The 56,261-nt window shown below is 70.6% G+C and carries 46 protein-coding genes, 1 tRNA gene and 1 other RNA gene (1 of these 48 only partly in view); 29 read left to right on the top strand and 19 right to left on the bottom strand.

From position 1 onward, the window contains the following. Positions 1-66: 66 nt before the first annotated feature. The gene (locus O1W71_RS05035) at positions 67-1,830 is read right to left on the bottom strand and encodes a pyruvate dehydrogenase (RefSeq protein ID WP_269266739.1); all 1,764 of its coding nucleotides are present in this window, start codon (positions 1,828-1,830) and stop codon (positions 67-69) included. Between the two features lie 108 nt (positions 1,831-1,938). Beyond that, entirely contained in the window at positions 1,939-3,654 is a 1,716-nt protein-coding gene (locus O1W71_RS05030) for an AMP-binding protein (protein ID WP_269266737.1), read from the bottom strand. A gap of 128 nt (positions 3,655-3,782) precedes the next feature. Here O1W71_RS05030 and O1W71_RS05025 point away from each other — a divergent pair, with 128 nt between their 5' ends. Both O1W71_RS05025 and O1W71_RS05020 read left to right on the top strand, forming a co-directional pair. Continuing rightward, on the top strand, positions 3,783-4,187 hold the full coding sequence (locus tag O1W71_RS05025) for a DUF3054 domain-containing protein (protein ID WP_269266736.1): 405 nt from the start codon (positions 3,783-3,785) through the stop codon (positions 4,185-4,187). 10 nt (positions 4,188-4,197) lie between these two features. Next, entirely contained in the window at positions 4,198-4,695 is a 498-nt protein-coding gene (locus O1W71_RS05020; RefSeq protein ID WP_269266734.1) for a DUF427 domain-containing protein, read from the top strand. Positions 4,696-4,735: 40 nt separating this feature from the next. On the opposite strand, the gene O1W71_RS05015 is transcribed toward O1W71_RS05020, so the two are convergent. From O1W71_RS05015 to O1W71_RS05005, 3 genes are all read right to left on the bottom strand, one after another. Beyond that, the gene (locus O1W71_RS05015) at positions 4,736-5,371 is read right to left on the bottom strand and encodes an NADPH-dependent F420 reductase (protein ID WP_269266733.1); all 636 of its coding nucleotides are present in this window, start codon (positions 5,369-5,371) and stop codon (positions 4,736-4,738) included. 61 nt (positions 5,372-5,432) lie between these two features. Further along, a complete protein-coding gene (locus tag O1W71_RS05010; protein ID WP_269266731.1) occupies positions 5,433-6,209 on the bottom strand; it encodes a siderophore-interacting protein in 777 nt (258 codons plus the stop codon). Positions 6,210-6,238: 29 nt separating this feature from the next. Beyond that, on the bottom strand, positions 6,239-7,279 hold the full coding sequence (locus O1W71_RS05005) for a lactonase family protein (protein ID WP_269266730.1): 1,041 nt from the start codon (positions 7,277-7,279) through the stop codon (positions 6,239-6,241). 73 nt (positions 7,280-7,352) lie between these two features. Here O1W71_RS05005 and O1W71_RS05000 point away from each other — a divergent pair. After that, positions 7,353-7,444, top strand: a tRNA-Ser gene (locus O1W71_RS05000). A 37-nt stretch (positions 7,445-7,481) separates the two neighbouring features. Here the strand turns inward: O1W71_RS05000 and O1W71_RS04995 are convergent. Next, a complete protein-coding gene (locus O1W71_RS04995) occupies positions 7,482-8,090 on the bottom strand; it encodes an HD domain-containing protein (RefSeq protein WP_269266729.1) in 609 nt (202 codons plus the stop codon). Positions 8,091-8,290: 200 nt separating this feature from the next. Between O1W71_RS04995 and O1W71_RS04990 the strand changes: the two genes are divergently transcribed. After that, on the top strand, positions 8,291-9,688 hold the full coding sequence (locus O1W71_RS04990) for a dicarboxylate/amino acid:cation symporter (protein ID WP_269266728.1): 1,398 nt from the start codon (positions 8,291-8,293) through the stop codon (positions 9,686-9,688). 115 nt (positions 9,689-9,803) lie between these two features. On the opposite strand, the gene O1W71_RS04985 is transcribed toward O1W71_RS04990, so the two are convergent. From O1W71_RS04985 to O1W71_RS04975, 3 genes are read right to left on the bottom strand one after another with little or no spacing between them, the layout of a single operon-like run. Then, positions 9,804-12,119, bottom strand: coding sequence for a transglutaminase family protein (locus O1W71_RS04985; protein WP_269266725.1), 2,316 nt, complete (start codon positions 12,117-12,119; stop codon positions 9,804-9,806). Beyond that, a complete protein-coding gene (locus tag O1W71_RS04980) occupies positions 12,109-13,389 on the bottom strand; it encodes a DUF58 domain-containing protein (protein WP_269266723.1) in 1,281 nt (426 codons plus the stop codon). Before O1W71_RS04980 ends, O1W71_RS04985 begins: the two co-directional genes overlap by 11 nt. A 7-nt stretch (positions 13,390-13,396) precedes the next feature. Beyond that, entirely contained in the window at positions 13,397-14,389 is a 993-nt protein-coding gene (locus O1W71_RS04975; protein ID WP_269266721.1) for an AAA family ATPase, read from the bottom strand. A gap of 107 nt (positions 14,390-14,496) precedes the next feature. Here O1W71_RS04975 and ffs point away from each other — a divergent pair. From ffs to O1W71_RS04950, 5 genes are all read left to right on the top strand, one after another. After that, an RNA gene (ffs, locus tag O1W71_RS04970) (signal recognition particle sRNA small type) lies at positions 14,497-14,593 on the top strand. Positions 14,594-14,686: 93 nt separating this feature from the next. Continuing rightward, positions 14,687-16,804 (top strand): phosphate acetyltransferase, encoded by a 2,118-nt coding sequence (gene pta, locus O1W71_RS04965; protein WP_269266720.1) that lies wholly within the window; start codon positions 14,687-14,689, stop codon positions 16,802-16,804. After that, positions 16,801-18,030 (top strand): acetate/propionate family kinase, encoded by a 1,230-nt coding sequence (locus O1W71_RS04960; protein WP_269266719.1) that lies wholly within the window; start codon positions 16,801-16,803, stop codon positions 18,028-18,030. The genes pta and O1W71_RS04960 overlap by 4 nt, the downstream gene beginning before the upstream one ends. 25 nt (positions 18,031-18,055) lie before the next feature. Continuing rightward, a complete protein-coding gene (locus O1W71_RS04955) occupies positions 18,056-18,784 on the top strand; it encodes an HAD family hydrolase (protein WP_269266717.1) in 729 nt (242 codons plus the stop codon). A gap of 65 nt (positions 18,785-18,849) precedes the next feature. Next, positions 18,850-21,429, top strand: a complete 2,580-nt coding sequence (locus O1W71_RS04950) for a glycoside hydrolase family 65 protein (protein ID WP_112613679.1) — start codon at positions 18,850-18,852, stop codon at positions 21,427-21,429. Between the two features lie 36 nt (positions 21,430-21,465). Here the strand turns inward: O1W71_RS04950 and O1W71_RS04945 are convergent, their stop codons facing one another. Continuing rightward, entirely contained in the window at positions 21,466-22,599 is a 1,134-nt protein-coding gene (locus O1W71_RS04945; protein ID WP_269266716.1) for an NAD(P)-binding domain-containing protein, read from the bottom strand. Between the two features lie 90 nt (positions 22,600-22,689). Between O1W71_RS04945 and O1W71_RS04940 the strand changes: the two genes are divergently transcribed. Both O1W71_RS04940 and recR read left to right on the top strand, forming a co-directional pair. Beyond that, positions 22,690-24,996: a DNA polymerase III subunit gamma and tau gene (locus O1W71_RS04940; RefSeq protein WP_269266715.1), complete on the top strand. Its 2,307-nt coding sequence runs from the start codon at positions 22,690-22,692 to the stop codon at positions 24,994-24,996. Positions 24,997-24,999: 3 nt separating this feature from the next. Beyond that, positions 25,000-25,593, top strand: a complete 594-nt coding sequence (gene recR, locus O1W71_RS04935) for a recombination mediator RecR (RefSeq protein WP_112613685.1) — start codon at positions 25,000-25,002, stop codon at positions 25,591-25,593. 20 nt (positions 25,594-25,613) lie between these two features. Here recR and O1W71_RS04930 read toward each other — a convergent pair whose 3' ends face one another. Continuing rightward, entirely contained in the window at positions 25,614-27,773 is a 2,160-nt protein-coding gene (locus O1W71_RS04930; protein WP_442923805.1) for a S9 family peptidase, read from the bottom strand. Positions 27,774-27,972: 199 nt separating this feature from the next. Between O1W71_RS04930 and O1W71_RS04925 the strand changes: the two genes are divergently transcribed. From O1W71_RS04925 to O1W71_RS04880, 10 genes are all read left to right on the top strand, one after another. Beyond that, complete coding sequence (locus O1W71_RS04925; protein ID WP_269266714.1) at positions 27,973-29,217, top strand: inorganic phosphate transporter; 1,245 nt, start codon at positions 27,973-27,975, stop codon at positions 29,215-29,217. Next, positions 29,214-29,549 (top strand): peptidase, encoded by a 336-nt coding sequence (locus O1W71_RS04920; RefSeq protein ID WP_112613687.1) that lies wholly within the window; start codon positions 29,214-29,216, stop codon positions 29,547-29,549. The genes O1W71_RS04925 and O1W71_RS04920 overlap by 4 nt, the downstream gene beginning before the upstream one ends. A gap of 23 nt (positions 29,550-29,572) precedes the next feature. Further along, positions 29,573-30,520, top strand: coding sequence for a phosphodiesterase (locus O1W71_RS04915; RefSeq protein WP_269266713.1), 948 nt, complete (start codon positions 29,573-29,575; stop codon positions 30,518-30,520). 54 nt (positions 30,521-30,574) lie between these two features. After that, positions 30,575-32,035, top strand: coding sequence for an aspartate ammonia-lyase (locus O1W71_RS04910; RefSeq protein WP_269266797.1), 1,461 nt, complete (start codon positions 30,575-30,577; stop codon positions 32,033-32,035). 76 nt (positions 32,036-32,111) lie between these two features. After that, the gene (locus O1W71_RS04905) at positions 32,112-32,525 is read left to right on the top strand and encodes a DUF4190 domain-containing protein (RefSeq protein WP_112613691.1); all 414 of its coding nucleotides are present in this window, start codon (positions 32,112-32,114) and stop codon (positions 32,523-32,525) included. Positions 32,526-32,698: 173 nt separating this feature from the next. Continuing rightward, positions 32,699-33,964, top strand: a complete 1,266-nt coding sequence (locus tag O1W71_RS04900; protein ID WP_269266712.1) for a sugar ABC transporter substrate-binding protein — start codon at positions 32,699-32,701, stop codon at positions 33,962-33,964. A gap of 5 nt (positions 33,965-33,969) precedes the next feature. After that, entirely contained in the window at positions 33,970-34,920 is a 951-nt protein-coding gene (locus tag O1W71_RS04895) for a carbohydrate ABC transporter permease (protein WP_112615035.1), read from the top strand. A gap of 4 nt (positions 34,921-34,924) precedes the next feature. Continuing rightward, a complete protein-coding gene (locus tag O1W71_RS04890; protein ID WP_269266711.1) occupies positions 34,925-35,809 on the top strand; it encodes a carbohydrate ABC transporter permease in 885 nt (294 codons plus the stop codon). Between the two features lie 56 nt (positions 35,810-35,865). Continuing rightward, positions 35,866-37,710: a glycoside hydrolase family 3 protein gene (locus O1W71_RS04885; RefSeq protein WP_269266710.1), complete on the top strand. Its 1,845-nt coding sequence runs from the start codon at positions 35,866-35,868 to the stop codon at positions 37,708-37,710. Between the two features lie 37 nt (positions 37,711-37,747). Beyond that, positions 37,748-38,899, top strand: coding sequence for a LacI family DNA-binding transcriptional regulator (locus O1W71_RS04880; protein ID WP_269266709.1), 1,152 nt, complete (start codon positions 37,748-37,750; stop codon positions 38,897-38,899). Here the strand turns inward: O1W71_RS04880 and O1W71_RS04875 are convergent. Continuing rightward, entirely contained in the window at positions 38,889-39,758 is an 870-nt protein-coding gene (locus O1W71_RS04875) for a fumarylacetoacetate hydrolase family protein (protein WP_269266708.1), read from the bottom strand. The two genes, O1W71_RS04880 and O1W71_RS04875, sit on opposite strands and share 11 nt — an antisense overlap. A gap of 86 nt (positions 39,759-39,844) precedes the next feature. On the opposite strand from O1W71_RS04875, the gene O1W71_RS04870 reads away from it, so the two are divergent. The 3 genes from O1W71_RS04870 (at position 39,845) to O1W71_RS04860 (ending at position 42,284) form a co-directional block, all read left to right on the top strand. Continuing rightward, on the top strand, positions 39,845-41,014 hold the full coding sequence (locus O1W71_RS04870; RefSeq protein ID WP_269266706.1) for a PrsW family intramembrane metalloprotease: 1,170 nt from the start codon (positions 39,845-39,847) through the stop codon (positions 41,012-41,014). A gap of 184 nt (positions 41,015-41,198) precedes the next feature. Continuing rightward, positions 41,199-41,567 carry an FKBP-type peptidyl-prolyl cis-trans isomerase gene (locus O1W71_RS04865; RefSeq protein WP_023951826.1) on the top strand — a complete coding sequence of 123 codons (369 nt, stop codon included), beginning with the start codon at positions 41,199-41,201 and terminating at the stop codon, positions 41,565-41,567. Positions 41,568-41,729: 162 nt separating this feature from the next. Next, positions 41,730-42,284, top strand: coding sequence for a YceI family protein (locus O1W71_RS04860; RefSeq protein WP_023951824.1), 555 nt, complete (start codon positions 41,730-41,732; stop codon positions 42,282-42,284). A gap of 75 nt (positions 42,285-42,359) precedes the next feature. Here the strand turns inward: O1W71_RS04860 and O1W71_RS04855 are convergent, their stop codons facing one another. After that, complete coding sequence (locus O1W71_RS04855; RefSeq protein ID WP_269266796.1) at positions 42,360-43,664, bottom strand: MFS transporter; 1,305 nt, start codon at positions 43,662-43,664, stop codon at positions 42,360-42,362. A 118-nt stretch (positions 43,665-43,782) separates the two neighbouring features. Between O1W71_RS04855 and rpsO the strand changes: the two genes are divergently transcribed. Continuing rightward, positions 43,783-44,052 (top strand): 30S ribosomal protein S15, encoded by a 270-nt coding sequence (rpsO, locus tag O1W71_RS04850; RefSeq protein ID WP_023951820.1) that lies wholly within the window; start codon positions 43,783-43,785, stop codon positions 44,050-44,052. Between the two features lie 195 nt (positions 44,053-44,247). Here the strand turns inward: rpsO and O1W71_RS04845 are convergent, their stop codons facing one another. Both O1W71_RS04845 and O1W71_RS04840 read right to left on the bottom strand, forming a co-directional pair. Then, positions 44,248-45,261, bottom strand: coding sequence for an isopenicillin N synthase family dioxygenase (locus O1W71_RS04845; RefSeq protein ID WP_269266705.1), 1,014 nt, complete (start codon positions 45,259-45,261; stop codon positions 44,248-44,250). 9 nt (positions 45,262-45,270) lie between these two features. Continuing rightward, the gene (locus O1W71_RS04840; RefSeq protein ID WP_269266704.1) at positions 45,271-46,434 is read right to left on the bottom strand and encodes an acyltransferase family protein; all 1,164 of its coding nucleotides are present in this window, start codon (positions 46,432-46,434) and stop codon (positions 45,271-45,273) included. Positions 46,435-46,581: 147 nt separating this feature from the next. Here O1W71_RS04840 and O1W71_RS04835 point away from each other — a divergent pair, with 147 nt between their 5' ends. Continuing rightward, entirely contained in the window at positions 46,582-47,778 is a 1,197-nt protein-coding gene (locus O1W71_RS04835) for an LLM class flavin-dependent oxidoreductase (RefSeq protein ID WP_269266794.1), read from the top strand. Further along, entirely contained in the window at positions 47,775-48,419 is a 645-nt protein-coding gene (locus O1W71_RS04830; protein ID WP_112613709.1) for an FMN reductase, read from the top strand. Before O1W71_RS04835 ends, O1W71_RS04830 begins: the two co-directional genes overlap by 4 nt. Here the strand turns inward: O1W71_RS04830 and O1W71_RS04825 are convergent. Further along, a complete protein-coding gene (locus tag O1W71_RS04825) occupies positions 48,331-49,014 on the bottom strand; it encodes a DedA family protein (RefSeq protein WP_269266703.1) in 684 nt (227 codons plus the stop codon). The genes O1W71_RS04830 and O1W71_RS04825 overlap by 89 nt on opposite strands. 150 nt (positions 49,015-49,164) lie before the next feature. On the opposite strand from O1W71_RS04825, the gene O1W71_RS04820 reads away from it, so the two are divergent. Next, positions 49,165-51,153 carry a glycosyltransferase gene (locus tag O1W71_RS04820; RefSeq protein WP_269266702.1) on the top strand — a complete coding sequence of 663 codons (1,989 nt, stop codon included), beginning with the start codon at positions 49,165-49,167 and terminating at the stop codon, positions 51,151-51,153. Between the two features lie 131 nt (positions 51,154-51,284). Here O1W71_RS04820 and O1W71_RS04815 read toward each other — a convergent pair whose 3' ends face one another. Together O1W71_RS04815 and O1W71_RS04810 are read right to left on the bottom strand one after the other, a co-directional pair. Further along, positions 51,285-51,965: a response regulator gene (locus tag O1W71_RS04815; RefSeq protein WP_269266700.1), complete on the bottom strand. Its 681-nt coding sequence runs from the start codon at positions 51,963-51,965 to the stop codon at positions 51,285-51,287. Then, the gene (locus tag O1W71_RS04810) at positions 51,962-53,260 is read right to left on the bottom strand and encodes a sensor histidine kinase (protein WP_331282642.1); all 1,299 of its coding nucleotides are present in this window, start codon (positions 53,258-53,260) and stop codon (positions 51,962-51,964) included. Before O1W71_RS04810 ends, O1W71_RS04815 begins: the two co-directional genes overlap by 4 nt. Before the next feature lie 117 nt (positions 53,261-53,377). Here O1W71_RS04810 and O1W71_RS04805 point away from each other — a divergent pair, with 117 nt between their 5' ends. Beyond that, positions 53,378-54,826, top strand: coding sequence for a cation:dicarboxylate symporter family transporter (locus tag O1W71_RS04805; RefSeq protein WP_112613717.1), 1,449 nt, complete (start codon positions 53,378-53,380; stop codon positions 54,824-54,826). Positions 54,827-54,930: 104 nt separating this feature from the next. Here O1W71_RS04805 and O1W71_RS04800 read toward each other — a convergent pair whose 3' ends face one another. Then, on the bottom strand, positions 54,931-56,261 hold the 3' portion of the coding sequence (locus O1W71_RS04800) for an HNH endonuclease signature motif containing protein (protein ID WP_269266698.1). Its footprint extends 145 nt past the window's final position; the window shows 1,331 of its 1,476 coding nt (coding positions 146-1,476); the start codon falls outside the window, past its right edge — the gene reads right to left on this strand; its stop codon occupies positions 54,931-54,933.

Here is a 56,261-nt window from a genome sequence, read left to right as displayed (position 1 = left end):
CACCAGCCCCGCTCCTCCGACGAATGTATCGGCGGACACGGGCGGGGCGGGCCGCGCGCCGGCGGATCAGAGGCTGCGGATGTGCTTGATGTTCGACTTCGCCGTCTCGAGCACCGCGCCGATGCCCCCGGAGTCCTTCGCACCGAGCACCATCTTCGCCATCGACATCCCGAAGCCCGCGACCTGCTCGGCGGTGATCGACGCCGGCATCGAGAGGGCATCGGGGTCGGTGACGATGTCGACGATGGACGGACCGCGGTGCGCGAGGGCGGCGGAGGCGGCGACCTCGAGGTCTGCCGGGTCGGTCACGCGCTGCGCGTGGAACCCGAGCGCGCGCCCGACGGCGGCGAAGTCCACCATCGGCACGTCGACGCCGAAGTCGGGGAAGCCGGCGACGAGCATCTCGGCCTTGACCATCCCGAGCGTCGAGTTGTTGAAGACGAAGACGTTCAGCGGCAGGTCGTAGGCGGCGACGGTGATGAGCTCACCGAGGAGCATGGAGAGTCCGCCGTCGCCCGCGATCGCGATGACCTGCCGGTCGGGATACGCCATCTGCGCTCCGAAGGCATGGGGGAGGGCGTTGGCCATCGACCCGTGCCGCCACGACGCCAGCAGACGGCGCTCGGGCCCGGGAGTGACATAGCGGGCCTGCCAGACGTTGCCCATGCCGGTGTCGGCGGTGAAGACGGCGTCGGATGCCGCGACCCGGTCGATGACCGACATGGCGCGCTCGGGATGGATCGGCTGCGCATCCGAGTCGGTGTACGCCGCCACCGAGTCCTTCATCGCCTTCCGATACCGCTTGAGCGTGTGCTCGAGGAACGTGTCGTCGGTCTTCGCAGCGGTCCGTGCGCGCAGGGCCGCGAGGGTGAGGCCGACATCGCCGTGGATGGGATGCGTCACGCCCGCTCGCCGTCCGAGCCGCTGGGCATCGACGTCGATCTGCGCGATGACGGTCTTCGCGCCGTCGGGGAGGAACTGGTCGTAGGGGAAGTCGGTGCCCACCATGAGGAGGAGATCGACCTCGTGCATCGCGTGGTCGATGGCGCCGTAGCCGAGCAGACCCGACATGCCCACGTCGAACCGGTTGTCGTACTGGATCCACTGCTTGCCGCGCAGCGAGTGCCCCATCGGTGCCCGCAGGTGCTCGGCGAACGCGATGACCTCCTCGCGGGCGTCGCGTACGCCCTCGCCCGCGAAGATCGCGATCTTCTCGGCCTTGTCGATGGCGGCCGCGAGGTCGGCGACGCTGCGCTCGTCCGGCGCGATGCGACCGGGGCGAGCGGCGACGAATGGCGGGAACTCGCCGGTCGAGTGCAACTCGGCGAGGTCACCGGGCAGCACGATCACCGAGACGGACGACCCCGCGGTGGCGTGACGGATCGCGGAGTTCACGACGCGCGGCGACTGCTCGGGCGTCAGGATCATCTCGCAGTAGTCGCTGCACTCGGTGAAGAGGCGCTCGGGATGCGTCTCCTGGAAGTACCCCGACCCGATCTGCAGGCTCGGGATGTGGCTGGCGATCGCGAGCACCGGCACACCCGATCGCTGCGCGTCGAACAGTCCGTTGATCAGGTGCAGGTTGCCGGGACCGCAGCTGCCCGCGCACACCGCCAGCTCGCCGGTGAGCTCGGCGTCAGCGGCGGCGGCGAACGCGGCGGCCTCCTCGTGGCGGACGTGGATCCAGTCGATCCCGCCCTCCGCCGCGCCTCCGGTTCGTCGCACCGCGTCGACGATCGGGTTGAGCGAGTCGCCGACGATGCCGTAGATCCGCTTCACCCCCGCATCCATCAGCTGGGCGACGATCTGTTCGGCGACGTTCTGCGGCACGGGGGCTCCTTCTGCTGAGGCTGTCGGGACACCCTCAGTCTTCTCCCGCCGCCTGTGCGCGTGCCAGGGGTTGCGAATGGCTCGCCTGAGCGGCAGGCGACCCGCGCTTCAGCCCTTGAGGTCGGGGAAGTCCGACTCGCGCCACTCGGTCGTCACGCGCTCGCCGGCATCCGCCGCGGCCACCTCGCGCTCGCGCAGCTCGACCCGGCGGATCTTGCCCGAGATCGTCTTGGGCAGCTCGAAGAACTCGACACGGCGCACCCGCATGTACGGCGGCATGTGCTCGCGGGCGTGCGCGAGGATCGCCCGCGCGGTCTCGGCGGATTCCTCCCAGGATGCCGCGAGCGCCACGTACGCCTTCACGATGTTGAGCCGTACAGCGTCGGGAGCCCCGACGACGCCCGCCTCGGCCACCGCGGGGTGCGTCAACAGGATCGACTCCACCTCGAAGGGCGAGACCTTGAAGTCGCTGGCCTTGAAGACGTCGTCGGTGCGTCCAACGAACGTGAGCTGTCCGTCGGCGTCGCGGACGGCGACATCGCTCGAGTGGTAGTAGCCGTCGTGGTCGACCCGGGCGGTGCGCTCGGGCTCGCCGAGGTAGCCGGGCATGAGGTTGAGCGGACGGGTCGGCGCGGTCGGCAGGCAGATCTCGCCCTCATCTCCGATGCGCCCGGTGAGCGGGTCGATCAGCACGATGTCGTTGCCCGGGAGCGGGCGTCCCATCGCGCCGGGCTTGACGGCGACTCCCGGGGTGTTGCCGATGACCGCCGTCAGCTCGGTCTGCCCGTAGCCGTCGCGGATCTGCAGTCCCCACCAGCGCTGGATCGTGTCGATCACCTCGGGGTTGAGGGGCTCGCCCGCCGAGAGAAGCTCGCGCAGTGCGCGGGGGCGCTTCTCGAGGTCGGCCTGGATCAGCATGCGCCAGACCGTCGGCGGGGCGCAGAAGGTGTTCACGTCGTTGCGGTCGAGCTGATCGACCAGGCGTGCGGCGTCGAAGCGGGAGTAGTTGTAGACGAAGATCGTCGCCTCGGCGATCCACGGCGCGAAGAACAGACTCCACGCGTGCTTGCCCCAGCCGGGGGCGCTGATCGTCATGTGGATGTCGCCCGGACGGACGCCGATCCAGTACGTCGTCGACAGGTGACCCACCGGATAGCTCACGTGCGTGTGCACGACCATCTTGGGTCGCGACGTGGTGCCGGAGGTGAAGTAGACGATGGCCGGATCGTCGGAGGCCACGACGACACCGGGTGCCGCGTCGTCGGCGTCGGCCGCGTCCGCGAACGAGTGCCATCCCGGACGCTCGCCACCCACGACGATGCGCTCGAAGCCGCCCGCGATCCCGTCGAACTTGGCGGCGTCGACCGGGTCGGCGAGGACGGCGCGGATGTCGGCGCGGTCGACGCGCTCGAGGAGGTCGTCGGCGCCCAGCACGACGGAGGTCGGCAGGATGACGGCACCGATCTTCAGGATCGCCAGCATCGCCTCCCACAGCTCGACACGGTTGCCGAGCATGAGCATGACGGCATCGCCGTGCCCGACGCCCAGGCCGGTGAGCCAGTTGGCGACGCGGTTGGAGCGACGACGCATCTCGTCGTACGTGACCCGCGTCTCGCTGCCGTCCTCGTCGACGACGTGCAGGGCGATGCGGTCGTTGCCCGAGGCGATGGCGTCGAACCAGTCGACGGCCCAGTTGAAGTGGTCGCCGACGTCGGGCCAGCTGAACCCGGCGTGGGCTGCCTCGGGGGAGTGCGCGTTGTCGAGCAGGAAGTCGCGGGCGGCGCGGAATGCGGCCGTCGCCGCCGTCGCATCGGGAAAAGACATGGGCCTCGGATCTGTTCTCTCGTCCGGAGCAGGCGCGGCGGACGCCTTCCGAGTCTAGGAAGGAGCGGATGCTGGGCGAAGCATGGGATGCGGGTTCGACCGGGGAATCGTTCGGGGAGGATGGGGACATGATCCGTGCGTCCGTCCTCGCCTTCCTGCTCGATGCCGTCCTCGTGGTGGCGTTCGCGGCGACGGGCCGGGCGAGCCATGACTCCGATGTGCTCGCAGGCCTCTGGCAGACCTCGTGGCCGTTCCTCGCCGGCCTGCTGGTGGCGTGGGTGGCCGTGCGGGCATGGCGATCGCCGACCGGGATCGTGCCGACGGGTCTCGTCGTGTGGGCGGTTACTGTCGTCAGCGGGATGCTGCTTCGTGCCGTGTCGGGTCAGGGGACGGCGCTGCCGTTCGTGATCGTCGCGACGCTGACGCTGCTCGCGCTTCTGGTCGGATGGCGCCTCGTCGCCCGCGGCATCCGTTCGCTGCGCTCGCGCCGCGGTGAGCGGTCTCGCAGCCGGGATGTCGCTCGCCGCGCGTAACCTGTCGGGCATGCGCCGACCCGCTCCCGATCCTGTCGGTCCCGGACAGGAGTCCGTCTGGGACTATCCCCGTCCGCCCCGCCTCGAACGCGTTCACTCGCGCGTGACGATCGACTTCGCCGCTGTCACGATCGTCGACACCGACGACGTGGTGCGGGTGCTCGAGACGAGCCATCCGCCCGTGTACTACCTGCCGGCCGCAGCGTTCGTGCCCGGCTCGCTGGTCCCGGCGGCAGGCAGCTCGTACTGCGAGTTCAAGGGCGCAGCCGAGTACTTCGACGTCGTGCGCGGCACGGCGGTACGCGAGCGCGCCGCGTGGGGGTACCCGAACCCGTCGCCGGGTTATGAGGAGCTCGTCGGCCGCGTCGCCGTCTACGCGGGCGGGATGGACCGGTGCACGGTCGACGGCGAGGTCGTCGTGCCTCAGCCCGGCGGCTTCTACGGCGGCTGGGTGACGTCGAACCTCGCGGGCCCGTTCAAGGGGATCCCGGGTTCGATGGGATGGTGATCCGCTCGAACCGGCCCGCGGAGGCGTAGCCGCGCTTCGTTCAGCGCTGGGCGCGGGCGAGGTTGGCGCGCAGCTCGTCGGCGTTCTGCCGGACGACGTAGGCGGGCTGGTCGCGCTCGACCCGCCAGCTCTCGGCGAGCGAACCGATGTCTACGGTGTCGAAGCCGAACTCGTCGTAGAGCGCGGTGACGTGCGCGCCGGCAGCCGGGTGGTCACTCGCGGTCGCGAGCGCCCGACGGTCGGGGGTGCCGGCGGGGGAGCCCCCGGTGTTGATGTCGGCGGCGGGGATGTGGTTGAACGCCTTCACGACCTTCGACTCGGCAAAATGACGCTGCGCCATCTCGGACGTCGTGGTGCGCTTCGCCTCCAGCTCGGCGATGCGGCCGTCGCGCTCCCAGTAGTAGTTGTTCGTGTCGAGCACGATCTTGCCCGCCAGTGGTTCGGCGGGGATGTCCTCGAGCGCCTTGAGCGGCACCGTGACGACGGCCCAATCGGCCGCCTGTGCCGCATCCTGGGCGGTCGCCGCCCGTGCACGGTCGCCGAGCTTCGCGACGAGATCGTTGAGCGTCTCCGGCCCGCGCGAGTTGGCGATCACGACGTCGTAGCCGCGTGCGATGAGCCCCTCGGCGAGAGCGCTTCCGATGTGTCCTGCTCCGATGATTCCCACAGTGGTCATGGGGAGGTGAACCGTTGGAACCGGCCCCGGCATTCCCGCACGGTTGTAGAGACCGGGTTGGTCAGAGGATCTGGCCGATGGGCTCGCGCTTCTCCGCCTGGAACCGGTCCTCGTTCCGGCCCCGGGCCCAGTAGCCCGACAGCGAGACCCGGCCGCGGTCGAGTCCGCGCTCGTCGAAGAGCACGCGTCGCAGAGCCTTCATCGACTCGCGCTCGCCGTGGGCGAAGACCTGCACGTCGCCCGCCGGCCAGTCGTACTGCCGCACGACGGCGGCGAGAGCCTCGGGATCGTGGGTGGGGTCGACGATCCACTCAACCTCTACCCCGGCGGGCGCCTCGAGAGCGAGGATCGCGTCGTCGGACTCCACCTCGATGAACGCGTGTCCGACCGCATCCGACGGCAGGGCCTCGAGCGTCGCCGCGATGGCCGGAGCGGCCGACAGATCACCGGCGAAGAGATGGAAGTCGGCCGCGGCATCCGGGGCGTAGCCGCCGCCCGGTCCCATCAGCTCGATCCGCTCGCCCACCTGCGCGCGCGCCGCCCACGGTCCGGCGAGGCCCTCGTCGCCGTGGACGACGAAATCGATCGAGAGCGTGCCGGCGACGGCATCCACCCGACGGACCGTGTACGTCCGAGTGACCGGCGCCGACTCGGGCGCGGGGGTCGTGAATTTCAGCTTGACGTACTTATCGGTCTCGGGCCGGTTCTGGAACGCAGCGAAGCCCTCGCCGCCGAGGGTCACGCGCACCAGGTGCGCCGAGAGGCGTTCGGTTCCGACGACCTCGAGCTCGATGCTCGGGCGCGGGGTACGGGGAGCGGTGCGAGAGGAGAGGGCCACCTCATCCACGGTACCCGGGGCGCCGCGGGTCAGGCGAAGCGGACCCAGTTCGCGCCCGCGCCGGTCTCGGCCTGCTCGAGCAGCGTCAGGTCGGCACCGTCGACGGCGTAGAGCGAGACCGTGCGCGACTTCTCGCCCGCCGCGATCAGGCGGTCGCCGGCGGGGGAGAGGACGAATCCGCGCGGCTGCGGCTCGGTGGGGATGAAGGACGCGACGTCCTGCACGGTGCCGTCCTCGGCGACGGGTGCGGCGCCCAGCGTGCTCGTCGAGCGCTCCGAGGTCCAGAGGTACCGCTCGTCCGCGCCGAAGTGGATGTCGGCGCCCCAGACGGCGTGGTTGGCGACGGGGTCACCGCCGATCTCACCGCGCACGAGCCCGGCGGCCGGGTCGACCGCGTTGGCCCGGGAGTGCAGCTGCAGGCCGCCCGTCTCCCGATCGCGGGTGTAGTGCAGCACCTCGCCGGAGTACTCGGTCATGACGTAGACGGCGTCCTCGGCGCTGTTGAGCACGAGATGGCGGGGGCCGCTGCCGGCGGGCGCTGCGGCGGTGCCCGAGCCGACCGGAGTCAGCGTCAGGTCGTCGCCGAGCGCGAACTGCCCGACGAGGTCGTCGCCGAGCGAGACGAAGTAGGCGAAGCGGCCGTCGGAGGAGGGCAGCACCGAGTGGAGCTTGGCGAACTCGACGCGGCCGGAAGGGTCGCCGATGACGCCGTCGGTGATCGGGGCGACGAAGCCGTAGTCGCCGCCGTACGACGCAGCGAGCAGCGCCGTGCCCCCGCGGGTGAGCGCGATGTAGCTGACCGACCCGTCCGGAAGCGCGAACCGCGAGAGGGGGGTGAGCTCGCCCGTGCCGCGATCGAGCGTGAGCGTGACGATCGCAGCAGGCTCGTCCGAGGACGCGCCCTTGACCCCGGCGTAGACGAGATCGCGCTCGCCGTCGATGGCGAAGGTGCCGGTTCCGGTGAGGCCTTCGGCGACGAAGAGTCGTTCGAGGGCGTCGCCGTCGAGACGGAACACGCTGATGGTGCTGTCACCCGCGTTGGCGACCAGGACGAGAGAGGAATCAGTCACATCACGAGCCTAGCTCCGCGGCCCGAGACCGACGCGGCGGGAGAGCCCGCCGGGGACTGATAAACTCGACGACGGAAGTGTGTCCGAGCGGCCTAAGGAGCATGGCTGGAATCCATGTAGGCGGGGTAACTCGCCTCGCAGGTTCAAATCCTGTCACTTCCGCCACAACGAAGGGCGCCACTCATCCGGGTGGCGCCCTTCGTCATGCCAGGATGCCGTCCCACACCCGCCCGCCCTCGCCGATGCGCTCCGACGCGTCGAGCCGGGCGGCGGCAGTGCCGGGCTTGCGGTGCGCCTGCGCGTGGATGCATCCCGCGAACTGCGCGGTGAAGTCTCGACGCGGATGCCGCTCGGTGACGGCCCGCAGGGTCGCGACATCCCACAGCTCCGGCGCGACTCCCGAGACATCGAGGCTCGTCGCGACCTCCAGCAGGTGACCCTCGGGGTCGAGTGCCGGCTCGACGCTCAGCCACATGTGGCGCTCGATGACCTCGCGCACGCGCTCGCGGCGCTCCAGGGGCCACCCCGCACCGGCCGCGAAGAGCCACCCCGCCGCCCCGCCGGCCGACTCGAACGCCATCTCGTGCGCGTCGAACGCCGGCGTCACGCCGAGGTCGTGGAGCATCGCCGCGACGAACAGCAGTTCGGGGTCGTGGTCGAGCCCGAGCGCCTCGGCGCGCAGCCGCGCCCAGGCCCACGACCGGATGCCGTGGTTCACGAGCGCGGTCGAGGACCATCGACTCACCGCTTCGAGAGCCAGCGCGGCGGTGGGCGTCGGCGGGGCGAGGAGACGGTCGAGATCACGGATCATGCGCTCATTCTGAGGTGGCGGCGACGGCCCGGACCGCCCCGCCACCGACTCCGGCAGACATCAGAGCGGCCGTGTCCCGAAAGCGACGGCCTGTCAGAGACAGCGGGTGTCACGGAGGGTCATATGGCCCCGACGACCTCGAATCGGGTTTAGCGTCGGTGGGTCGCCATCGCGACGTCATCCCTCTCAGGAGCACCACCATGAGTTCTGCCACCTCGAAGAACGCCGCCGCCCCGGCGAAGCGGAAGAAGCCCTTCTACCGCTCATTCGGCTTCCAGATCACGATCGCCCTCGTCGCGGGCGTCCTCCTCGGCCTGCTGGCACGTCAGCTCGGGCCCGATGCCGAGGGCAACCCGAACGGGCTCGCCGCGACGCTGTCGACCATCGGCAGCGGCTACGTCACACTGCTGCGCACGGCGGTCGTGCCGCTGATCTTCCTCGCGATCGTCGCCTCGATCACGCAGCTGCGCAACGTCACGAACGCCGCGCGCCTGGCGGGCCAGACGCTGCTCTGGTTCGGGATCACCGCGCTGATCGCCGTGACCATCGGCATCGTGCTGGGCGTCACGATCCAGCCCGGCGCGCGCGTCGACGCCGGTGAGCTCACGCCCGACGTCCCCTCGAGCGTCGGCTCGTGGTGGAGCTTCCTCACGGGCCTCATCCCGCAGAACTTCCTCGGTCTGTCGGTGTCGACCTCGATCAACCCCGAGACGGGTGCCGCGAGCTCGAGCGTCGGGTACAACGTGCTCCAGATCATCGTGATCTCGGTCGCGATCGGCATCGCCGCCCTCAAGCTCGGCAAGCGCGCCGAGGCGTTCGTGTCGTTCACCGAGTCGGCCTTGAAGGTCGTCCAGCGGGTGCTCTGGTGGATCATCCGCATCGCCCCGATCGGCACCCTCGGCCTCATCGGATCCGCTGTCGTCACCTACGGCTGGGAGAAGCTCACGACGCTGCTCTGGTTCGCCGTGGCGATCTACATCGGCCTCGCGCTCGTGCTGTTCGTGGTGTACCCGGTGCTGCTGAAGACCCACGGCCTGTCGATCCGGCAGTACTTCTCGGGTGTCTGGCCCGCCGTGCAGCTCGCGTTCGTCTCGCGTTCCTCGATCGGCACGCTGCCGCTCACGCAGCGCGTCACGGAGCGCAACCTCGGTGTCCCGCGCGAGTACGCCTCGTTCGCCGTGCCGTTCGGGGCGACGACCAAGATGGACGGCTGCGCCGCGATCTACCCGGCGATCGCGGCGATCTTCGTCGCGCAGTTCTTCGGCCTGGAGCTCAACGCGGTGCAGTACCTGCTCATCGTGGTGGTGTCGGTGGTCGGCTCGGCGGCGACGGCGGGCACGACCGGCGCGACCGTCATGCTCACACTGACGCTCACGACCCTGGGCCTGCCGCTTGAGGGCGTCGGCCTGCTGCTGGCGATCGACCCGATCCTCGACATGGGGCGCACCGCGGTCAACGTCGCAGGGCAAGCGCTCGTGCCGACGATCGTCGCCAAGCGCGAGGGCATCCTCGATCGCGAGCTGTACGACGCGGAGCGCTCGGGCGACCCGTTCGCCGACGACAGCGCCGACGAGCTGGAGCCCTCCGTCCGGGCCTGACGCTCGCGCCCACCCGCGATGGGGCGCACTTTCCGGCATCCGGCGCAGCTTTTTCTGCGCTCGACCTCAGGAAGTGCGCCCCATCGGCGCGCGCGGGGCGCGCGTAGCGGGTAGGTCAGGCGTGAACGAGGGCGCGGGGGAGCAGGACGGCGCCGATGCGCCGCGGCGTCGAGACGGACGCGAGCAGCCCGCGGCGGACGGCGAGGGCGTCGGATGCCGCGGCGCGGCCGATCTCCGCGTCGCGTTCGCTGCCGGGAACGCCGTAGCTCGCGCGTTCGACCGCGGCGACGAGGGCCTCGACCCTTTTCGCGGGAACCGTCGGCACCGCCGCCAGCCGGATGCCGAGGGCACGGGGGCTCTCGGCGTCGTCCACGCGCAGGCCGACGTCGCGAGCGCTCTCGCGGACGATGCGCCACGCGGCCAGCACATCGCCGCGTTCAGCCGCCGTCGCCTGCCACCGCCGCCGCGCCGCTCCGAGGAGGGCCGGCAGCAGCACGAGGGCCGCGAAGCCGAGGGCGACGCCGCCGTAGGGCAGCACGAGCGAGAGGGGCGACGTCCCGGAGCCCGCTCCCGTCCCCGTCGAGGCTGTCGGCGTCGGTGTGGGCACGCCGTCCGGCGCGACCGTCGCCGTCTGCTGCGGCGCGGGCGCCGGAGGCACGTCCTGCCCGCCGTCGTCCGGCACCGGCTGAGTGGATCGCGTGTAGGTGGCGGGGGTCCCGAGGCTGTTGGTGGGCTCGAACGGCACCCAGCCGATGCCGGCGAAATACACCTCCGGCCACGCGTGCAGCTGCGAGCTGAGCACCGTCGCGACGCTGTCGCCGTCGGCGACCCGGCCGGTCAGCGTCCCGGGCAGGTATCCGACGACGATGCGGGAAGGCATGCCGAGTGTCCGCGCCATGACGGCGAACGCCGAGGCGAAGTGCACGCAGTAGCCGCTGCGGACCTCGAGGAAGTCGGCGATCGCATCGACGCCCGATCCGTCGAACCCGTCGGAGACCGGAGCGTCGAGCGAGTACGTGAACTCCCCACTGCGGAACCAGCGCTGGAGGGCGGCGAGCCGGTCGAAGTCGTTCTCCGCCGTCGCGGTCACCTCGCGCGCCGTCCGCTCGATCGAGGCGGGCATCTCGGCGGGCAGTTCGCTGACCGTCTCGGGGAGGCCGTCGATCGTGGTCCCGGCCGCCTGGATCTGCTCCAGGGTCGGTCGCACGACGTGCGTCGTCGTGACGTATTCCTGGCCCTGCGTGACGGCGTCTCCTGCGATGACCGTGCGGTTCGATGGCATCGCCTCCCACGCGCCCGAGAGGTCATCGACGCGCACGGCCGGGCCGGGAACCGGCAGCCAGGCGGAGGAGAGCTGGGTGATGCTGACGGTGGTCTGGTACTCCGTCACACGGATGTCGGGGTCGGCGACGACGGGACCGAGCGCCTCGGGGGTGAGCGGTGTGGTCTCGTCGCGGTCGGGCTCCCACACCCGGCCATCGAAGCGAGAGAGCGTCGCCGCCCGCAGGTACGGCATGCTCGGCGCGTTGGTGCGCGTCGTCAGCACCTCGACGTCCGTGGGGCGTCGCAGGTCGTCGCCGAGCTCGAGGCTGGCATTGATGGTCGTGGCGGGCCCCGTGCCGACTCCGATGCGGGGCGCCGGGCGGGGGAGTTCCGGGACCACGATGACGGTCGCGACGATCGCGGTCACGGCCAGGCCGGCGGCGAGCACCGCTCCCGCGCGGCGCGGACGCGCGGCGGAGGCCGCCTCACCGCGCGGTTTCTCCGCAGCGGCGACGGATCGGGCGAGGGCGCGCTCGCGAGACCGGGTCTCGGCGCGGATGAGCAGCAGCAGCGCGGCGGCGAAGACGACGAACCCGACCAGGTCGACGGCGGAAGGGACGGACAGGGCGGGGATCAGCCATACCGCGACGAGAGCGATGGCCGCCAGTACGGGCATCCGCGCGGTGATGACGGTGTGGTCGAGCAGCACCGTGAGAGCCGCGACACCGGTCACGGCCAGGGCTGACAGTGGCCGCTCCGCCGAGAGCGGCGCGATGCCGTTGATGATCTGGTCGCTCGCGCCCGCCACGAGAGAGGGCACCTCGGCGAACGTTCCGGGCGTCGGGATCACCAGCAGCAACGCGGTGTCGCCGAAGTACACCGCGGTGACGAGCGCGCCGGCGGCCACCAGTTCGGTCAGAGTCACGACGACGGCGGGCGTGCGAAGTCGTCGCAATCCGATGCCGACCAGCAGCACGGCCGCGGCCACCGTGACCGCGACGACGAGCCACGTGCCGGCGGCGACGACGCGCAGCAGCGGAAGGATCGCCGCGATGATGGCGACGAGGAGGGCCGTCGCCAGGCGCACGTCACCGGTTCGAGTCAGCTCACCGCGCGCGGGCATCGTCGCCGGGCGGCGCCAGAACCGGCGTGACGGATCAGCGGGCACGAGCCGTCCCCCATTCGGTCGCGGCGCGCCAGGTCTCGGTGAGGTCGCCGTCGGCGGAGAGGGCGGCGGCCCGCCAGCCGGCCGCGGACGCCCGCTTGAGGGCGTCGTCCGAGGAATCGGCGGCCAGCAGCACGGGGAGCGCGCTGTGAGCGACCAATGGTGACAGGGCCTCGGCATCGGCGGCGGTGATCCGCGCCGACACGACAACGACGGGACCGGCGACGGTGCCCGCGAAGAGGCGGGGGAGCGAGGTCAGACGGTCGTCCGATGCGGTGACGATCGTCGCGAGGTCGAGTGCGAGCTGCTCGACCGCGACGATGTCTCCCGCCGGGACGGGTGCGCCGATGGGGTGCGCATCCGTGTCGATGACGGTGACGTCGTAGCCTTCGCGCGCGAGACGGGCGGCGGCCGAGATCGTGGCGGTCACCGCGGCCTCGAACGTCGGGTCCTCGCCCGGTCGTGACGCGGCAGGAGCCCAGCGCGCCGCCGCGCGATCGAGCACGACGGTCGCCTCCGGGGTGGATTCCTGTTCCTCCTGACGCACCATCAGCTCGTCGTGGTGCGCGCTGGCACGCCAGTTGATGCGCCGCATCGAGTCGCCGGGGGCGTAGGCCCGGGGGATGAGGTTGTCGGCGCCCTCGCCCAGCTGATGGGTCGCGGTGTGGAGGCTGCCGCCTGCCTCGCCGGGGTACTCCGTCAGGGGAGGCAGCGTCACCGTCGCCGGCGCGACCGTGATCGGCTCCACGCCGCCCGCCCGCACATTGCGACGCGTGAACCCGAACGGATCGGTGACGACGATCGAGAACGGTCCCACGTCGCGGATGCCCCGTCGAGTGCCCCGGATGCGGTAGGTCAGCCGGACGGGGTCGAGGGCTGCGGCGCCGGCCAGGATCCCGGAGGCCTCGCCCTCCACGCCGTCGGGCAGGATGTCGGTCCATCGTGCGATCGCGCCGGACAGACCGCCGCGCGCCGTCGCGTGCACCGTGACGACGCTCTCGGTTCCGACCGCGGCGACGTCGGGGGAGAACGAGCGCGATACCTCGCCGTAGCGGTGCACGAACCACAGCGACACCCACCCGAGCGCGACGATCAGGAGCAGCAGCACGCCGACGTACACCAGCTCCACGACGCCGAAGGCGTGGGCGCAGACGATGGCGGCGATGCCGATGACGACCGCGCCGACCCCGCGCGGCGTCAGCGGCCACGTCCGTCGGAGAGCGCGTCCCAGCGGGTGCAGCCGGCGTCGAGCCGGGGCGGGAGAAGCGGACATGGCGGGCTCAGCGGACCGGGAGAGGCACCGGCACCGTCGCGGCGATGTCGGCGAGTGCGGCCTCGACCACCTCGGCACCGCTCTTGCCGCGGGAGGCGCTGGTCGTGCGTGCCGGGATGAGTCGGTGAGCGAAGACCGGCTGCAGCAGGGCGACGATGTCGTCCGGGATGACGAAGGGGCGCCCGTCGAGCGCCGCCCACACCTTCGCGGCGCGGACCAGCTGCAGCGTGGCTCGCGGACTGGCCCCGAGACGCAGGTCGCGGTGGTCGCGGGTCGCCCGCGCGATCGCGACCGCGTACTCCTCGACAGCGGGTGAGACGTGCAGGCTGCGGGCCCACGCGATGAGATCCTGCACCTCGCGTGCGGTGATGACCGGAGCGAGCGACGAGAGCGGGTTGACGGTGTCGCGCTGGCGCAGCATCCGCGCCTCGGAGGCGGCATCGGGATAGCCCATCGAGATCCGCATCATGAAGCGGTCACGCTGCGCCTCGGGCAGGGCGTAGGTGCCCTCCATCTCGAGAGGGTTCTGCGTCGCGACCACCAGGAACGGCGCGGGCAGCGCGTGGGTTCGGCCATCGACCGTCACCTGACGCTCCTCCATCGCCTCGAGCAGCGCCGACTGCGTCTTGGGGGAGGAGCGGTTGATCTCGTCGGCGATGACGATGTGGGCGAAGATCGCCCCCTGCTTGAACTCGAACTCGCGATCGGCCTGGTTGAAGACGCTCACCCCCGTGACGTCGCCCGGGAGCAGATCGGGGGTGAACTGGATGCGGCGCACCGTGGCATCCACCGTCGCGGCGAGCGCTCGCGCGAGCATCGTCTTGCCGACCCCGGGCACGTCCTCGATGAGGAGGTGACCCTCGGCGAGGAGGCACACGAGCGCGGAGCGCACCGCCTCGGGCTTGCCGTCGATGACGCGGGCGATGCTCGCCGAGATCGCGTCGGTGGTGGCGGCGAACCGGTCCGGGCCGAAAGCCGCCTGGGTGCCGTCGTCGGTCATGCGATCCCCTCGTTCTCGGCGCCGCGTGTCCCGCCGCGTCGCGCCCATCTGGCGAGAGCCTAACCGCCCCCGGTGACGGGAGGACTCAGGTTCCGGGTTAGGATGGTGACAGCTCTCCGCGAGGCGGCATCCAGGCCAACTCCCCCAGGACGGAAACGTAGCAAGGGTAACCGGGCTCTGCCGGGTTCGCGGAGAGTCTTACTTTTCCCCCACCGTCGTGGCCTGCGGCACCCGCCGCCACGACCCGTGGGGATATTCACGGCTCGTGGTCAGGCCTCTCCCTCTTAGGCTGAACCCGTGGCTCAGAGCATCTACATCACGTCCGCAGAAGGCCATTCCGCGAAGTCGATCATCGCGCTGGGGGTGCTCGAGGCGTTCAGCCGTGTCGCGCCCCGCGTCGGAGTGTTCCGGCCGATCGCCCGGTCGACGGAGGAACGCGACTACGTCCTCGAGATGCTGCTCGACCACGACGGCGTCGACCTCGCGTACGACGAGTGCATCGGCGTCACCTACGACGACATGCGGCGCGACCCCGACGGTGCGCTCTCCCGCATCGTCGAGCGTTACAAGTCGGTCGAGGCCAAGTGCGACGCCGTCGTCATCATGGGCAGCGACTACACGGATGTCGGTTCTCCCGCCGAGCTGAGCTACAACGGTCGCATCGCCGTGAACCTCGGGGCGCCGGTCCTGCTGGTGCTCGGCGGCCGGGCAGGCCAGGGCGGCGGCGAGAAGCTCGGCTCGGCCCCGGCACGCACCCCCGACGAGATGGGGCAGATCGCTTCGCTGGCCGTCGCCGAGCTGCGGGGCGACCGCGCCGAGCTCTTCGCCGTCGTCGCCAACCGTGCCGACGGCGATCGTCTCGACGAGATCGTCGAGGCCGTGCGCGGTGCGGTACCGCAGAACGTCCCGGTCTGGGCCGTGCCGGAGGACCGCTTCCTCGTCTCGCCGTCGGTGAGCACCGTCCTCGCCGCCGTCGAGGGGTCGCTCGTCAAGGGCGACGCCGACCTCCTGGGGCGCGAGGTGCTCGGGGTCGTCATCGGTGCGATGTCGATGGTCAACGTGCTGCCGAGGCTCAGCGAGCGCTCGGTCGTGGTCATTCCCTCCGATCGTGCCGAGGTTCTGCTCGCCACCCTGCTCGCGCACGGGTCGGGAACCTTCCCCTCGCTCTCGGCGATCGTCATCAACGGCGGATTCCCCCTGCCCGAGGCGGTCGACCGTCTCATCGACGGCGTCGGCGAGACGCTGCCGATCATCGCGACCGACCTCGACACCTACGAGACCGCAGCCCGCATCATGGGCACCCGCGGGCGCCTCGCGGCCGATTCCCGGCGCCACTACGAGGCGGCGGCGGCCCTGTTCGAGCGGCACATCGACACCAATGAGCTCACCGAGGCGCTCGGGCTCGCACGCTCGACCGTCGTGACCCCGTTGATGTTCGCCTACGGCCTGGTCGAGCGGGCCCGCACCGACCGCCGCCGCATCGTCCTCCCCGAAGCCGACGATGATCGCGTGCTGCACGCGGCCTCGATCGTGCTCGCCCGCGGCATCGCCGACATCACGCTGCTGGGAGAGGAGATCGAGGTGCGCTCGCGCGCGCTCGAGCTCGGTCTCGACCTGCGCGGAGCGGAGATCCTCTCTCCCTTCGACGCCGTGCACGTCGACAAGTTCGCCCGCGAGTACGAGCGCCTCCGCGCGCACAAGGGCATGACGTACGGCCAGGCGGCCGACACGGTCACCGACGTGTCGTACTTCGGCACGCTCATGGTGCACCTCGGTCTCGCCGACGGGATGGTCTCGGGTGCCGCGCACACGACGGCGCACACGATCCGTCCGGCCTTCGAGATCATCAAGACGAAGCCGGGCGTCTCGGTCGTCTCGAGCGTCTTCCTCATGGCGCTCGCCGACCGCGTCCTCGTCTACGGCGACTGCGCCGTCATCCCCGACCCCACGAGCGAGCAGCTCGCCGACATCGCCGTGTCGTCGGCCGAGACGGCCCGCCAGTTCGGCATCGACCCGCGCGTGGCGATGCTGTCGTACTCGACGGGGGAGTCGGGGACCGGCGCCGACGTCGACAAGGTGCGCGCGGCCACCGCCCTCGTCCGCGAGCGCGCCCCCGAGCTGCTGGTCGAAGGCCCCATCCAGTACGACGCGGCGACCGACGCCGCCGTCGCGGCCAAGAAGATGCCCGGGTCGTCCGTCGCCGGCAAGGCGACGGTGTTCGTCTTCCCCGACCTGAACACGGGCAACAACACCTACAAGGCCGTCCAGCGGTCGGCCGGCGCCGTCGCGATCGGACCCGTCCTGCAGGGCCTGAACAAGCCCATCAACGACCTCTCCCGCGGAGCCCTCGTCGAAGACATCGTCAACACGATCGCGATCACCGCGATCCAGGCCCAGGGAGGGGCATCCGCATGAGCATCGTGCTCGTCATCAACAGCGGTTCGTCGTCGTTCAAGTACCAGCTGATCGACGCCGAGACCGGCATCCCTCACGCATCGGGTCTCGTCGAGCGCATCGGGCAGGAGCAGGGCCGGGTCAAGCACACCGTGTTCTTCCCGCCCGCCGCTGCCGGCGAGCCTGCCGTGACCGCCACCGACGCCACTTCCGAGCGCGAGCTGCCGATCGCCGACCACACGGCCGGCTTCCAGATGATGCTCGACGCGTTCGCCGAGAACGGCCCGTCGCTCGAGCAGCATCCGCCCGTCGCCGTCGGCCACCGTGTCGTCCACGGTGGCGCGCGGTTCTTCGAGCCCACGCTCATCACGCCTCTCGTCGAGATCAACATCGACGAGCTGTCGGTGCTCGCGCCGCTGCACAACCCCGGTGCGCTGCAGGGCATCCGCGCGGCGAAGGCGGCCTTCGCCGACCTGCCGCACGTCGCGGTCTTCGACACCGCCTTCCACCAGACGATGCCACCTGCCGCCTACACCTACGCGATCGACACCGCGCTGGCCGAGGCCCACCGCGTCCGCCGTTACGGCTTCCACGGCACCTCCCACAAGTTCGTCTCCGAAGCCGCGGCCGCTCACCTCGGGCGACCGCTCGCCGAGCTGCGCCAGATCGTGTTCCACCTCGGCAACGGCGCATCCGTCACGGCGATCGACGGCGGTCGTTCGGTCGACACGTCGATGGGGATGACGCCCCTCGAGGGCCTCGTCATGGGCACGCGCTCGGGGGACATCGACCCTGCGGTGATCTTCCACCTCGCCCGACGCGCCGAGATGACCATCCCGCAGCTCGACGACCTCCTCAACAAGCGCAGCGGAATGCTCGGCCTCGCCGGGGTCTCCGACATGCGCGACATCGAGGAGGGCGTCGCCCGCGGCGACGAGGCGGCCACGCTCGCGTTCGAGGTCTACGCCCACCGGCTGCGCGCCTACGCCGGCGCGTACCTCGCGGAGCTCGGCGGGGTCGACGTCATCTCCTTCACCGCGGGCGTGGGCGAGAACTCTCCGCAGGTGCGTGCCGCGGCACTCGAGACGCTCGGGTTCGCCGGGATCGAGATCGATCCGGCCCGCAATGAGCAGCGCGGGCGCGGCATCCGCCGGATCTCCACGGACGCCTCGCGCGTCGAGGTCCTGGTCGTCCCGACCAACGAGGAGCTGGAGATCGCCCGGCAGACCATCGCCGTGACGGCGTGACTGCCCGACTCATTACGCTGGTTCCGTGACCTCGGCTGAGCTTCCCGACCTGACCACCTACGACGGCGTCCTGTTCGACCTCGACGGCGTGCTCGCTCCGACCGCCGACGTGCACATGCACGCCTGGCAGACGATGTTCACCGAGCTCTTCAGCGCCTGGGGCATCACACCGGCGTACACCGCCGACGACTATTTCCGCCACCTCGACGGCAAGAAGCGGTACGACGGCGTCGCGAGCCTGCTGCGCTCGCGTGACGTCGAGGTGCCGTGGGGCGATCCGAGCGACGACCCGTCAGCGGACACGATCTGCGGCATCGGCAATCGCAAGAACGCCGTGTTCGAGCGCGTCCTGCGGTCCGAAGGCATCGCGCCCTACCCGGGATCGCTCGCCCTGGTCGACAAGCTCCAGGCAGCCGGGACCCCCATCGCGGTCGTCTCGAGCTCGAAGAACGCGCGCGAGGTCCTCGCCGTCGCGGGCCTGCTCGAGAGGTTCCCGGTCGTCATGGACGGCGTCGTCGCGGAAGAGCGTCATCTGCCCTCCAAGCCCGCGCCCGACGTCTTCGCCGAGGGGGCGCGCATGCTCGGCGTCGACCCGGCCCGCTCCGTCGCCATCGAGGACGCCCACTCGGGTGTCGAGTCGGCCGTCGCGGCAGGCTACGCTCTCGTGGTCGGCGTCGATCGCGGTGCCGGTGCCGATGCGCTGCGTGCGCTCGGAGCCCACGTCGTCGTCGACGACCTCGACGCCTTCGTCTGATCACGTCTACACCCGCCCGCATCGCCCGCCTCCAGCAGCGGGAACCCGTCCTCCGGAAGGCCATCATGATCGATCGCGATCGCTTCCCCGTCGACCCCTGGCGTCTCGTCGAGAGAAGGTTCTCGGTCGAGGACATCGGCGTCACCGAGACGCTCTTCGCCGTGGGCAACGGCTACCTCGGGCTGCGCGGCAATCACCCCGAGGGGCGATACGCGCACGAGCACGGCACCTTCATCAACGGTTTTCACGAGATCTTCCCGATCCGCCACGCCGAACAGGCCTTCGGCTTCGCCGAGGTCGGTCAGACGATCATCAACGCGCCGGACGCGAAGGTCATGCGCGTCTACGTCGACGACGAGCCGCTCTCGCTCGACATCGCCGATATCCGCGACTACGAGCGGGTGCTCGACATGCGCACCGGCGTCCTCACGCGCAAGCTGCTGTGGGTCACCCCCAGCGGCAAGGAAGTGCAGGTCGACTTCGAGCGCCTCGTGTCGTTCGAGCAGAAGCACTTGGCGATCATGCGGCTGACGGTGACGGTGCTCAACTCCGACGCTCCGGTGTCGGTGAGCAGCCAGATCGTCAACCGCCAGGACGGCGAGGACGTCTACGGCGGCTCGGCGCCGGGCCGTGCTGCTCCCGGTTTCGACCCGCGCAAGACCGAGAAGATCGAGGAACGCGTCCTCCAGCCCCAGGAGTACTGGCAGGACGAGGACGGCCGGTCGGTGCTGTCGTACAAGTCGTCCAACTCGGGCATGACGGTGTCGGTCGTCGCCGATCATCTGATCGAGACCGAGAACGAGTTCTCGACACGGCGACTCGTCGAACCCGACATCGCCAAGAACGTCTTCCGCGTCAACGCGCGCCGGGGCGTTCCGATCACCGTGACCAAGCTCGTCAGCTACCACACCTCGCGCGGCGTGCCCGCCCGCGAGCTCGTCGAGCGGAGCCGTCGCGTGCTCGACCGGGTTCGCGAGGAGGGCGTCGAGGTCCAGTTCGAGCGGCAGGCGGCGTGGTGCGCCGACTTCTGGCGCCGCTCCGACGTCCGTATCGGCGGCCACGAGGACCTGCAGCAGGCGACCCGGTGGTGCCTGTTCCAGCTCGCGCAGGCGGCCGCCCGCGCCGACGGGCAGGGGGTCCCCGCCAAGGGCGTGACGGGTTCGGGGTACAGCGGACACTACTTCTGGGACACCGAGGTCTATGTCCTGCCGTTCCTCGCCTACACGACGCCCCTCTGGGCCCGGAACGCGCTGCGCATGCGCTACCTCATGCTGCCGGCCGCACGCCGCCGCGCCCGGCAGCTCAACGAGGCGGGCGCCCTGTTCCCCTGGCGCACCATCAACGGCGAAGAGGCGTCGGCCTACTACGCCGCCGGCACGGCGCAGTACCACATCAACGCCGACGTCAGCTTCGCCCTCGCGAAGTACGTGCGGGCGACCGGTGACGTCGACTTCCTCTACCGCGAGGCGGTCGACATCGCCGTCGAGACGGCGCGGCTGTGGTCCACGCTCGGGTTCTGGCGCTTCAGCGAGAACGGTGACGCCGAGTCGTTCCACATCCACGGCGTCACCGGTCCCGACGAGTACACGACGGTCGTGAACGACAACCTCTTCACGAACGTGATGGCGCGGTTCAACCTGCGTTTCGCGGCGCGCACGGTCCGCGACATGGCCGAGCAGGCGCCGGAGGCGTACCGTGCCCTCACCGAGCGTCTCGACCTCGACCCGGCCGAGGCCGACGGGTGGGAGCGGGCGGCCGAAGCGCTGCTGATCCCGTTCAGCGAGTCGCTGCGCATCCACCCTCAGGACGCGGTCTTCCTCGAACGCGAGGTGTGGGACCTCGAGAACACCCCCGACAGCCAGCGTCCGCTGCTGCTGCACTTCCACCCGCTCGTGATCTACCGCTACCAGGTGCTCAAGCAGGCGGACGTGGTGCTCGCGCTGTTCCTCCAGGGCAACCACTTCACCGACGAGGAGAAGCTGGCCGACTTCGAGTACTACGACCCGCTCACGACCGGCGACTCGACTCTGTCGGGTGTGGTGCAGTCGATCCTCGCGGCCGAGGTCGGATACCAGGACCTCGCGCTGGAGTATTTCCTCGAGTCGATCTACGTCGACCTCGGCGATCTCCACAGCAACGCGTCGGACGGAGTGCACGTCGCCTCCGCCGGCGGTGTGTGGACCGCCCTCGTGTCGGGCTTCGGCGGCATGCGCGACCATTACGGCGCCTTGAGCTTCGACCCGCGTCTGCCGCGTGACTGGCCCTCGCTGGAGTACACGCTGCACTGGCAGGGCACGCGCCTCGACATCACGCTCACGGCCGATGCGATGACGGTCGCCGCCGGCCCCGGCGACGCGGTCGAATTCTCCGTCCGCGGACGCGACGTGCGGGTCGAGGGCGGAGAGACCGTCCGGATACCGCTCGCGGGTCAGGGCCCGCTGCTCTCGGGGCGGCCGTCGCTGCGTCAGCTCGCCGACGCCAGGCGCGAGGACGGGTCGCTGCTGTCGGCGTCGATCCCGGATGCGACCGTCACGACGTCCATCCCCACGGTGACGACGGAGGTTCCCGTGATCACCGGCGAGATCCCCGTCGTCGATGATTACGCGCAGACCTTCGCCGACCAGCAGGTGAGCACCGACTCCTGACGGACGCCGGGGCATCCGGTCCTCGTCTGCGGCGGGTCAGGCCCGCGCGGCGACCTCGCGTGCCCCGGCGGCCGTGGCGGTCGCGTCGGTCATGATCGCGCGGACGGCGTCGCGGCCCGCGCGGTTGGCTCCGACCGTCGACTGCGACGGGCCGTAGCCGATGAGGAAGAGCCGCGGCTCGTCGACCGACCGCCCGTTCGCGACCCGGATGCCGCCGGCGGCGGTCCGCAGGCTCAGCGGTGCCAGGTGGGGGATGTCGGCTCGGAATCCCGTCGCCCACAGGATCGCGTCGGCGCCCTCCAGACGGCCATCCGGCATGCGCACGCCGGTCGGCTCGATCCGCTCGAACATCGGATGCCGCACGAGCACGCCGCGCCGCTGCGCCGACTCCGCCCAGCGATTCCAGTGCAGGCCGGTGACCGAGATGACGCTGCCGGGAGGAAGCCCCTGCCGCACGCGCTCCTCGACCCCCGCGATGGCGGCGATGCGCGCGGCGGTGTCGAACCCGCCGGCATCCCACCGCAGCTCGTCGCGCGTCACCCAGAAGGTGTCGGCGACGCGGGAGATCTCGTCGAGCAGCTGGATGGCCGAGATCCCGGCGCCCACGATGACGACCCGCTGCCCGGCGAACTCGTCGGCCGAGACGTAGTCGTGTACGTGCAGCTGACGGCCGGCGAAGGTCTCGGCTCCCGGGTAGCGGGGCCAGAACGGGCGGCGCCACGTCCCCGTGGCGTTGACGACCCAGCGCGCCGACCACGACCCGGTGCCCGTCACCACGCGCAGACGACCGCGCGGATCGGCGTCTTCGCGTTCGACGCGCCGCACCTCCACGGGGCGATGCACGCGGAGATCGAAGCGGCGCTCGTAGTCGTCGAAGTAGGCCGGAAGCACGGTGCGTGCCGGAGCCCGCGGATCGGCCGGCGGCACGGCGAATCCCGGCAGCTCGTGGATGCCGTTCACGGTCTCCATCCGCAGTGATTCCCACCGGTGCCGCCAGGCGCCGCCGGGGGCCTCCTCGGCGTCGAGCACGACGAACGTTCGCACGAGCGCATCGGAGGGTGCGTCTCCGGGGGCGACCGGGACGAACCCGCGACGCCGCAGATGGTAGGCGGCGGAGAGTCCAGCCTGCCCTGCGCCGATCACGACGACGTCGACCCGGGCGGCTTCCATGTCCGGTGCAACCGCGCGCGGGCGCGCGCTGTTCCCGCGGTGGCGGATGCCGACAGGGCCGGTGTCAGCGGTACGCCGTAGTCTGTCTGGGTGACCACCGCCCTTTACCGCCGCTACCGTCCCGAAGCGTTCGGCGAGATGATCGGCCAGTCGCAGGTGACCGAACCCCTGATGACGGCGCTCCGCTCCGACCGCGTCGGTCACGCGTACCTCTTCTCCGGTCCCCGCGGCTGCGGCAAGACCACCTCGGCCCGCATCCTCGCGCGCTGCCTCAACTGCGCGCAGGGACCCACAGACACCCCGTGCGGCACCTGCGACAGCTGTGTCGAGCTGAGCCGTGGCGGCGGTGGATCGCTCGACGTCGTCGAGATCGATGCGGCATCCCACAACGGTGTCGACGATGCTCGCGACCTGCGCGAGCGCGCCGTCTTCGCGCCGGCTCGCGACCGCTTCAAGATCTTCATCCTCGACGAGGCGCACATGGTCACGGCTCAGGGCTTCAACGCCCTGCTGAAGCTCGTCGAGGAGCCGCCGGCCCACGTGAAGTTCATCTTCGCGACGACCGAGCCCGAGAAGGTCATCGGCACGATCCGCTCGCGCACCCACCACTATCCGTTCCGTCTCGTCGCGCCCGCGGCGATGCTCGACTACGTGGAGCAGCTCTGCGCCCAGGAGGGCGTGCAGGTCGAAGCCGGTGTCCTCCCGCTCGTCGTGCGTGCCGGGGGAGGGTCGCCGCGCGACACGCTGTCGCTGCTCGACCAGCTGATCGCCGGCTCCGACGACGGTGCGGTCGCGTACGAGCGCGCCGTCGCCCTGCTCGGCTACACCCACGCCGAGCTGCTCGACGAGGTCGTCGGGGCGTTCGGCGCCGTCGACGCTGGGGCGGCCTTCGCGGCCGTCGACCGCGTCATCCAGACGGGCCAGGACCCGCGGCGCTTCGTCGACGACCTGCTCGAGCGCCTCCGCGATCTCATCATCGTCTCGGCGACCGGCCAGGGCGCGTCCGCCGTGCTGCGCGGCGTGTCCGCCGAAGAGCTCGAACGGATGGGACGCCAGGCCGCGCTCTTCGGCACCGACCGTCTCTCGCGCACGGCCGATCTCGTCGTGACCGCGCTCGACGAGATGTCGGGGGCCACATCACCACGGCTGCAGCTCGAGCTGCTGGTCGCGCGCGTGCTCGCCGCGGCCCAGCACGGCGTTCCCGCAGCCGATCAGGCGCCGGTCGCCGCGGCCCCCGCGTCGCATGCCTCGTCGCCCGCGTCCGCGCCCGCAGCCCCGCCACGCATCGTCACCCCCGCTCCGGCGCAGGTTCCGGCCTCCGCGCAGCCCGACCGTGCAGCGGCCTCGCCCGCTCCCGCGGCACAGCCGTCCGCGCCGGCGGCCGGCGCTGCGGCGGCCGCATCCGGCTCGGCGGCCGCGGCCCCGGCGGAACCGCGCGATCCGTCGACCGTGACGCTCGCGCAGATGCGCGACGCCTGGCCCGAGGTGCTGCAGCGTCTCGAGACGATCAGCCGCACCTCGTGGATGATCGCCTCCGTCGCCTCGCCCGTCGCCTTCTCCGAGACCGGCGTGCTCACCCTCTCGTTCCAGAGCCAGTCCGACGTCCTGCAGTTCAAGAAGCTCAACGCCGGCAAGGGCCCGAGCGAAGACCTGCGCGGCGCGATCCTCGGCGTTCTCGGGGTGCGAGTGAAGTACGTCGCTCGTCACGATTCCGACCCCGGCGGCGGACCGGCCCCGGGCGGGCCCACACCTCCGCCTGCCGGCGGGCAGCCCGGCGGCGCTCCCCGGCAGCAGCCCTCCACGGATCAGCGGCAGCCGGTGCAGGCGCCCTCGTCGCAGCAGACTCCGGGCGGTCAGCGGGCCACGGGTGCCCCCTCGGCGCCGGCGGGCGGCCGCCCGACCGCAACCGCGTCACCCTCCGGCTCCTCCTCCTACGCCGCCCCCGTCACGGAGTGGGCGGTTGCACCGATTCCGCAGGGCGACCCGGCGCCGCAGTTCGCGGTGGACGACGAGCCCGAGGATGCCGTCGCGGCGCCCGTGCGCACGCTCACGGCCCCCCACGACGGTGACGTCGACCCGTACCCCGAGCCTCTGCCGCCCATCGACGAGGAGGACCGCGACTACCCGCCGCCGCCCGTCGACGACTACGCGCCGCTGCCCCCGCGGGCGCCGGTCGCCGTCGAGCGGCCCGCGGCCGCGCCTCCGACCGCAGACCGGAACGGCTCCGGTCCCGAACGGCCCGCTGCCGCCCCGGTTGCCGCGCCGTCGAACGGTCGAGCGAACGCGGCGCCCGCGCGGGGCGGGATCGAGCGATACGGCGAGGCGGTCGTGCGCCAGATGCTCGGTGCCACCTTCGTCCGCGAAGAACCCTTCACCTCACCCACGAGATTCGGCTAAGCCATGTACGACGGCATCGTCCAGGACCTCATCGACGAATTCGGCCGCCTGCCCGGCATCGGACCGAAGTCGGCGCAGCGCATCGCGTTCCACATCCTGCAGACCCCGACCTTCGACGTCTCGAAGCTCTCGCACCTGCTCGGCGAGCTGCGCGAACGCGTGCGGTTCTGCGATATCTGCGGCAACGTGTCCGAGCAGGACCGCTGCGCGATCTGCCGCGACCCGCGGCGCGACGGCACGTTCATCTGCGTCGTCGAGGACGCCAAGGACGTCGCCGCGATCGAGCGCACCCGTGAGTTCCGGGGCCTCTACCACGTGCTCGGCGGAGCGATCAGCCCCATCGGCGGCGTCGGCCCCGACGACCTCCGCATCGCGCAGCTCATGCAGCGCCTCGCCGACGGCACCGTGCAGGAGGTCATTCTCGCCACGAACCCGAACCTCGAGGGCGAGGCGACGGCGACCTACCTCAGCCGCCTCCTGACGACCCTCGAGATCCGGGTCACGCGCCTGGCATCGGGCCTTCCCGTCGGGGGCGACCTCGAATACGCCGACGAGGTCACGCTGGGCCGGGCGTTCGAGGGACGCCGCCAGCTCTGACGGCATCCCTCGAGGCCGGGTCAGGCCCGCTGGTCTGCGAGACCCACGACGTCGAGCAGCCAGGCGAGCTCGAAGGCGCGTTCGCGCCACGAGTTGTACCGGCCGCTCACGCCGCCGTGACCGGCGACCATCTCGCACTTCAGCAGCGCGTCGACACCGACCTCGCGCAGGCGGGCGACCCACTTGGCGGGCTCGACGTACATCACGCGGGTGTCGTTGAGCGAGGTGACCGCGAGGATGCGCGGGTACGTCGCGTCCTCGCGGACGTTCTCGTACGGCGAGTACGACTTCATGTACGCGTACACCTCGGGGTCGTGCAGGGGATCGCCCCATTCGTCCCATTCGATGACCGTCAGCGGCAGCGAGGGATCGAGGATCGTCGTGAGCGCGTCGACGAAGGGCACCGCGGCGAGGATCCCGGCGAACAGTTCGGGGGCGAGGTTGGCCACGGCGCCCATGAGCAGTCCGCCCGCTGATCCGCCCTCGGCGGTCATCCGGTCGGGCGAGGTGTAGCCGCTCTCGACGAGGTGGCGCGCGACGGCGACGAAGTCGGTGAAGGTGTTGCGCTTGTGCAGCAGCTTCCCGTCTTCGTACCAGTGCCGCCCCATCTCGCCGCCACCGCGCACGTGCGCGACGGCGAAGACGACGCCGCGGTCGAGGAGCGACAGGCGCGCCACTGACATGGCCGGGTCTATCGAGTGCTCGTATGAGCCGTAGCCGTACAGGTGCAGGGCGCGGGGCTGCCCGCTCGCCCCGTCCGCGGGGTCTCCGAACGACCGCTTCCAGACGACCGAGACCGGGATGCGCGTTCCGTCATCGGCCGTCGCCCACACCCGTCGCTGCTCGTAGTCCGCGGGGTCGTAGCCGCCCAGCACCGGCTGGCGCTTGCGCAGCAGCAGGTCTCCGGTCGCGACGACGTAGTCGTAGACGGTGCCGGGGGTGACGAATGAGCCGTAGCCGAGACGCAGGACGGGCGGCGCCCACTCGGGGTTGCCGCCGGAGCCCACCGTGTAGAGGGGTTCGTCGAACTCGAGCTCGGTGACCGAGCCCGAGGCGTAGTCGAAGATGCCGAGACGCTGCAGCCCGTCGCGCCGGTAGCCGAGCAGCGCCCAGTCGCGGAACGTCGAGAGGCCCTCCAGACGGCGTCCCGGCTGGTGGGGGAGCACGACCTCGCGCGCACCCGTCGGGTCTTCGGCCGAGACCCGCACGAGCTCGAAGTCGAGCGCGTCGTCGTTGTGCAGGACGTAGAGCACATCCGCGCCGTCGACGATCGCGTGCGAGACGGAGTACTCCACGCCCTCACGGCGAGGCCACACCGAGCGCGGCTCCGCCCGCAGGTCGTCGGCCGGCACGAGGAACTCCTCGCTCGTGATCGACGAGCCGACCTCGATCACCAGATACCGGTCGCTGCGCGTGAAGCCGGCACCCACCCAGTACCGTTCGTCGGGCTCGTGGAAGAGGCGTTCGTCGGAGGCCGTGTCGGTGCCGATCTCGTGCAGCCAGACCGAGTCGGGTCGCCAGGCGTCGTCGACGGTGGAATAGACGACGAACCGGCCGTCCGGTGACAGCGAGGCTCCGGCGAAGGTGCCGGCGATCTCATCGGCGAGGTTCTCGCCGCTGGCGATGTCGCGCAGGCGAAGGGTGTACCGCTCGTCGCCCTCGGTATCGACGCCGTACAGCAGCAGGGAACCGTCGGTGGAGACCTCGAAGCTGCCCAGCGAGAAGAACTCCGCTCCTTCGGCCTCGACGTTGCCGTCGAGCAGCACCTGCTCGCCGGGGACGTCGACGCCGGGTTCGAGCTGCGGGGGAGTCCAGTCATCGGGTGAGGCCAGGGGAGCGCGGCAGTGGATGCCGTACTGGCTGCCCTCGACCGTGCGGCTGTAGTACCACCAGTCGCCGCGGCGGCTCGGAACGGACAGGTCGGTCTCGAGGGTGCGCCCCTTGATCTCCTCGAAGATCCGCTCGCGCAGCCCGCTCAGGTGCTCCGTGCGGGCGTCGGTGTACGCGTTCTCGGCCTCGAGGTGCGCGACGACCTCGCCGGCTTCCTTCTCGCGCAGCCACTCGTAGCGATCGACGAACTCGTCGTCGTGGTGCGTACGGCGGTGCTCGCGCACAGCTGCAACGGGGGCCGCCGGCGCGTCGGAGGGGGACGGAGTGGGGATGTCGCGGGTGTCGGTCACCGTTCCACGCTAGCGCCGCGGCCGCCTGATCCGGCCGCTCGGATTCACGGTGACGGCGATGGTGTGGCAGGATTCGATGGTCCGGTTGCCGGACCCTGAACAGACGGTGAACTCTTCGTTCGCGCCCGCCGCTGCCGCGGCATCCCGACCCGTACTCGAGGACCCGCGTTCGCGGGCCCGCACGCACAGAGAGCGCACAGTGGAAACCGCTGTACTCATTCTTCTGCTGGTCATCGGACTGGCACTCTTCTTCGACTTCACCAACGGCTTCCACGACACCGCCAACGCGATGGCGACGCCGATCGCGACGGGGGCCCTGAAACCGAAGGTCGCCGTCCTCCTGGCCGCCGGCCTCAACCTCGTCGGAGCCTTCCTGTCCACGGAGGTCGCCAAGACCGTCTCGCACGGCATCATTCACGAGGATCAGCTCGCCGCCACCGCGCTGCTGCCGCTGATCTTCGCGGGGTTGATCGGCGCCATCACGTGGAACATGCTCACCTGGCTGCTCGGCCTCCCGTCGAGCTCGTCGCACGCCCTCTTCGGCGGCCTCATCGGCGCGACCCTCGTGGGCGTCGGCGCGATGGCCATCGACTTCGGCGTCGTGCTGAGCAAGATCATCCTCCCGGCGCTGATCGCCCCCGTCACGGCCGGCCTCATCGCCTTCACGGTCACGAAGGTCGCCTACGCCGTGACCCGTCGCCACGACGGAAAGCCGGACGGCCGCGACGGGTTCCGCTGGGGCCAGATCTTCACGTCGTCGCTCGTCGCGCTCGCCCACGGTACGAACGACGCTCAGAAGACGATGGGCGTCATCACGCTCGCCCTCATCGCGGCCGGCTGGCAGAGCGCCGAGCACGCCGAACCGCAGCTGTGGGTCATCGTGGCGTGCGCCGTCACGATCGCGCTGGGCACCTACATGGGCGGATGGCGCATCATCCGCACCCTCGGCAAGGGGCTCACTGACGTCAAGCCCGCGCAGGGCTTCTCGGCCGAGGCGTCGACGGCGTCGACGATCCTCGCCTCGAGCGCGCTCGGCTTCGCGCTGTCGACGACGCAGGTCGCATCCGGCTCGGTGATCGGCTCCGGACTCGGACGCCGCGGCTCGACGGTCCGCTGGGGCACGGTCGGCCGCATCGCCGTCGGCTGGCTGCTGACGCTCCCCGCGTCGGGCGCGGTCGGCGCCGTGGCGGCGCTCCTGGTCGTGTGGCTCGGCCCGGTGGGCATCGTCGTCGACGCGATCGCCGCCGTCGCGATCGTGCTGGCGCTGTTCCTCCGCTCGCGCCGCAACGAGGTGCACGCGGGCAACGCCATGAGCGAGGTCGCCGACTCCGGCCTGGCCGTCGACGTGCCCTCCGATCCGCCGCCCACCCGGCGGCAGCGGCGCGCGAAGGCGGCGGCCGCGGCGAAGAGCTCGGGCTCGGAGCAGACGGAGGGCGAGCGATGAACGTCTCGATCGACTGGTTCGCCTTCGTCCAGGTGTTCGCGGCGGCCATCACGGGCGCCGTGCTCGTCGTCGGCTTCTACGCACTCGGGCTCCGGATGCTGGTGCGCGCGGGCCGGGTGCCGGTGGTGACTCCCGCGGAGTTCACCGACGCGATCGCCGTCATCAGCGAGAAGCAGGCGCGCCGTCACGCGAAGGCAGCGGCCAAGGCGGCGAAGAAGAATCCGCTGACGGCGGGGCAGAAGAGGATCGCGCTCGTCACGGCCTACGGCGCCTTCGCCCTGTGCGGTCTCGCCGTCCTCGGCGGCATCGTCCTCATCGTGGCGGGACGGTAGGACCCCCGGCATAGGCTGTGGCCATGACCTCAGCAGTGCCGTCGGACGGTTCCACGCAGCCCCGCGACCGCGCGGCATCCGTGCGTTTCGGGCGTCACGAGCCCGCGGCGCACGTCCTCGTCCATGTCAGCGACACCCACCTGCTGGCGGGCGGGGCCGCGCTCGGCGGGCGCTACGACGTCGAGGCCAACCTCGACGCCACGCTCGCGGCGATCGAGCGCACCGGCGTCCGACCCGACGCGCTGGTCTTCACCGGCGACCTGACCGACCTCGGCGAGCCGGACGCCTACCGCCGCCTCCGCGACGCGGTCGAGCCCGTCGCGGACCGCTTGGGTGCACCGGTCGTGTGGGTGGCCGGCAACCACGACGAGCGCGACGCGATGCGCGTGGGGCTGTTCGGCGGGCCCCCGACGCAGGAACCGCTGACCGGGGTCTGGGATCTGGCGGGCCTGCGCCTGATCGCCCTCGACTCCACGGTGCCCGGCTGGCACCACGGTGAGATCGACGCGCGTCAGCGCGACTGGCTGCGCGAGATCCTCGCGGAGCCCGCGCCCCACGGCACGATGCTCGCGATGCATCACCCGCCGCTGCCCAGCCACGTGCCCTTCTTCGACATCCTCGAGCTGCGCGACCAGGACTCCCTCGCCGAGACCATCGCGGGAACGGACGTGCGCGGCATCCTCGCGGGTCACCTGCATTACTCCACGTCCGGCACCTTCGCGGGGATTCCCGTCTCCGTCAGCTCCGCCACGTGTTACACGATGAACCTCCAGCGCCCGCCGCAGGCGGTCAACGGCATGGACGCCGGCCAGGCGTTCCAGCTCGTGCACGTCTACGACGAGGTGATCACCCACACCGTCGTGCCCGTCGTCGAGGCTCCGACCGGCGAGTACTTCTCCGCCGAATGGGTCGCCGACATGGCGCGGTTGTCGCCGCAGGAGCGTCTCGAGGCGTTTTCGCGCAAGCGCTGACTAGGCTGGGACCGTCCCTCCCATCGCCGTGAGACCCACAAGGACCAGCGCATGATGTCGTCCACTCCCGCCACCCGCACCGAGACCGATTCGCTCGGCCCGCTCGAGATTCCCGCCGACGCCTACTGGGGCGTGCACACCGCTCGTGCCCTCGAGAACTTCCCGATCTCGCAGCGGCCGATCTCCGTCTATCGCGACCTCGTCCGGGCCCTGGCGATGGTCAAGCAGGCGTCGGCGCGCGCGAACCGCGAGATCGGGGTGCTCGATGCCGAGCGCGCGGACCTGATCGACCGTGCCGCTCAGCTCGTCATCGACGGCGAGTACCACGACCAGTTCGTCGTCGGCGTCGTTCAGGGCGGTGCCGGCACCTCGACGAACATGAACGCGAACGAGGTCATCACCAACATCGCCCTCGAGCTCGCGGGGCGTCCCAAGGGCGACTACGCGTTCCTGTCGCCGATCGACCACACGAACCGCAGCCAGTCCACGAACGACGTCTACCCGACGGCGATCAAGGTCGGGCTCGCCCTCGACCTGGAGGGGCTGCTCGACGAGCTGGCGCTGCTGCGCGAATCGTTCCTCACGAAGGCCGTCGAGTTCCACGACGTCCTCAAGGTCGGTCGCACGCAGCTCCAGGACGCCGTCCCGATGACGCTCGGGCAGGAGTTCCACGGCTTCGCGACGACGCTGGGGGAGGATCACTCCCGCCTCGGCGAGAACGCCTCGCTGCTCTACGAGATCAACATGGGCGCGACCGCCATCGGCACCGGCATCACGACCCATCCCGAGTACCGCCCCGCTGTCGTGCGCCATCTGCGCGAGATCACCGGCCTCGATCTGTCGAGCGCCGTCGACCTCGTCGAGTCGACCAGCGACACCGGCTCGTTCATGTCGTTCTCGTCGTCGCTGAAGCGCAACGCGATCAAGCTGTCGAAGATCAGCAACGACCTGCGGCTGCTCTCGAGCGGACCCCAGGCCGGCTTCGGTGAGATCAATCTGCCGGCCCGGCAGGCGGGGTCGAGCATCATGCCCGGCAAGGTCAACCCGGTGATCCCCGAGGTCGTCAACCAGGTCGCCTTCGCGGTGGCCGGCGCCGACCTGACGGTGACGATGGCGGTCGAGGGCGGTCAGCTGCAGCTCAACGCCTTCGAGCCGATCATCGCGCACTCCATCTTCCAGTCGATCACCTGGATGCGGCGGGCGATGCGGACGCTCCGCGTCAACTGCGTCGACGGCATCACGGCGAACCGCGAGCGCCTCGGGGCCATGGTCGGGTCCTCGGTCGGTGTCGTGACGGCTCTGACGCCCTTCATCGGCTACGCCGCGGCAGCGGCCCTGGCCAAGACCGCGCTGCTGACGCACCGCAACGTGGGCGATCTCGTCGTCGAGGCGGGGCTGATGTCGCGCGAAGAGGTCGACAAGCAGCTCTCGCCCGCGCGCCTGTCGGGTCTGCAGGCCGTGACGGCGGCCATCCCGATCGTCCTCGCCGACGCCGAGGAGAGCGTCTCGGGCTGACAAGGCTTTGTGCCGCGGGGCCCGCTGTCGATAACGTCGAGGCTGTTCATCGCTTTCCGACCGACCGGGGGATCCCATGACCGACCCGAACAACCCGTCCGCGCCGCAGCCTCCGGCCTACCAGCCGCCGGCGTACCCGACGTCGTCTTCCGACGCGTCGTACCAGAACCCGAACGCCCCTGTGCCGGGAAAGACCCTCGGCATCGTCGCGTTCATCCTCGCGCTGGTTCCCGTCGGGCTGCAGCTCGTCGGTCTCATCCTCGGAATCGTGGCGCTCGTCCAGAGCAAGAAGGCGGGCCGTAAGAACGGCCTCGCTCTCGCCGCGATCATCATCAGCGCCGTCTTCATGGTGATCGGTGTGGTCGTCGCGATCGTCCTGTTCTCGGTCTTCGGCAACGCGGCGAACGAGATCTATCAGACCTGCGTGGTCGAGGGCGCCGACACCGTGACGGTGTGGGGCCAGACGCAGTCCTGCTCCTCCGTGCGGTAGTTCGCGTCCCGAAGAGCCCCCGCGGACATTGTCCGCGGGGGCTCTTCGTCTGCCCACCTCAGGAGTCGCTCGGGACGTTTGCGCCCGCGTAGTCAAAGCGCTTAAACTCGACGCCAGCGCAACGGTTAAGCGCTTTGATCGCCGCGGCGATCCCGCGATTCAAGGAGGAAGACGTGAAGTTCAAGACAGTGGCAGGCGGCATCGCCACCCTCGCTGCGGTGTCGCTCATCCTGACCGGCTGCGGCCGTGCAGACGAGTCGGCGGCCGGGCCCGCAGAGGTCACGACGATCGATGACAGCCCGGCCACGGGCACGATCAGCGTGTGGGCGATGGGTGCGGAGGGCGAGGCCCTGCCGGAGTTCGTCAAGGAGTTCCAGGAAGCCAACCCCGACGTGAAGATCGACGTCACCGCCATTCCGTGGGACGCGGCGCACAACAAGTTCCAGACGGCGATCGCGGGTGGGAACACCCCCGACGTCGCCATGGTCGGCTCGACGTGGATGGCGGATTTCGGCGACGCGTTCGCCACCGTCCCGGCCGAGATCGCGACCGACGGCTTCTTCCCCGGCGCCCTCAGCACCACGGAGTTCGACGACCGCGCCGCCGGTGTGCCGTGGTACGTCGATACGCGCGTGCTGTACTACCGCACCGACCTCGCGCAGCAGGCCGGCTGGTCCCAGGCTCCGACGACGTGGGACGAGCTGCAGCAGCTCGCCGCCGACATGAAGGAGAAGGCGGGCGCCGAGTACGGCATCCGGATGCCCGGCGGCAACGACTCGTTCCAGGGCGCCATGTGGATGCCGTGGTCCGCCGGTGCCGAGCTCACCGACGGTGACGCCTGGACCCTCGACACCCCCGAGATGACGAAGGGGCTGGAGTACTACAAGAGCTTCTTCGACAAGGGGCTCGCCGACGCGAACGCCGACATCTCCGCCGGCGCGACAGAGGCGGAGTTCGTGGCCGGAACCACGCCGATGGTCGTCGAGGGGCCGTTCCTGCGCGGTCAGCTCGAGCTGCTCGGAGGTGCGGACTTCGCCTCGAAGTACGCGACGGCCGTCCTGCCCGCCGACACCGGGTCGGTGTCCTTCAGCGGCGGCGCGAACCTCGTCGTGTTCAACCAGAGCAAGAACGCCGAGTCGGCGTGGAAGCTCGTCCGCTGGCTCAGCGAGCCGGAGACTCAGGCGGCGTTCTACGAGACGACGGGTGACCTGCCCGCTCTCCAGGCCGCGTGGGATGCGCCCGCCCTTGCCGACGACGCGAGCCTGACGACCTTCGGTGAGCAGCTGCAGACCGCCAAGGCCCCGCCCGTGACGACCAGCTGGGTGCAGGTGGCCGCCAAGGGCGACCAGGCCCTCGAGCAGCTGCGTCGCGGCGGAGCGGATGTTCCCGCGGTGCTGCAGAAGCTGCAGGCCGACGCCGACGCGATCGGACTCGAGTGACCTCGATGTCCACCACCACCCTCCCCGCGGCCGGAGCCGACTCCGGCCGCGGGGCCTCCCGCCCCGACGGGCTGCACGCACGGCTGCGCAAGCGTCAGGCACTCATCGCCTGGGCGTTCTGCCTGCCCTTCGTCGCCGTGTTCGCCGTCTTCATGCTCTTCCCGATCGTCGGGTCGTTCGCGATGTCGTTCACCGACTTCACCGCTCGCGACATCACCTCGCCGTTCGCGGTGAACTTCGTTTGGCTCGACCAGTTCGCGACGCTCTTCGGGGACCCGCGCTTCATCACGTCCCTCGGGGTCACCGCAGTCTTCGTCGTGGTCGGCATCCCCGTGACGATGGTGCTGGCGCTCGCCCTCGCGCTCGCCCTCAACAGCGGCGGCGGCCGCATCGTCGCGTTCTTCCGGGTGGGTTTCTACGCGCCGGTGGTCACGAGCATCGTCGCGGTCGCGGTCGTCTGGCGCTACATCCTCCAGCCGGACGGCCTCCTCAACTCGGCCCTCGCGCTCGTCGGCATCGACGGCCCGAACTGGCTCAACGACCCCGCCTTCGCCCTGCCCTCGCTCATCATGATGGCGGTGTGGCGCAACGTCGGCACGCTCATGGTGATCTTCCTCGCGGGCCTGCAGGCCGTTCCGCAGGACGTCAACGAGGCGGCGACGATGGACGGCGCGTCATCGTGGCGGCGTCTGATCTCGGTCACCCTGCCGCTGCTGCGCCCCACGATCCTCCTCGGGGCGGTCCTCATCTCCGTCGGCTACCTGCAGTTCTTCGAGGAGGCGTTCGTCATGACCAAGGGCGGGCCGCTCGACTCGACCCTGTCCGTGGCGTACTACACCTTCCAGCAGTTCGGCTTCGGCGAGTACGGACTGGCCTCTGCCGCCAGCTACGTCCTGTTCCTGGCCATCGCCCTGCTGAGCCTGCTCCAGTTCCGACTGCTCCGTTCGAAGGACTGACCCGATGACAACCATCCCCGCTCCCGTGGTGGACACCGTCACGCCGCCGCCCGCTCCGCGGCGCCGCCGCCGTCGGTTCGGTCCGCGTGCGATCACCTACACCGTCCTGGCCGTCGGACTCGCCCTCTGGCTCATCCCGTTCCTGTGGATGGTGCTCGGATCGGTCAAGACGCAGGGGGAGATTCTGCGCCGCCCGCCGACGTGGTTCCCGGAGAACCCGACGGGCGAGAACTTCGCGCAGTGGTTCGGGCCTCTCGACTTCGGACACTTCTTCGCCAACAGTCTCATCGTCGCGGTGGTCACCGTCCTCGGCAACATCGTGTTCTGCTCGATGGTGGGCTATGCCCTGGCGAAGATGGAGTTCCCCGGCAAGAAGGTGCTCTTCGTCCTCGTGATGGTGACGCTCATGGTGCCGGGGGTCGTCACCTTCGTGCCGCTGTTCGTGATGGTCTCCTCGCTCGGGCTCGTCAACACCTACCCCGCGCTCATCCTCCCCTTCATCACCGCCCCCATCGGCGTGTTCCTCATGCGGCAGTTCATCATGGGCATCCCCGACGCGCTGCTCGAGGCCGCCCGCCTCGACGGGGCGGGGGAGTGGCGCATCTTCTCGCGCATCGTGATGCCGCTGTGCGGGCCGCCGCTCGCGACCCTCGGCATCCTGACGTTCCTCGCCTCCTGGAACAACTTCCTCTGGCCGCTGGTGGCGGCCCAGACCGAGGAGATGTACACGCTTCCCGTCGCGCTCTCGCTCTACTCGACGGGACAGAACGCGACCAACTACGGACTGCTCCTGGCCGGATCCGTGCTCGTCATCGCGCCCATCATCGTGCTGTTCGTCTTCCTGCAGCGCTGGTTCATCCGGGGCGTCGCCACCACCGGTCTGAAGTGACCCACGCGCCGACCTCCGCGTCGCCGCATCCGTCCCCCCACAAGCGAAAGCACCTCATGCGACCCGAATTCCACACCGCGCCCGATGGAACCCGTTTCCGCGACCTCAACGGCAACGGCGTCCTCGACCCCTACGAGGACCCGCGCCTGACCCCGGAGGAGCGCACCGACGATCTGCTCAGCCGGATGTCGCCGGCCGAGAAGATCGGCCTCATGTTCCAGACCGTCATCGAGATCGGTCCCGATGGCGAGCTCCTCGAGACACCGGGCGCCATCTCGAAGTCGCCGACGACCGACGTCGTGGTCGGCAAGAACATGACGCACTTCAACGTGCACGCCATCCGCACGGCTCGTGAGGGCGCTCGCTGGAACAACAACCTGCAGAGACTCGCCGAGAGCACGCCGCACGGCGTCCCGGTGACGATCAGCACCGATCCGCGGCACGCGTTCGTCGAGAACACCGGCGTCGCCTTCTCCGCGGGTCCCTTCTCGCAGTGGCCGGAGCCGCTGGGGCTCGCCGCGCTCGACGACCTCGAGGTCATCGAGCAGTTCGCCGACGTCGCCCGTCGCGAGTACTGCGCGGTCGGTATCCGGGCGGCGCTGCACCCGCAGATCGACCTCCCCACCGAAGCTCGCTGGGGTCGTCAGGCCCAGACGTTCGGCTTCGACGCCGAGCGGGTCTCGCAGATCACCGCCGCCTACCTGCGCGGCTTCCAGGGCGACGTGCTCGGCGCTGAGAGCGTCGCGTGCACGACGAAGCACTTCCCGGGCGGCGGGCCGCAGCTCGACGGTGAAGACGCGCACTTCCCGTACGGACGCGAGCAGGTCTACCCGGGCGGCATGTTCGACTATCACCTCGAGCCCTTCCGCGAGGCGATCCGGCGCGGCACGGCCGGCATGATGCCGTACTACGGCATGCCGGTCGGGCTCCAGCGGAACGGCGTGCCGATCGCCGAGGTCGGGTTCGCCTACAACCGTCAGATCGTGACGGACCTCCTGCGCGACGAGCTCGGCTACGACGGCGTCGTGGTCACCGACTGGGAGCTCGTCAACGACAACCACGTCGGCGACCAGGTGCTGCCCGCTCGCGCGTGGGGCGTCGAGGAGCTCGACCCGACGGAGCGGATGCTGCGGCTGCTGGACGCCGGCGTCGACCAGTTCGGCGGCGAGGAGTGCACGGAGCTGCTCGTCGACCTCGTCGAATCCGGCACCGTGCCGCTCGAGCGCATCGACGTGTCGGCCCGGCGCATCCTGCTCGTGAAGTTCCGGCTCGGTCTCTTCGACGACCCGTACGTCGACGAGGACGAGGCCGAGCGCATCGTCGGCAACGCCGATTTCCGCGCGCTCGGCACCCGCGCGCAGGCGGAGTCGCTGACCGTTCTGCAGAACCGCGACGAGGTGCTGCCGATCCGTTCGGCGCCCCGCCCGAGGATCTACGCCGAGAACGTCGGCGACGCCGCGATCGCCCCGTACGGCGACCGCGTCGAGCGGCCCGAGGACGCCGACCTCGCGATCGTCCGTGTCGGAGCGCCCTTCGAGCCTCGCGACGACCTGTTCCTCGAGAAGTGGTTCCACCAGGGTTCCCTCGACTTCGGCCCTGGGCTGGTGTCGCGACTGGGTCGTGTCGCGACGCACGCCCCGCTCGTGCTGGTCGTCGGCCTCGACCGGCCCGCGGTCCTCACCCCCTTCGTTCCCGTCGCTTCGGCGATCGTCGCCGACTACGGCAGCTCGGATGCCGCGGTGCTCGCCGCGCTCACCGGCGCGGTGCCGCCACGTGGCACGCTGCCCGTCGAGATCCCGCGATCCATGGACGCCGTGCGCCGTTCCCGGACCGACGTCCCGGGCGACACGGACGAGCCGATCTTCCCGCGGGGGACCGGACTGTCGATCGTGCCGGCGTGAGGTGCGTCGGTAGACTCCCCGGGGAATCGAGGTAGTCATGGTGGTCGGACGACCCACGGTCTACGACGTCGCGGAACGTGCCGGGGTGTCGATCGCGACGGTCTCATTCGCGTTCCGGCGCCCCGACAAGGTGCGCACCGAGACCCGCGACATGGTGTTGCGGGTCGCACGCGAGCTGGGGTACGTCCCCAGCGGCTCGGCCCGGAACCTCGCGCGCGGCCGCACCGGGGTGCTCGGGCTGCATCTGTTCGATCTGCTGGTCGAATCGGCGCCGCCCGTCGAGACGGGGTTGACCTCGGGTGCGGCTCCCGAGCGGCCGACGCCGCCCGGGCTCACCGATCTCGCCGAGCTCGACCTCGACGTCGACCTGATCGCGTGGGACGCCGACGAGGACGTCCGCCGGAGCGCTCCCCGGACGTTCCCGCTCTACGTCGATGAGATCCAGCGCGGCTTCGTGCTCGAGTGCAAGCGGGCCGGCACCGCGGTGCTGCTCAGCACCGGGGGGCTGGGGGCGTCCGAGATCGCCGACACGGCGGGGCAGGTCGACGGCCTCGCGATCCTGCCGGGCCCGACGGTGACCGCGTCTCTCGGCTCGGTGTCGTCGACGCTCCCGGTCGCCGTGCTGAGCTCGCCGCTGGGTGACGCGCACCATGTCCTCGCCGACAACGCTGGTGGTGAGCGGATGCTCGTCGATCATTTCGTCGAGGTCCACGGCGTCTCCACCTTCGGGTGGGTCGACGCACCCGCCGGTTTCGACACCGACGAGCGCCGCGCCGCCTTCTTCGATGCTGTCGCCTCTCACCCCGGCGCGCGCGCCGAGGTCATCGACACCGTCGAGCTCGAGCGCGCACCGGTGTTCCCGGGGCTGAGCTCGCGCGCGCGAGAAGGCACACTCCCCGAAGCGGTGCTGTGCGCGACCGATCAGATCGCGCTCGCCGCGCTCGACGTGCTGCACGCCCGGGGCGTCGTCGTGCCCCGCGACGTGCGGCTCGCCGGCTTCGACGGCATCCAGGCGGCCGGGATGTCGTCGCCGCCGCTGACGACCGTGCGCCAGCCGATGGAGCTCATGGGGCGCATCGCCGCCCACCTGCTGTTGACCGATCCGGGAGACGGCTCGGCGCGGCGCAGCGTGCGCGTCGAGGTGGGGCTCCGGGTCGGCGGAAGCTGCGGGTGCCCGGTCAGTCCGTGATGCGGCAGTGCGTCCGCAGCTCACCGATCCCGTCGATCCCGACGGTGACGACGGAGCGGTCGCGCAGGAAGATCTGCGGGTCGCGCGAGTAGCCGGCGCCGCCCGGGCTGCCGGTCGAGATGAGCGTGCCGGGCAGGAGCGTGGCCGCCGTCGAGAGGTGCGCGACAAGCGTCGCGACCGAGCGGATCATCTGTCCGGTCGAGGCGTCCTGCACCGTCTGGCCGTCGACGACGGCCCAGATGTGAAGGTCTTGCGGGTCGGGGACCTCGTCGGCGGTGACCACGTAGGGTCCCGTCGGCGTGAACCCGTCGAAGGACTTGCAGCGCGACCACTGCGCCTCGGAGAACTGGATGTCGCGCGCGGTGATGTCGTTGACCACCGTGTAGCCCCAGACGTGGTCGAGAGCCGTGTCGGCAGGGACGTCCTTGGCCGCGGTGCCGATGATGACGCCGAGCTCGGCCTCGTAGTCGACCGACTCGCTGAGGCTCCGCGGCCACGACGTGATCGCGTTGTGCGCGGTGAGCGAGTTCGGCCACAGGGTGAACACGGTGGGCGCGGTGTCGGCCTTCAGGCCCAGCTCGCTCGAGTGCGCCGCGTAGTTCAGCCCGACAGCCAGCACGATCGGCGGGGCCAGAACGGCCGATGCGAACGCCGAGCCGGTGATGTCGTGCCACGCGACGCCCTCGCTCGTCGACGCGTCCGCGACGCGCGCAAGCCCGTCGTCGCCGAGCTCGATGAGCTGCTGCAGTCGTTCGGGTGCGCCGGCGAACAGGTCGCCGACGAACGTGGCCCGGTCGTCTTCGACGAGCACGAGGCGGGGATCGTCGGCCCCCGCGGTCATCACGTGGGCAAAGCGCATGCTCTCAGGCTACCCGGCTCACGACTCGGTCGCGGCGCGACGTCCTCGCCATAGGGCGGACGCCGCCCGCGCTCTAGGGTGGGGGCGTGTCGTTCCCGTCGCCTCTCTCGCAGCCGCAGCCCGGTCACCCCGGTCCCATCCCGGCCGCGCCGACCTCGCCGCCCGTCGTCCCCGTCCGGGCGCGGCCCGGCGGCTGGGCGGCGCTCTGGGTCGGCGCGGTCCTCGTGGTGCTGCTCCTCGGGCTGGCGGCCTACCTCGTGTCGTTCCTCGGCTGGTTCGCCTCGATCGTGGGAGCCGTGCTCGCGCTGCTGCCGCTGCTGGGAGTGCTGTGGGTCGTCCGCATCGTCGATCGGTGGGAGCCCGAGCCGCCACGGCTGCTCTGGATCGCGCTGCTGTGGGGCGCCGTCGCGTCGGTGGTCATCGCGCTCGGCGTCGACCTTCTCGTGACGATCGCCACCGGTCCGGCGCGTGACCCGCTCCTCGAGGCGATGAAGAGCGTCGTGCAGGCGCCCATCGTGGAGGAGATCGCGAAGGGCCTCGGCATCCTCCTCATGCTCCGTCTCGGGCGCCGCTACTTCGACGGACCTGTCGACGGCGTCGTCTACGGGGCGATGATCGGGGCGGGGTTCGCCTTCACCGAGAACATCCTCTACTTCGCCGACAGCCTGATCACCGGCGGTCTTGCTCAGGTGTCGGTCACGTTCGTGCTGCGCGGCATCCTCTCGCCCTTCGCCCACGTCATGTTCACGGCTGCGACCGGCTTCGCGGTCGGACTCGCCGTGCGGCGGGGAGCACGGGGCGCCGCCGTGTTCGGGCCCTGGGCGACCGGCCTCGCCGTCGCGATCCTCCTGCACGCGCTCTGGAACGGCTCGGCTGCTTTCGCCGATTTCTTCGCCCTCTACGTGACGCTTCAGGTGCCTCTGTTCATCGGGTTCGTGATCGGCGTGCTGCTGCTGCGCCGCGAAGAGGCGCGCCTCACCCGCGAACGGCTCGGCGACTACGCCGCGGCGGGCTGGTTCACCCCCGTCGAGGTCGACCTGCTCGCCACCGGGGGAGGCCGGAGGCGCGCGCTGGCCTGGGCGCGGACACTTCCCGGCGACCGCACCGAGACGATGCGGGCATTCATCGCCGAGGCGACGCGTCTCGCTGCCGCACGCCAACGGGCGCTGACCGGCCGCGACGATCGGGCGCTCTCCGACGAGCGCGAGCATCTCGCCCGGGCCACCCGCCTGCGACAGGCCCTGCTGCGACCGTGACTCTCGACCGGGACGACACCGCCCGGGAAAGACTCAGCGCCCGGTGCTGCGGCGATGCCTGCATGTCTCCCGGGCGCTGAGTTGGCCTGCCCTCATGATCCTCCCGCCGCCGCGCCGCGTCAAGAGGCGCGCTCGGACGGGCCCCGCGTTGCACCGGCCCGCGCCCTCGGGTTGGATGGACATCATGACTGACGACCGCACCAAGCCCGAGATCGACGCCCCCGAGGGTCCCGCGCCCGATGACCTCGTCGTTCGCGACCTGATCGTCGGCGACGGCGCCGAGGCCAAGCCCGGCGACACCGTCACCGTCCACTACGTCGGCGTCGAGTACACCTCCGGCGAGGAGTTCGACTCGTCGTGGAACCGCGGTGAGAGCATCCAGTTCCCGCTGCGCGGACTCATCCAGGGCTGGCAGGACGGCATCCCGGGCATGAAGGTCGGCGGACGCCGCGAGCTCGTGATCCCGCCGCACCTGGCGTACGGCCCCGCCGGCGGCCACTTCCTCGGCGGCAAGACCCTGATCTTCATCATCGACCTGCTCGCGGTCGGCTGAGCGGGCGAATACCTCTCGACGGGCGGGTGCTGCGCGACGCGGCATCCGCCCGTCGCCGTTCGGCCACCGAAAATTTACATTCGCGGGAATAGGCTGTGCGAGGGTCGCGTTGCCGCCCCTGTACGCCGGACCCCTCCCGGACACCTACGACGAAGGACGATCATGACCACGACCACCGACATCCCCGGTTACAAGGCTGGCACCTGGGTGCTCGACGCCTCCCACAGCGAGGTGGGCTTCAGCGTCCGCCACATGATGATCTCGAAGGTGCGCGGCACCTTCGCCGTCGCCGAGGCGACCATCGTCGCCCCCGAGAACCCGCTCGAGCTGACGCTCGACGCCAAGGTCGACGTCGCCTCGATCAACACTAAGGACGAGGGGCGTGACAACCACCTCCGCAGCGCCGACTTCTTCGACGTCGAGAAGTACCCGAACATCACGTTCGTCTCGACCGGTGTGCGTCAGCAGGGCGGCGACTTCCTCGTCGACGGCGACCTCACCATCAAGGACGTCACCAAGCCGGTGACCTTCGAGGTCGAGTTCGGCGGCTTCGGCACCGACCCGTGGGGCAACTACAAGGCCGGCGCGACGGCCAAGACCGTCATCAACCGCGAGGAGTTCGGCCTCACCTGGAACGCCGCGCTCGAGACCGGCGGCGTCCTCGTCGGCAAGGACGTCACCATCGAGCTCGACCTGCAGGGCTCCATCCAGGCCTGATCGCCCGGTTCTCTCCGAGGGGCGGATGCTGCGGCATCCGCCCCTCGTCGTGTCTCCGGGGGCGCGTCGGCCGGCTCACGGGGTCGGGTGGGCCGCGTCGTAGGCGCGGAACGCGGGGGCGAGGCGCACGAGGAGCGCCACCAGACCGACGATGATGAAGCCGCCCAACAGTGGCGGGAACCACAGTGCCGTGACGGTCGCGAGCGTCCCGGCGTACAGCGCGCCCAGCCGCGGACCGCCGGCGACGACCACGATGAACAGGCCCTGCAGTCGGCCTCGGATCGCATCGGGGACGGCGGCCTGCACCATCGTGTTGCGGTAGATCGAGCTGACGTTGTCGGCAGCGCCGGAACCGGCCAGCGCGAGGCCGGCGAGGGCGATCAGGGCGACGTTCGCGGACTCCTCGCCTACGGTCCCCGGGTCGAGTACACCGAACGACCCCGCGAGCAGGACGGCGCCGAACAGGGCGATCGTGACGCCGTAGGCGATGATCGCCCTCTCGATGCCACGGCCGTGCAAGGGGTAGCGCGCGATCGGTCCCGAGAACAGGCTCGAGAAGAACGCGCCGACGGCGATTGCGGCTGTCAGCAGCCCCGTCGTGATCGCGCCGCCGCCGAGCAGCACTGCGCCGATGGCGGGGAAGAGTGCGGTGGGCTGACCGAACGTCATCGCGATGATGTCGAGGATGAACTGCAGCCGGATGTTCTTCGCGCGCTTGATGAAGCGCCAGCCGTCGGCGAGCGATCGCAGGCCCGGTCGGACGACGGCGCCCTCCGGGCGGATGCTGGGCAACGACCAGAGGCCGAGGAAGAGGGCGCTCATGAGCACGAGGTCGATCGTGTAGGTCCAGCCGTAGCCGGTGAAGGCCACGAGCAGCCCGGCCGCGGCCGGCCCGACCGAGACCATGATGCCCATCGTGATGCCCCCGAGCGCGGAGGCTGCGGGCAGCAGCTCGCGGGGGATCAGCCGCGGCACGATCGCCTGGCGCGCGGCCATCACGACGGAGTTGGCCGCGGAGTTCACGACCGCGATGGCGTACAGCCACGCGACCGTCTCGCCACCGCTCCAGGTCAGCACCATCAGGACGGCCGTCGAGACGAAGGTCACGGATGCCGCGATGATGGCGACCCGGCGCCGGTCGAACGCGTCGGCGAGCATGCCCCCGTAGAGGCCGGCGATGATCATCGGCACGAGCCCGGCGACCGCGATCATCGCGACGGCGAACGTCGACGCCGTCAGGTCGTACATGTGGAGCATGATCGCGACGATGGTCAGCTGCCCGCCGAGGCCGGCGAGGGTCGAGCCGACCCACATGCGCGCGAAGGCGGGGGAGGTGGTCAACGGCCGCAGGTCGATGAGGTGATCCCGACGCAGGCGCATCATGCGAGCCTAGATGACTGGTACAGTAGAGCGGTTGCCGTTCGATCGGCCGCGGATAAAGAGAGCTCGCACATCGGGTGACGGGCGCCGCGCAATGAGAAGGAAGGGGATCCCATCTATGGCACTCGAAGCAGACGTCAAGAAGGCGATCATCGAAGAGTACGCGACGCACCCCGGTGACACCGGATCCCCCGAGGTGCAGGTCGCGCTCATGTCGCAGCGCATCAAGGACCTCACCGAGCACCTCAAGACCCACAAGCACGACCACCACTCGCGCCGTGGGCTCTTCCTGCTCGTCGGTCAGCGCCGTCGACTGCTCGGCTACCTCCAGGAGCTCGACATCCAGCGTTACCGTACGCTGATCGAGCGCCTCGGTCTCCGCCGCTAAGGAGAGCGACTCCGCGCACAATCGCGCAAAACATTCTTGCGAAGGCCGTCCCAGGTGTGGGGCGGCCTTCGGCTTTTCCCGAGCCGCCGACGCCGACGACCCCGAGAACGCACCTTCGCCGCGAGCACGCACCCTAGACGGTACGTTCTCGCGGAGACGGTGCGTGTTCGGCGGCGGGTGTTCGGCGGTGTGTGCTCAGCGGTGGGCCGCGGCGAGCAGATCGGCGTGCCAGCGCTCGGCGACGTCGGGGTGGGCCCGCAGGCGCGACTTCAGCGCGTTCTCGCCGTGCACGCCGTGGATCGGGTTGGTCGGATCCTTCGTGACGCCTCTCGCCTCCGCGGCGAGTTCGGCGGGCAGGTCGATGAGCGGGAACCGGGCGTCGAGCGCGGGGTTGAAGAAGAACGGGACCGAGATGCGGTCATCCGGATAGCGCGGCGACACGACGCGGTGGTTCGTCGCGATGAGATAGCCGTCGGTCGCGTACTCGAGCAGTTCGCCGATGTTGACGACGAAGGCTCCGGGCACCGGCGGAGCGTGGACCCATTCGCCATCGCGCTCGACCTGCAGGCCCCCCTTGCCGGGCTCGACCCACAGGAGGGTGAGGGCACCCGAGTCCTTGTGCGCGCCGACACCCTGCTGCGGGGTGGGGTCGTCCTTGCCGGGGTAGCGGACGATCTTCAGCAGAGTCTGGGGCTCGCCGAAGTGGTCGTCGAAGTACGTCGCGGGGGCGCCGAGGGCCTCGGCCCAGGCGCGGAGCAGGCGCCGCGCGACCTCGGAGAGGTGTGCGACCCACGCGTCGGTGACCTCGCGCAGCTCGGGCTGCGCGGCCGGCCACAGGTTGGGGCCGATGAGCCGGGCGTAGTCGGGCGCGTCGGGGTCGTCGACCGCGGACCGTTCGGGACCGATGTCGATCTGCTCGCGCCAGTCGACCCGGCCCTGCGTGAGTTCGCCGCCGACGCGCGTGTAGCCGCGGAAGTGCGGGCTGGCGACGTTCTCGATCGCGAGCTTGTCGGCCTCGGGCAGGTCGAAGAACTCGCGCGCGACGCGGTGGAGCCGGTCCTCGAGACCGGCGGGGATGTCGGTGCCGGTCAGGTAGAAGAAGCCGACGTCGTGCGTCGCGGCGCGCAGCTCGTCGCGGAAGCGGGCGACATCGGCGGCGTCGCCGTCGAGCTGGGAGAAGTCGAGAACGGGAAGGGAGAGCTCGCTCATGCAGTGAGGCTACGAGCCGTCTGCGGCATCCGCTCGTTTGTTGCGCGGGATGACCTCGCCGGCCTCGCGCGGACGACGCGACCCCGTCGGGTCGCTGCGCCGGCCCTCGCGGCCAGCGAGCTGCGGGTCGCGGAAGAGCCACGCCGGGCGGGGCTCCACGAGCGGGCGGAACACTCGTCGAACCGGCGCCGTGGCCAGACCCAGGGCGATGAGGATCGACGCGACGACGACGAGCGGCAGCCACACCCACGTGGGTTCGGCGTCTCGCAGCACGCCCGACTCCCGGAACGGGTAAAGCACGAACGAATGCAGCAGGTAGATGTACATCGTGTACTGCCCGAGCCGGGTCCAGCGGTGCGAACCCCGGGGGACGAGGGCCAGGAAGGATGCCGTGAGGGCGAGCGCCACGAGCAGCAGGGCGACCCGCACGGCTCCCGCCCACCATTCGGAGCTGCCCGCATCCGAGTAGCTCGCGTCGTAGAACATCCACTTGCCGAGGTTGATGTCGCGCCATGTTCCGATGAAGGCCCAGGCCGCCCATCCCGCGAGCCCGAGCGTCGCGACGGCCGCCGTCACGGTCGCCGGGGTGCGCCGCAGCAGGTCGAACCGGTCGACGACGTCGCGGTCGCGCAGCCACCAGCCGAGCACGAAGAAGGGCAGGAAGCCGAGCGTCCGCGACAGCGAGAGTGTCGAGTCGATGTTCGGGAGGTACCCCGAGATGACCGAGATCGCGAAGGCCCACAGGAGCGGCCACCGCAGGAGCGCGAGGTAGGGCAGGACCAGGCGGAAGATCCCGAGCGCCAGCAGGAACCACAGCGTCCACGAGGGCTGGGTCGGGTTGGGGTTCGCGTGGCCCTCGACGAGGAACTTCGTGAGCGTCCAGAGTCCCTCGAAGATCACGTACGGCACGAGGATGTCGGTGATGACGCGGGCCATCTGCCGCCGCGACTGCGGGTCGGACTTGGAGAAGTAGCCCGAGATGATCGCGAACGCGGGCATGTGGAACGCGTAGACCACGAGGTACATCGCCATCGCGATGTCGGAGTCGTACGTCAGGCGCTGGATCGCGTGACCCAGCACCACCAGCACGATGCAGGCGAAGCGGGCGTTGTCCCAGAAGGGCACGCGCCGCTTCGGGCGCGTTCCGGTCGTGCCGGTGGCGGGATGCGTCATCGTGGATGAAACACTATCCCGGGGGAATAGTCCGAGCGCGACCGCGTTGCATGGTTTATATTCATTTGCATGAAACGGATGCCGCGGCATCCGGGAAGGCGGACCGACGTGAACACGCACACGAGCGAAAACACCGGCTGGTCGGGGATGCAGTTCGGCATCTTCTCCGTGAGCGACATCACGGCAGACCCGACGAGCGGCCACACCCCGAGCGAGGCGGAGAAGATCCGCGCCGCCGTGACCATCGCCAAGCATGCCGAGGATGTCGGGCTCGACGTCTACGCGATCGGCGAGCACCACAACCCGCCGTTCTGGTCGTCGTCGCCCACCACGACGCTCGCCTACATCGCGGCGCAGACCGAACGCCTCATCCTCTCCACGGCCACGACGCTCATCACGACGAACGACCCGGTGAAGATCGCCGAGGACTACGCGATGCTGCAGCACCTGTCGGGCGGCCGCGTCGACCTCATCATGGGCCGTGGCAACACCGGCCCGGTCTACCCGTGGTTCGGCAAGGACATCCGTCAGGGCCTGCCGCTGGCGATCGAGAACTACGCCCTGCTGCACAAGCTGTGGCGTGAGGACGTCGTCGACTGGGAGGGCAAGTTCCGCACTCCGCTGCAGGGCTTCACCTCGACGCCCCGTCCGCTCGACGGCGTCGCTCCGTTCGTCTGGCACGGCTCGATCCGCACCCCCGAGATCGCCGAGCAGGCCGCCTACTACGGCGACGGCTTCTTCGCGAACAACATCTTCTGGCCCAAGGAGCACTACCAGCGCCTCATCGACCTGTACCGTCAGCGCTTCGCGCACTACGGCCACGGCACGCCCGAGCAGGCGATCGTGGGTCTCGGCGGCCAGGTGTTCATGAGCGCGAACTCGCAGGATGCCGTCCGGCAGTTCCGCCCGTACTTCGACAACGCCCCCGTCTACGGGCACGGACCCTCGCTCGAGGACTTCAGCGAGATGACGCCGCTCACCGTCGGGTCGCCCCAGCAGGTCATCGACCGGTACGCCGCGATGCGCGAGACGTTCGGCGACTACCAGCGGCAGCTGTTCCTCATCGACCACGCGGGGCTTCCGCTGAAGACCGTGCTCGAGCAGCTCGACATCCTGGGCGGCGAGGTCGTCCCGGTGCTGCGCAAGGAGCTCGCGCAGGGTCGCGGCGCGGCAGTGCCCGACGCGCCGACGCACGCCGCGCGCGTCCGCGAGGTGTACGGCGACGGTCCGGCGCGCGAAGCGCGACCCCGCGCCAACCGCGGCGACAACCTCAGCGGCCCCTCGCCCTACCAGGACGCTCCCGCGGCCGCAGGTTCGGCCTTCGGTGTGGCGGCGGCACGATGAGCGCCCGGCGTATCGCGGTCGTCTCGGCCGGCCTGTCGAACCCGTCGTCGACCCGCATGCTCGCCGACCGGCTCGCGACGGCGACGATCGCCGAGCTCACGGCATCCGACATCACCGCGACGGCGGACGTCATCGAGCTGCGCGATCTCGCGCACGACATCACGAACAACCTGCTAACGGGTTTCGCCCCGCCCGCTCTCGAGTCGGCGATCAACTCGGTCGTCTCGGCCGACGCGCTCATCGCTGTGACGCCGATCTTCTCGACGAGCTACTCCGGGCTGTTCAAGTCGTTCATCGACGTGCTCGACCCCGACTCGCTCACCGGCAAGCCCGTGCTCATCGGGGCGAACGCGGGCACGGCCCGTCACTCGCTCGCGATCGACTATGCCATCCGGCCGCTGTTCGCGTACCTGCACGCGGCCCCGGTCTCGACCGGCGTCTTCGCGGCGTCGAGCGACTGGGGGAGCAAGGCCGACGAGGTCGCTCCGCTGAGCGCGCGGGTCGAGCGCGGCGCACGGGAGCTCGCTGCGGCCGTCGTGGCACGCACGCCCGTCACGGACGCGGATCCGTTCGACCCCGCCTCGTACCTGGGCGAGGGCAAGTCGTTCGGTCACCTGCTCGGCGGTCTCGCGGGGGAGTGACCCGCTCGCGGCGCCGCGTGAGGGCGGCCGTGATCACATCGATCGCGGCGCCCAGCGCGAGTGCCGCGGCGACCGACAGGAGCACCGCAAGCAGCGGGGCATCGGGCAGGAGCGCGCCGATCGCCGCGCCGATGACGCTCTGATAGGTGGCCCAGGCCGTCGCCGCGACTCCGGCGATGGCGAGGAAGCGCACGGCCGATACTCGTGTGGCGCCCGCGGTGAGATTGACCGCGAGGCGCGCGAAGGGGATGAAGCGGGCGGTGAAGACGACCGTCGCGGTTCCCCGCTGCAGCCGAGCCCCCGCCCACGCGAACGCGCGTTGCACGCGCCGGTGCCGCATCCACCGCCACCGGCGGAGGCCGATCCGACGCCCCACGGCGTAGCAGAGCGCATCCCCGCAGAACGCAGCGGATGCGGCGACACCGACGACGGCCGCCAGCGGGGGATCGCCGGTCGACGCGGCGAGCGCTCCCGCCGCCGTCACCGCGATCTCGCCGGGGACGACGACCAGGACGGAGTCGAGGAGGACGAGCGCGAAGACCGCGACGAGGAGCCAGGGGCCGCCGGACATCGCGGTCAGCAGGTCGTCGAGCACGCGGCATCCTTATCAGCCGTGGATGAACGGAGCGGGAACGGCGACGGTCAGGCGTCCGCGAGGTGACCGAGCGCGGAGGATCGTGTGAACAGTGCGCGATCCCGGCCGATTCGGCAGACAGCCGCGCGCCGTCGGCGACACCCTGGTCTCGTGAGAGTCGCGGTGGTCACCGAGTCCTTCCTTCCCCACATGAACGGCGTGACCGGTTCGGTCCTGCGGGTGCTCGAGCATCTCGAGCATCGCGGGCACGAGGCCTTCGTCGTCGCGCCGGGCGCGGGGCGACGGCATCCGCTCGCCGTTCCGGGTCGAGCGGTGCGGTCGATCCCGATGCCCCGGTATCCCGCCGTGCGCGTGGCGGCCCCGCCCGTGGTCTCGGTCGCGCGGGCGCTGCGAGAGTTCCGCCCAGACGTCGTGCACCTCGCATCGCCGTTCCTTCTCGGCTGGCAGGGGCTTCTCGCCGCCGAAGGCCTCGGGCTGCCGAGCGTCGCCGTCTATCAGACCGATGTCATCGCCTACACCGAGCGCTACGGCGTGCCGCACGCCACGGCATTGACGGCGGCTCACGTGCGGCGGCTGCATCGTCGCGCGACGCTGACGCTCGCCCCCTCCGACGCGGCACGGCGGCAGCTGCAGGACCTCGGTGTCGATCGCGTCGCGATCTGGGGCCGCGGGGTCGACGGCATCCGCTTCTCGCCCCACCGCCGCGACGAGGCGTGGCGCAGGCGTGTCGTTCCGGAAACGGCCGACGGCGACGTCGTCGTCGGGTACGTCGGGCGGCTCGCCCCCGAGAAGCAGATCGAGGATCTGGCGGCGCTCGGCTCGCTGCCCGGCGTCCGACTGGTGATCGTGGGCGACGGGCCCTCGCGGACGAGTCTGGAGAGCCTCTTGCCGGATGCCGTCTTCCTCGGGCATCTGCAGGGGGACGCGCTCGCCACCGCGATGGCCAGCTTCGACGTGTTCGTGCACCCGGGCGAGAGCGAGACGTTCGGCCAGACCATCCAGGAGGCGCAGGCGAGCGGTGTGCCGGTGGTCGCGACGGGTCGCGGCGGCCCGCTCGACCTGGTGCGCAGCAGTGTCGACGGGTGGCTCTACCGGCCCGGCGATGCCGACGACCTCCGCAGCCGGGTCGCCGACCTGGCGGGGGATGCCGCGAAGCGGCGCGCGTTCGGTGCGGCGGCCCGGGAGGCCGTCGCCGGGCGCACCTGGGAGAGCCTCGGCGATACCCTGCTCGGCCACTACGAGCGTGCGGGCGAGCTGCATGCGATCGACCGTGCCCGGCGGGCTCGCGTGTGGCCGCGCGCCGAGCTGCCCGCCGCGGGCGACGGACCTCCGCTGTGGCGGCGCTACGTCGCGCTGGGCGACTCGATCACCGAGGGGCTCTGCGACACGTCGCGCATGCCGGCGGGGATGCACCGGGGATGGGCCGATCGTCTCGCTCAGCTGCTCGCCTCGGCGGCGCCGCGAGCCGGTGGGGGAACCGGAGCCTTCCAGTACGCGAACCTCGCGGTGCGCAGCAAACGGGTACGGCACCTCGTCGACGAGCAGGTTCCGGCGTGCCTGGCGCTGCGGCCCGAACTCGTCTCGGTGCTCATCGGTGCCAACGACCTCGTGCAGGCCCGGGTGGACGTCGCGAGCGTCGCCGACGAGGTCGAGATCGCGGTCCGGCGGTTGCGGGAATCCGGGGCGGACGTGCTGCTCGCCACGGTGTTCCTTCCCGAGCGGGCCGCGGCGAGAATCTTCGCGCGGCGCTTCGCCGCCTACAACGCCCGGCTGCGAACGATCGCGTCGAGGACGGGCGCCATCCTGGTCGACCTCGAGGCTGTGCCGGAACTCGCCCGCCTCGAGCTGTGGGCCGACGACAAGGTGCATCTGCGCTCGCGCGGGCATCGGCTCGTGGCCTATCGCGCGGCGGAAGCGCTCGGGGTGCCGCACGCCGAGGCGCTCGCCGAGCTCGACGAGGCCTTCCATCTCGACGACCATCCCGTCGTGCCGGGAACGTGGCTGCGTCGCGATGCACTTCCGTGGATGTGGCGGCGCCTGCGCGGCCGCACGGCCGGCGACGGCGTCGCGCCCAAGCTCCCCGCCTACGTGCGCATCGGCCCCACGGCCCCGCGCCGCTCGTCCCTCCCGCAGCAGTAGCCCGCCCCGCCCCGCCCCCGCCCCGCCCGCCGAGCGCGTACCGTTCCCGCGACAACGCACCATCGCCGGTACGCGTTCGCGGCAAGAGTGCGTTCTCGGCGGGGCAGGGCAGGAGAGGGCGGGACTCGGGGTCAGGGGCGCCAGCGGTACTCGGCCTCGGGCCGGCCGGGGGCCCCGTAGCGCTGGGTCCGTTCGGCGCGGCCGGCGTCGGCGAGGTGCTCGAGGTATCGTCGCGCCGCGACGCGCGACATCCCGAGCGCCTCCGCAGCCTCGCGGGCGGACAGGGCTCCGGCCTCGCGGAGCCGATTCGACACGCGCTCGAACGTCTCGGGAGAGAGCCCCTTCGGTATGGGCGCCGTGACCGGGCGCAGCGCGCCGAGCATCGCGTCGATCTCCGCCTGGGTCGCCGCGCCCGTGGTCTCGCTCGCGCGCTCGCGGTAGCGCGCGTACTGCGACATCCGTTCCTGGAAGTCGGCGAAGGTGAAGGGCTTCACGAGATATTGCACCGCGCCGAGGCCGACGACCTGGCGCACCACGTCGGCATCCCGCACCGAGGTGATCGCGATGACGTCGACATCCCGGGCTCGCGCGCGCACATGGCGCAGGACGTCGAGTCCCGATCCGTCGGGCATCGTCATGTCCAGCAGCACGAGGTCGATCTCGTCCGTGGCCGAGCTGTCGAGGAGGGCTCGCAGGGCGGCACGTGCGCCGCTGCACTCAGCGACGACCCGGAATCCGTCCAGCCGCTCGATGTAGTGGCGGTGGAGGTCGAGGGTGAGGGCTTCGTCGTCGACCAGCAGCACGCCGATCATGTTTCCCTCCTCGGCAGGATGACGCGGAACGTCGTCGGGTCGTGATCGAGGGTGAGGCTACCGCCGGCGTCGTCGACGATCGCTGCGACGAGGGCGAGACCGACACCACGTCCTTCGGCGCCGGCGGGTTTCGTGGAGAAGCCGTGCTCGAAGATCCGGCGCCGGAGCTCGGGAGGGACGCCGGTTCCCGAGTCCGACACGGCGATCTCGAGCTCGTCCTCCTCGGTGCGCGTCATCCTGATCTCCACCCAGCGCGGTTCGGGCCCGCCGGCGGCGGCGTCGAGCGCATTGTCGATGAGATTACCGACGACCGAGACGGCGTCGACCGGCGAGAGCACCGAGCGAGGCGCGTCGGGTTCGATGCGGGAGCGCCACCGGATGCCGCGTTCCTTGGCCTGCGAGGCCTTGCCGAGCAGCAGCGCCCCGACGGTCGGGTCGCCCTCGCGGCGGGCCGCGACCTCGTCGACCAGCACCTGACTCTGCCGCGAGGTCTCGGCGAGGATCTCGATCGCCTCGGGGGTGCGACCCAGCTCCAGCAGGGCGATGGCGGTGTGCATGCGGTTGCCGTGCTCGTGGGTCTGCGCCCGCAGGGCTTCGCCGAGAGTGCGGAGCGACTCGAACGACGAGACGGCGTCGCGGACGGCGCCGGCGGGCAGGTCTCCGGTGACCTGCCGCGTCGCCCGACGCGCGACGACGGCTCCGACGAGACCAGCCGCCAGGAGCGCGGCCGCGATGCCGACGACGACGAGGATGCGGGGCCCCAGAGTCGCCGCGATACTGCCGATGGTCACGCCGACAGAGACCCACCCGACGACGGCGCCGCCGCTCTCCACGGGCACGATGGTGCGGATCGAGGGGCCGAGGGTGCCCGTGAACTCCTCCGTCAACGCGCGTGACGTGGTGGGGATCGAACCCAGGTAGCGCTCGCCGATCCGCTCGGCGTCGCGATGCGTGATCCGGATGCCGCTCGGGTCCATGATCGTGACGAAGTCGACGCGGGCATCGACGATCACCTGTTCGACCTGGGGCTGCAGCTCCGCGGATGCGAGGTCGCGGTCGCCGGCGGCGAGGAGGTCGGTGACCTGCGCCGAGTCGGCGACGGTCTGCGCGACGGCCTGGGTGACGCGCTCGGCCTCGGACCGCGCGGACCGCTGCCCGTCGGCGATGAGGATGCCGGCGATCGCCAGGGTGAGGAGCGCCACGGCCACCGCGACCGCGACGAACACAAGCGAAGCGGCGCTGCGGGTGCGCGTTGTCATGCCGCTCTCGCTCTCGTCGTCGTCGGGTGCTGCCACGTCGCAGGCCGTGACCAATACGACCATAAATCGGCGTCCGCGCGGAACAGCCGGACGCTGAGAGCGCACCGACAGAGACGTCGGCATCGGACAACGACTGTTCAGCTGGAGGAGACCATGGCTCTCACATCATCTTTCCGCCTGCCGGGGTATAACGCCCGGAAAGGCAAGCAGGCCTGGGACAAGCACACGTGGCTCTACGTCTCGGTCATCCTGGCGGTCGTGCTGGGCGCGGTCGTCGGCCTCGTATGGCCTTCCTTCGCCGTCGGTCTCGAGCCGCTCGGCAAGGGCTTCGTCAACCTCATCAAGATGATGATCGCGCCGATCATCTTCTGCACGATCGTCGTGGGGGTCGGCTCGATCGCGAAGGCCGCGACGGTCGGGCGCATCGGCGGCCTCGCGCTGCTCTACTTCATGGTGATGTCGACCTTCGCCTTGGCGATCGGACTCATCGTGGGCAACATCATCCACCCGGGTGAGGGGCTCAACATGCAGAGCGCGGTCTACGACGCCGGGGCGGCGGCCGAGGCGAAGTCGACGACCGACTTCCTGCTCGGCATCATCCCGACCACGTTCTTCTCGGCGTTCACCGGTGAGAGCGTGCTCCAGGTGCTGTTCATCGCGCTGCTGGTCGGCTTCGCGCTGCAGGGACTCGGCGAGAAGGGCGCCCCGATCATGAGCGCCGTGAAGAACCTGCAGACGCTGGTCTTCCGCATCCTCGGCATGATCCTGTGGCTTGCTCCGATCGGCGCCTTCGGTGCGATCGCCGCGGTGGTCGGCAAGACCGGTGTCGCCGCCATCGTGAGCCTCGGTGTGCTGATGATCGCGTTCTACATCACGTGCATCGTCTTCATCGTCGCGGTGCTCGGCACGCTGCTCTACGCCGTGGCGCGGATCAACATCTTCAGCCTGATGAAGTACCTCGCCCGCGAGTACCTGCTGATCGTCGGCACCTCGTCGAGCGAGTCCGCGCTGCCCCGCCTGATCGCCAAGATGGAGCACGTCGGCGTCTCGAAGCCGGTCGTGGGTATCACGGTCCCCACGGGATACTCGTTCAACCTCGACGGGACGGCCATCTACCTCACGATGGCGTCGCTGTTCATCGCCGCCGGGATGGGCGCTCCGATGTCGATCCCCGAGCAGATCGGACTGCTGGTCTTCATGATCATCGCCTCGAAGGGCGCGGCCGGAGTCACCGGCGCCGGCCTCGCGACCCTCGCCGGCGGTCTGCAGGCGTACCGGCCCGACCTCGTCAACGGCGTCGGCGTGATCGTCGGCATCGACCGGTTCATGTCGGAGGGTCGGGCGCTGACCAACTTCACCGGGAACGCGGTCGCGACGATCCTCATCGGAACCTGGACGCGCGAGTTCGACCGCGACCAGGCCCGCGCTGTGCTCAGCGGCGAGCGCCCCTTCGACGAGGCGATGCTCACCGGTCACGGTCACGACGGGATGTCGAACGACACCGGCGCCGTCAACACGCAGGGCCTCGGTGACGCCGCCCTCGAGGAGGCCGCGGCGAAGGAGGAGCGCGCTCGCCTCCGCCGCGAGGCCGCGACGCGCTGACGGTTCCCGATCTCCGGTGGCCGCGGATCCGAGAAATCGGATGCCGCGGCCACCGGCATTCTCGGCGGGAGGGCGAACCGGCGGGAACGATCTGAGTCGACTGATCAGAATGGCGGAGGCCCGGCCGATCCTGGTCCGGAGCGCGATTCTCCGCTCGGCCGCCGAGCGGGGGCGCGCGTCGAGTCCGAATGCCCGTCGCCGCGGCCGGTTGGCGCGGTAGGACCGGGTGGTTCGGTGATGGCGAAGGCGACCAGTGGTGGTGGTGCGTCTTCGCGGTAGACCCGTCCGGTCGGTGAGGTCCACACCAGTCGCCCACCGGGGAGTTGTCTCACCTGCCATCGGGTGTGGTGTTTGACGTCGTGGTGTCTCTTGCAGAGATGGGCGAGGTTGCCCGCCTGCGTGGGCCCACCTACTGACACAGCGATGGTGTGGTCGAGTTCGCAGCGGATGGCGGGTTGCCGGCATCCGGGGAACCGACAGCGCCGGTCCCGGGCCCGCAGCAGCCTGACCATGGCGGCGGTGGGGCGGTAGCTGTCGCACTCCAGGACGGTCCCGGTGACGGGGTGGGTCAGCAGCCGGTCCCACGAGGTCGCGTTGCCGGCGAGTTCTCGCGCGGTGGCCGCGTCGATGGGGGAGCGCCCCGCCAGATCGGCAGGCCCGTCGTCCGCCCCCATCAGAGTGAGGGCGGACACCGCGACCTGCACGTGTGCGCGGATCTTGCCGAGGGTTCCGTCGCCGTCGCCGTCACCGGTCGCGGTGGGGTCGAGGGCGGGTGCACCGGCGAGGAGGAGGTCGCTGAACACGTCGGCGCGGACCTGATCGATGGTGCGCGCGTCGACGAACGTCGACCCGTCGCAAACGGTCGTGATGGCGTCGGTTATGCCGCCGCTCGCGTCGGCTCGAGCGTCGTCGGGTGTGGCGCCGGCACCGGCGACGTCCGCCTGGGCCCGCGCATTGATGACCTCCCGCGCCTGCCGGGTGAGCCGGTCCACGATCCCGTCCGCGATCACGGTCGGCAGCGTCGCGATCAGGTCCGACATCCCGTCCGCTCCGGCCTGCACCCGCACGCACCGTCCCGCCGCGGCCTCCTCATGCCGTTCGGTGAACGTCCGCGGGTGAATCCGCTCCGCCAGCATCCGCAGCGCCTCGCGCACCCGGTTCGGCGTCTCACGCTCGCACTTCCCGACCGCGACGCGTTCGAACTCCGCCCGCTCCTCCACGGGCACGAGGCACCCGACTTCCTGGATCACCCTCACGTGCCCGCGGACGATGCGCCCGGCTTCCCAGGCCGCCATCGTCACCGGGTAGTTCTCAACCAGGTCCCGCGCTTCGTCGATCCGCCGCTGCAAAGTGCGGTCGGTCGTGACGAACACTCCGGCAAGCTCCGCGGCGATGCCCCGCAACGCCATCTCGCGCGCCTTGACCTTCTCCGACG

Source organism: Microbacterium sp. H37-C3 (assembly GCF_027157935.1).
GTDB lineage: Bacteria > Actinomycetota > Actinomycetes > Actinomycetales > Microbacteriaceae > Microbacterium > Microbacterium plantarum.
The sequence above is the reverse complement of the archived record's forward strand: the minus strand, read 5'-3'. Positions and strand labels throughout refer to the sequence as shown.

Bases quoted from the DNA above. Each gene is read 5' to 3' on its own strand.
- O1W71_RS05030 (WP_269266737.1), bottom strand. From the start codon at position 3,654: ATGTCTTTTCCCGATGCGACGGCGGCGACGGCCGCATTCCGCGCCGCC.
- O1W71_RS05025 (WP_269266736.1), top strand. From the start codon at position 3,783: ATGATCCGTGCGTCCGTCCTCGCCTTCCTGCTCGATGCCGTCCTCGTG.
- O1W71_RS05020 (WP_269266734.1), top strand. From the start codon at position 4,198: ATGCGCCGACCCGCTCCCGATCCTGTCGGTCCCGGACAGGAGTCCGTC.
- O1W71_RS05015 (WP_269266733.1), bottom strand. From the start codon at position 5,371: ATGACCACTGTGGGAATCATCGGAGCAGGACACATCGGAAGCGCTCTC.
- O1W71_RS04995 (WP_269266729.1), bottom strand. From the start codon at position 8,090: ATGATCCGTGATCTCGACCGTCTCCTCGCCCCGCCGACGCCCACCGCC.
- O1W71_RS04990 (WP_269266728.1), top strand. From the start codon at position 8,291: ATGAGTTCTGCCACCTCGAAGAACGCCGCCGCCCCGGCGAAGCGGAAG.
- O1W71_RS04980 (WP_269266723.1), bottom strand. From the start codon at position 13,389: ATGTCCGCTTCTCCCGCCCCGGCTCGACGCCGGCTGCACCCGCTGGGA.
- O1W71_RS04975 (WP_269266721.1), bottom strand. From the start codon at position 14,389: ATGACCGACGACGGCACCCAGGCGGCTTTCGGCCCGGACCGGTTCGCC.
- O1W71_RS04960 (WP_269266719.1), top strand. From the start codon at position 16,801: ATGAGCATCGTGCTCGTCATCAACAGCGGTTCGTCGTCGTTCAAGTAC.
- O1W71_RS04950 (WP_112613679.1), top strand. From the start codon at position 18,850: ATGATCGATCGCGATCGCTTCCCCGTCGACCCCTGGCGTCTCGTCGAG.
- O1W71_RS04945 (WP_269266716.1), bottom strand. From the start codon at position 22,599: ATGGAAGCCGCCCGGGTCGACGTCGTCGTGATCGGCGCAGGGCAGGCT.
- recR (WP_112613685.1), top strand. From the start codon at position 25,000: ATGTACGACGGCATCGTCCAGGACCTCATCGACGAATTCGGCCGCCTG.
- O1W71_RS04920 (WP_112613687.1), top strand. From the start codon at position 29,214: ATGAACGTCTCGATCGACTGGTTCGCCTTCGTCCAGGTGTTCGCGGCG.
- O1W71_RS04915 (WP_269266713.1), top strand. From the start codon at position 29,573: ATGACCTCAGCAGTGCCGTCGGACGGTTCCACGCAGCCCCGCGACCGC.
- O1W71_RS04910 (WP_269266797.1), top strand. From the start codon at position 30,575: ATGTCGTCCACTCCCGCCACCCGCACCGAGACCGATTCGCTCGGCCCG.
- O1W71_RS04905 (WP_112613691.1), top strand. From the start codon at position 32,112: ATGACCGACCCGAACAACCCGTCCGCGCCGCAGCCTCCGGCCTACCAG.
- O1W71_RS04895 (WP_112615035.1), top strand. From the start codon at position 33,970: ATGTCCACCACCACCCTCCCCGCGGCCGGAGCCGACTCCGGCCGCGGG.
- O1W71_RS04890 (WP_269266711.1), top strand. From the start codon at position 34,925: ATGACAACCATCCCCGCTCCCGTGGTGGACACCGTCACGCCGCCGCCC.
- O1W71_RS04885 (WP_269266710.1), top strand. From the start codon at position 35,866: ATGCGACCCGAATTCCACACCGCGCCCGATGGAACCCGTTTCCGCGAC.
- O1W71_RS04880 (WP_269266709.1), top strand. From the start codon at position 37,748: ATGGTGGTCGGACGACCCACGGTCTACGACGTCGCGGAACGTGCCGGG.
- O1W71_RS04875 (WP_269266708.1), bottom strand. From the start codon at position 39,758: ATGCGCTTTGCCCACGTGATGACCGCGGGGGCCGACGATCCCCGCCTC.
- O1W71_RS04865 (WP_023951826.1), top strand. From the start codon at position 41,199: ATGACTGACGACCGCACCAAGCCCGAGATCGACGCCCCCGAGGGTCCC.
- O1W71_RS04860 (WP_023951824.1), top strand. From the start codon at position 41,730: ATGACCACGACCACCGACATCCCCGGTTACAAGGCTGGCACCTGGGTG.
- O1W71_RS04855 (WP_269266796.1), bottom strand. From the start codon at position 43,664: ATGCGCCTGCGTCGGGATCACCTCATCGACCTGCGGCCGTTGACCACC.
- rpsO (WP_023951820.1), top strand. From the start codon at position 43,783: ATGGCACTCGAAGCAGACGTCAAGAAGGCGATCATCGAAGAGTACGCG.
- O1W71_RS04845 (WP_269266705.1), bottom strand. From the start codon at position 45,261: ATGAGCGAGCTCTCCCTTCCCGTTCTCGACTTCTCCCAGCTCGACGGC.
- O1W71_RS04840 (WP_269266704.1), bottom strand. From the start codon at position 46,434: ATGACGCATCCCGCCACCGGCACGACCGGAACGCGCCCGAAGCGGCGC.
- O1W71_RS04835 (WP_269266794.1), top strand. From the start codon at position 46,582: ATGCAGTTCGGCATCTTCTCCGTGAGCGACATCACGGCAGACCCGACG.
- O1W71_RS04830 (WP_112613709.1), top strand. From the start codon at position 47,775: ATGAGCGCCCGGCGTATCGCGGTCGTCTCGGCCGGCCTGTCGAACCCG.
- O1W71_RS04815 (WP_269266700.1), bottom strand. From the start codon at position 51,965: ATGATCGGCGTGCTGCTGGTCGACGACGAAGCCCTCACCCTCGACCTC.
- O1W71_RS04805 (WP_112613717.1), top strand. From the start codon at position 53,378: ATGGCTCTCACATCATCTTTCCGCCTGCCGGGGTATAACGCCCGGAAA.